This window comes from Lysinibacillus cavernae, assembly GCF_009724685.1.
GTDB lineage: Bacteria > Bacillota > Bacilli > Bacillales_A > Planococcaceae > Lysinibacillus > Lysinibacillus cavernae.
This window is the reverse complement of the sequence record NZ_WMEF01000019.1, coordinates 1-55,955: the sequence shown is the minus strand read 5'-3', so window position 1 is coordinate 55,955 and position 55,955 is coordinate 1. Positions and strand designations below refer to the sequence as shown.

56 protein-coding genes and 3 tRNA genes are annotated in these 55,955 nt (G+C 37.3%); 54 read left to right on the top strand and 5 right to left on the bottom strand.

Annotated elements, in window-relative coordinates; all coding sequences use genetic code 11:
- The first annotated feature begins 169 nt into the window (after nucleotides 1-169).
- The 11 genes from GJU32_RS22315 (at nucleotide 170) to rsmI (ending at nucleotide 8,705) form a co-directional block, all read left to right on the top strand.
- The gene (locus GJU32_RS22315) at nucleotides 170-607 is read left to right on the top strand and encodes an SRPBCC domain-containing protein (protein ID WP_155594097.1); all 438 of its coding nucleotides are present in this window, start codon (nucleotides 170-172) and stop codon (nucleotides 605-607) included.
- Nucleotides 608-1,148: 541 nt separating this feature from the next.
- Entirely contained in the window at nucleotides 1,149-2,573 is a 1,425-nt protein-coding gene (locus tag GJU32_RS22310) for an aminotransferase class I/II-fold pyridoxal phosphate-dependent enzyme (protein ID WP_476638812.1), read from the top strand.
- Nucleotides 2,574-2,590: 17 nt separating this feature from the next.
- Nucleotides 2,591-3,220 (top strand): dTMP kinase, encoded by a 630-nt coding sequence (gene tmk / locus GJU32_RS22305; RefSeq protein ID WP_155594095.1) that lies wholly within the window; start codon nucleotides 2,591-2,593, stop codon nucleotides 3,218-3,220.
- Nucleotides 3,221-3,503: 283 nt separating this feature from the next.
- A complete protein-coding gene (locus tag GJU32_RS22300; protein WP_155594094.1) occupies nucleotides 3,504-3,833 on the top strand; it encodes a cyclic-di-AMP receptor in 330 nt (109 codons plus the stop codon).
- 141 nt (nucleotides 3,834-3,974) lie between these two features.
- Nucleotides 3,975-4,415, top strand: coding sequence for a YaaR family protein (locus GJU32_RS22295; protein ID WP_155594093.1), 441 nt, complete (start codon nucleotides 3,975-3,977; stop codon nucleotides 4,413-4,415).
- Nucleotides 4,416-4,573: 158 nt separating this feature from the next.
- Nucleotides 4,574-5,578, top strand: coding sequence for a DNA polymerase III subunit delta' (gene holB / locus GJU32_RS22290; protein WP_155594092.1), 1,005 nt, complete (start codon nucleotides 4,574-4,576; stop codon nucleotides 5,576-5,578).
- Nucleotides 5,571-6,386, top strand: a complete 816-nt coding sequence (locus tag GJU32_RS22285) for a PSP1 domain-containing protein (RefSeq protein ID WP_155594091.1) — start codon at nucleotides 5,571-5,573, stop codon at nucleotides 6,384-6,386. Before holB ends, GJU32_RS22285 begins: the two co-directional genes overlap by 8 nt.
- A 27-nt stretch (nucleotides 6,387-6,413) precedes the next feature.
- Nucleotides 6,414-6,770 carry a DNA replication initiation control protein YabA gene (gene yabA / locus GJU32_RS22280; protein WP_004229222.1) on the top strand — a complete coding sequence of 119 codons (357 nt, stop codon included), beginning with the start codon at nucleotides 6,414-6,416 and terminating at the stop codon, nucleotides 6,768-6,770.
- 66 nt (nucleotides 6,771-6,836) lie between these two features.
- Nucleotides 6,837-7,586 (top strand): tRNA1(Val) (adenine(37)-N6)-methyltransferase, encoded by a 750-nt coding sequence (locus tag GJU32_RS22275; protein WP_155594090.1) that lies wholly within the window; start codon nucleotides 6,837-6,839, stop codon nucleotides 7,584-7,586.
- Nucleotides 7,570-7,833 (top strand): GIY-YIG nuclease family protein, encoded by a 264-nt coding sequence (locus GJU32_RS22270; protein WP_155594089.1) that lies wholly within the window; start codon nucleotides 7,570-7,572, stop codon nucleotides 7,831-7,833. Before GJU32_RS22275 ends, GJU32_RS22270 begins: the two co-directional genes overlap by 17 nt.
- Nucleotides 7,830-8,705, top strand: coding sequence for a 16S rRNA (cytidine(1402)-2'-O)-methyltransferase (gene rsmI / locus GJU32_RS22265; protein ID WP_155594088.1), 876 nt, complete (start codon nucleotides 7,830-7,832; stop codon nucleotides 8,703-8,705). The genes GJU32_RS22270 and rsmI overlap by 4 nt, the downstream gene beginning before the upstream one ends.
- Before the next feature lie 236 nt (nucleotides 8,706-8,941).
- Here the strand turns inward: rsmI and GJU32_RS22260 are convergent, their stop codons facing one another.
- Entirely contained in the window at nucleotides 8,942-9,220 is a 279-nt protein-coding gene (locus tag GJU32_RS22260; RefSeq protein ID WP_068986577.1) for an AbrB/MazE/SpoVT family DNA-binding domain-containing protein, read from the bottom strand.
- A 335-nt stretch (nucleotides 9,221-9,555) separates the two neighbouring features.
- On the opposite strand from GJU32_RS22260, the gene metG reads away from it, so the two are divergent.
- The 25 genes from metG (at nucleotide 9,556) to GJU32_RS22135 (ending at nucleotide 34,115) form a co-directional block, all read left to right on the top strand.
- Complete coding sequence (gene metG, locus GJU32_RS22255; protein WP_420798397.1) at nucleotides 9,556-11,547, top strand: methionine--tRNA ligase; 1,992 nt, start codon at nucleotides 9,556-9,558, stop codon at nucleotides 11,545-11,547.
- Between the two features lie 253 nt (nucleotides 11,548-11,800).
- Nucleotides 11,801-12,571 (top strand): TatD family hydrolase, encoded by a 771-nt coding sequence (locus GJU32_RS22250; protein WP_155594086.1) that lies wholly within the window; start codon nucleotides 11,801-11,803, stop codon nucleotides 12,569-12,571.
- A 135-nt stretch (nucleotides 12,572-12,706) separates the two neighbouring features.
- Nucleotides 12,707-13,918, top strand: coding sequence for a G5 and 3D domain-containing protein (locus GJU32_RS22245; protein ID WP_155594085.1), 1,212 nt, complete (start codon nucleotides 12,707-12,709; stop codon nucleotides 13,916-13,918).
- A gap of 232 nt (nucleotides 13,919-14,150) precedes the next feature.
- Nucleotides 14,151-14,717: a ribonuclease M5 gene (gene rnmV, locus GJU32_RS22240; RefSeq protein ID WP_155594084.1), complete on the top strand. Its 567-nt coding sequence runs from the start codon at nucleotides 14,151-14,153 to the stop codon at nucleotides 14,715-14,717.
- On the top strand, nucleotides 14,710-15,591 hold the full coding sequence (gene rsmA / locus GJU32_RS22235; protein WP_155594083.1) for a 16S rRNA (adenine(1518)-N(6)/adenine(1519)-N(6))-dimethyltransferase RsmA: 882 nt from the start codon (nucleotides 14,710-14,712) through the stop codon (nucleotides 15,589-15,591). Before rnmV ends, rsmA begins: the two co-directional genes overlap by 8 nt.
- Nucleotides 15,592-15,747: 156 nt before the next feature.
- Entirely contained in the window at nucleotides 15,748-16,008 is a 261-nt protein-coding gene (gene veg / locus GJU32_RS22230; protein WP_004229199.1) for a biofilm formation stimulator Veg, read from the top strand.
- Nucleotides 16,009-16,122: 114 nt separating this feature from the next.
- A complete protein-coding gene (locus GJU32_RS22225; RefSeq protein ID WP_004229193.1) occupies nucleotides 16,123-16,302 on the top strand; it encodes a small, acid-soluble spore protein, alpha/beta type in 180 nt (59 codons plus the stop codon).
- 221 nt (nucleotides 16,303-16,523) lie between these two features.
- Entirely contained in the window at nucleotides 16,524-17,390 is an 867-nt protein-coding gene (gene ispE, locus GJU32_RS22220; RefSeq protein WP_155594082.1) for a 4-(cytidine 5'-diphospho)-2-C-methyl-D-erythritol kinase, read from the top strand.
- Between the two features lie 56 nt (nucleotides 17,391-17,446).
- Entirely contained in the window at nucleotides 17,447-18,280 is an 834-nt protein-coding gene (gene purR, locus GJU32_RS22215; protein WP_155594081.1) for a pur operon repressor, read from the top strand.
- Nucleotides 18,277-18,651 carry a RidA family protein gene (locus GJU32_RS22210; RefSeq protein WP_155594080.1) on the top strand — a complete coding sequence of 125 codons (375 nt, stop codon included), beginning with the start codon at nucleotides 18,277-18,279 and terminating at the stop codon, nucleotides 18,649-18,651. The genes purR and GJU32_RS22210 overlap by 4 nt, the downstream gene beginning before the upstream one ends.
- A gap of 223 nt (nucleotides 18,652-18,874) precedes the next feature.
- Nucleotides 18,875-19,177: a septation regulator SpoVG gene (spoVG, locus tag GJU32_RS22205; protein ID WP_155594079.1), complete on the top strand. Its 303-nt coding sequence runs from the start codon at nucleotides 18,875-18,877 to the stop codon at nucleotides 19,175-19,177.
- A gap of 262 nt (nucleotides 19,178-19,439) precedes the next feature.
- Nucleotides 19,440-20,810, top strand: a complete 1,371-nt coding sequence (glmU, locus tag GJU32_RS22200) for a bifunctional UDP-N-acetylglucosamine diphosphorylase/glucosamine-1-phosphate N-acetyltransferase GlmU (protein ID WP_155594078.1) — start codon at nucleotides 19,440-19,442, stop codon at nucleotides 20,808-20,810.
- Between the two features lie 24 nt (nucleotides 20,811-20,834).
- A complete protein-coding gene (locus GJU32_RS22195; protein ID WP_155594077.1) occupies nucleotides 20,835-21,794 on the top strand; it encodes a ribose-phosphate diphosphokinase in 960 nt (319 codons plus the stop codon).
- A 308-nt stretch (nucleotides 21,795-22,102) separates the two neighbouring features.
- Nucleotides 22,103-22,690, top strand: a complete 588-nt coding sequence (locus GJU32_RS22190; protein WP_155594076.1) for a 50S ribosomal protein L25/general stress protein Ctc — start codon at nucleotides 22,103-22,105, stop codon at nucleotides 22,688-22,690.
- A 241-nt stretch (nucleotides 22,691-22,931) separates the two neighbouring features.
- Nucleotides 22,932-23,498 (top strand): aminoacyl-tRNA hydrolase, encoded by a 567-nt coding sequence (pth, locus tag GJU32_RS22185; protein WP_155594075.1) that lies wholly within the window; start codon nucleotides 22,932-22,934, stop codon nucleotides 23,496-23,498.
- A 245-nt stretch (nucleotides 23,499-23,743) separates the two neighbouring features.
- Complete coding sequence (locus tag GJU32_RS22180) at nucleotides 23,744-23,971, top strand: anti-sigma-F factor Fin (RefSeq protein WP_155594074.1); 228 nt, start codon at nucleotides 23,744-23,746, stop codon at nucleotides 23,969-23,971.
- Nucleotides 23,972-24,359: 388 nt separating this feature from the next.
- Nucleotides 24,360-27,872: a transcription-repair coupling factor gene (gene mfd / locus GJU32_RS22175; RefSeq protein ID WP_155594073.1), complete on the top strand. Its 3,513-nt coding sequence runs from the start codon at nucleotides 24,360-24,362 to the stop codon at nucleotides 27,870-27,872.
- Nucleotides 27,873-28,114: 242 nt separating this feature from the next.
- Nucleotides 28,115-28,651 carry a stage V sporulation protein T gene (spoVT, locus tag GJU32_RS22170; RefSeq protein WP_155594072.1) on the top strand — a complete coding sequence of 179 codons (537 nt, stop codon included), beginning with the start codon at nucleotides 28,115-28,117 and terminating at the stop codon, nucleotides 28,649-28,651.
- Between the two features lie 159 nt (nucleotides 28,652-28,810).
- A complete protein-coding gene (locus GJU32_RS22165) occupies nucleotides 28,811-30,433 on the top strand; it encodes a putative polysaccharide biosynthesis protein (RefSeq protein WP_155594071.1) in 1,623 nt (540 codons plus the stop codon).
- Between the two features lie 9 nt (nucleotides 30,434-30,442).
- Nucleotides 30,443-31,903, top strand: a complete 1,461-nt coding sequence (gene yabN, locus GJU32_RS22160) for a bifunctional methyltransferase/pyrophosphohydrolase YabN (RefSeq protein WP_155594070.1) — start codon at nucleotides 30,443-30,445, stop codon at nucleotides 31,901-31,903.
- Between the two features lie 4 nt (nucleotides 31,904-31,907).
- Nucleotides 31,908-32,198 carry an RNA-binding S4 domain-containing protein gene (locus GJU32_RS22155; protein WP_155594069.1) on the top strand — a complete coding sequence of 97 codons (291 nt, stop codon included), beginning with the start codon at nucleotides 31,908-31,910 and terminating at the stop codon, nucleotides 32,196-32,198.
- A gap of 146 nt (nucleotides 32,199-32,344) precedes the next feature.
- Nucleotides 32,345-32,644 (top strand): sporulation protein YabP, encoded by a 300-nt coding sequence (yabP, locus tag GJU32_RS22150; RefSeq protein WP_004229167.1) that lies wholly within the window; start codon nucleotides 32,345-32,347, stop codon nucleotides 32,642-32,644.
- On the top strand, nucleotides 32,641-33,132 hold the full coding sequence (gene yabQ / locus GJU32_RS22145; RefSeq protein ID WP_155594068.1) for a spore cortex biosynthesis protein YabQ: 492 nt from the start codon (nucleotides 32,641-32,643) through the stop codon (nucleotides 33,130-33,132). The genes yabP and yabQ overlap by 4 nt, the downstream gene beginning before the upstream one ends.
- Nucleotides 33,133-33,147: 15 nt before the next feature.
- Complete coding sequence (locus GJU32_RS22140) at nucleotides 33,148-33,552, top strand: FtsB family cell division protein (RefSeq protein WP_155594067.1); 405 nt, start codon at nucleotides 33,148-33,150, stop codon at nucleotides 33,550-33,552.
- Between the two features lie 134 nt (nucleotides 33,553-33,686).
- Complete coding sequence (locus tag GJU32_RS22135; RefSeq protein WP_004229154.1) at nucleotides 33,687-34,115, top strand: S1 domain-containing RNA-binding protein; 429 nt, start codon at nucleotides 33,687-33,689, stop codon at nucleotides 34,113-34,115.
- 86 nt (nucleotides 34,116-34,201) lie between these two features.
- Here GJU32_RS22135 and GJU32_RS22130 read toward each other — a convergent pair whose 3' ends face one another.
- The 4 genes from GJU32_RS22130 to GJU32_RS22115 form a co-directional block, all read right to left on the bottom strand.
- Nucleotides 34,202-34,453: a hypothetical protein gene (locus tag GJU32_RS22130; RefSeq protein WP_155594066.1), complete on the bottom strand. Its 252-nt coding sequence runs from the start codon at nucleotides 34,451-34,453 to the stop codon at nucleotides 34,202-34,204.
- Between the two features lie 225 nt (nucleotides 34,454-34,678).
- Nucleotides 34,679-34,750 (bottom strand) — tRNA-Glu (locus tag GJU32_RS22125).
- 5 nt (nucleotides 34,751-34,755) lie between these two features.
- Nucleotides 34,756-34,832: transfer RNA gene (locus GJU32_RS22120), tRNA-Met, on the bottom strand.
- 10 nt (nucleotides 34,833-34,842) lie between these two features.
- Nucleotides 34,843-34,917, bottom strand: a tRNA-Gly gene (locus GJU32_RS22115).
- Between the two features lie 420 nt (nucleotides 34,918-35,337).
- Here GJU32_RS22115 and GJU32_RS22110 point away from each other — a divergent pair.
- The 18 genes from GJU32_RS22110 (at nucleotide 35,338) to GJU32_RS22025 (ending at nucleotide 55,318) form a co-directional block, all read left to right on the top strand.
- Entirely contained in the window at nucleotides 35,338-37,731 is a 2,394-nt protein-coding gene (locus GJU32_RS22110) for a SpoIIE family protein phosphatase (RefSeq protein ID WP_155594065.1), read from the top strand.
- A 28-nt stretch (nucleotides 37,732-37,759) separates the two neighbouring features.
- Nucleotides 37,760-39,166 (top strand): tRNA lysidine(34) synthetase TilS, encoded by a 1,407-nt coding sequence (tilS, locus tag GJU32_RS22105; protein WP_155594064.1) that lies wholly within the window; start codon nucleotides 37,760-37,762, stop codon nucleotides 39,164-39,166.
- 67 nt (nucleotides 39,167-39,233) lie between these two features.
- Entirely contained in the window at nucleotides 39,234-39,776 is a 543-nt protein-coding gene (gene hpt, locus GJU32_RS22100) for a hypoxanthine phosphoribosyltransferase (protein ID WP_155594063.1), read from the top strand.
- 279 nt (nucleotides 39,777-40,055) lie between these two features.
- Complete coding sequence (gene ftsH / locus GJU32_RS22095; RefSeq protein WP_155594062.1) at nucleotides 40,056-42,083, top strand: ATP-dependent zinc metalloprotease FtsH; 2,028 nt, start codon at nucleotides 40,056-40,058, stop codon at nucleotides 42,081-42,083.
- A 164-nt stretch (nucleotides 42,084-42,247) separates the two neighbouring features.
- Complete coding sequence (locus GJU32_RS22090; protein ID WP_155594061.1) at nucleotides 42,248-43,081, top strand: aldo/keto reductase; 834 nt, start codon at nucleotides 42,248-42,250, stop codon at nucleotides 43,079-43,081.
- Nucleotides 43,082-43,257: 176 nt separating this feature from the next.
- Nucleotides 43,258-44,025, top strand: coding sequence for a type III pantothenate kinase (locus GJU32_RS22085; protein WP_155594060.1), 768 nt, complete (start codon nucleotides 43,258-43,260; stop codon nucleotides 44,023-44,025).
- Between the two features lie 21 nt (nucleotides 44,026-44,046).
- Complete coding sequence (gene hslO / locus GJU32_RS22080; RefSeq protein ID WP_155594059.1) at nucleotides 44,047-44,928, top strand: Hsp33 family molecular chaperone HslO; 882 nt, start codon at nucleotides 44,047-44,049, stop codon at nucleotides 44,926-44,928.
- The gene (locus tag GJU32_RS22075) at nucleotides 44,912-45,883 is read left to right on the top strand and encodes a peptidyl-prolyl cis-trans isomerase (protein WP_155594058.1); all 972 of its coding nucleotides are present in this window, start codon (nucleotides 44,912-44,914) and stop codon (nucleotides 45,881-45,883) included. Before hslO ends, GJU32_RS22075 begins: the two co-directional genes overlap by 17 nt.
- A gap of 491 nt (nucleotides 45,884-46,374) precedes the next feature.
- Nucleotides 46,375-47,304 (top strand): cysteine synthase A, encoded by a 930-nt coding sequence (gene cysK / locus GJU32_RS22070; protein WP_155594057.1) that lies wholly within the window; start codon nucleotides 46,375-46,377, stop codon nucleotides 47,302-47,304.
- A 119-nt stretch (nucleotides 47,305-47,423) separates the two neighbouring features.
- Nucleotides 47,424-48,854 carry an aminodeoxychorismate synthase, component I gene (gene pabB, locus GJU32_RS22065; RefSeq protein ID WP_155594056.1) on the top strand — a complete coding sequence of 477 codons (1,431 nt, stop codon included), beginning with the start codon at nucleotides 47,424-47,426 and terminating at the stop codon, nucleotides 48,852-48,854.
- Nucleotides 48,851-49,432 carry an aminodeoxychorismate/anthranilate synthase component II gene (gene pabA, locus GJU32_RS22060; RefSeq protein WP_155594055.1) on the top strand — a complete coding sequence of 194 codons (582 nt, stop codon included), beginning with the start codon at nucleotides 48,851-48,853 and terminating at the stop codon, nucleotides 49,430-49,432. Before pabB ends, pabA begins: the two co-directional genes overlap by 4 nt.
- Nucleotides 49,433-50,272 (top strand): aminodeoxychorismate lyase, encoded by an 840-nt coding sequence (gene pabC / locus GJU32_RS22055; RefSeq protein ID WP_155594054.1) that lies wholly within the window; start codon nucleotides 49,433-49,435, stop codon nucleotides 50,270-50,272. It abuts the gene before it with no gap.
- A 13-nt stretch (nucleotides 50,273-50,285) separates the two neighbouring features.
- A complete protein-coding gene (gene folP, locus GJU32_RS22050) occupies nucleotides 50,286-51,140 on the top strand; it encodes a dihydropteroate synthase (protein WP_155594053.1) in 855 nt (284 codons plus the stop codon).
- The gene (gene folB, locus GJU32_RS22045) at nucleotides 51,140-51,505 is read left to right on the top strand and encodes a dihydroneopterin aldolase (RefSeq protein ID WP_155594052.1); all 366 of its coding nucleotides are present in this window, start codon (nucleotides 51,140-51,142) and stop codon (nucleotides 51,503-51,505) included. The genes folP and folB overlap by 1 nt, the downstream gene beginning before the upstream one ends.
- Nucleotides 51,505-52,017 carry a 2-amino-4-hydroxy-6-hydroxymethyldihydropteridine diphosphokinase gene (gene folK, locus GJU32_RS22040; protein ID WP_155594051.1) on the top strand — a complete coding sequence of 171 codons (513 nt, stop codon included), beginning with the start codon at nucleotides 51,505-51,507 and terminating at the stop codon, nucleotides 52,015-52,017. The genes folB and folK overlap by 1 nt, the downstream gene beginning before the upstream one ends.
- 90 nt (nucleotides 52,018-52,107) lie before the next feature.
- Nucleotides 52,108-53,148 (top strand): tRNA dihydrouridine synthase DusB, encoded by a 1,041-nt coding sequence (gene dusB, locus GJU32_RS22035; protein WP_155594050.1) that lies wholly within the window; start codon nucleotides 52,108-52,110, stop codon nucleotides 53,146-53,148.
- A gap of 176 nt (nucleotides 53,149-53,324) precedes the next feature.
- On the top strand, nucleotides 53,325-54,827 hold the full coding sequence (gene lysS, locus GJU32_RS22030; protein WP_196426785.1) for a lysine--tRNA ligase: 1,503 nt from the start codon (nucleotides 53,325-53,327) through the stop codon (nucleotides 54,825-54,827).
- A 209-nt stretch (nucleotides 54,828-55,036) separates the two neighbouring features.
- Nucleotides 55,037-55,318 carry a hypothetical protein gene (locus GJU32_RS22025; protein WP_155594048.1) on the top strand — a complete coding sequence of 94 codons (282 nt, stop codon included), beginning with the start codon at nucleotides 55,037-55,039 and terminating at the stop codon, nucleotides 55,316-55,318.
- Nucleotides 55,319-55,955: the final 637 nt, after the last annotated feature.

Sequence of the window (55,955 nt, the reverse complement as noted above, 5' to 3'; positions counted from 1 at the left end):
AGCGCCGATGGTAGTTGGGGGCTTCCCCCTGTGAGAGTAGGACGTCGCTAAGCAAAAAAAGTAACCACTGAGAAATCAGTGGTTTTTTTATATTTCCTTTCACTTATAAACACCCATAAAATGTTAAAATTAAATGTAGTGATAAAAACATATAAAGGGGTGCAATGTATTGGCAACAGGATATTACGGTAAGGATATTTCTATACAGAAAGAAAAATTAGAGGAATTTATTCAAAATAGAGAACAATGGGCTGTATTAATACCAGGTTACTTACATCACGAGTTACTAAATGAAAAGGATATGATTTGGGTTTTCCAAGGTGATTTTGGCATTATTCAAAAGGCCGTTAAAGTGGAACTTAAAGTAAAAAAATCTACTTCTCATCAAGTGATTTTTGATTTAGAAGGTTTATCAGATCCGATAGATGGCGATGGTTCATTTGAAATAAAACAAAATCAAGATGGGTCAATCCAACTTATCGGTAATTTAACAATGAAGGCTAGTGGGTTTTTATCAGCAATGATGAATCCGGTATTAAATAATTTTGTACCGCCGCTAGTGGAACAATTAGTGGAAGAAATGGCCGTTAAAGTAGTGAAAGAATAGTCTTATGAGTTGTATAAAGGATGGGATAGCCCGATATTACAGTTGAAGGAATTGGTCGGTTCTATCTGGATTTAGCAAATGTTTTTGTGTCGAAAGTGAAGCGTCAGGTACAAAAGATTCTCTATTCGGTAGTGGGAGATGAATGCCTGTATTGATTTTTTCGGTGGGTGTTCAAACGCCCGTTGAAATAAGCGGAACAGCGTAAAAAAACGCCACGTCCTGTGGCAATGACGGGGCGTTGTGACCAGTATCGTGTATCCCCAAGCCTTCAACGGATGCTATATATTTCAAAAGAGGTCTCATGACACAGGTCAGTTGAAAGTTATCACAGGTCGTGACGATTTTAGGTTAATGATTACTCGTCAACTTTACATTATTCTGGACGTCATGACACGGAGGTGTAATTTATGATAATAAGACATTTTGTTGAAAATTTTTTGTTTAACAAGTAAATATGGAGTACCTTGTCATGGGATAGCTTTTTTATCACGTTATAATCTCGTATAATTAAATAAGAATCTAACGAAATTGGGTGTTTGTTTTGCAAAAGAAAAAGCCAATTATAGAGGGATTAGAACGTTTTCGACAACAACAAAATATTTCTTTTCATGTCCCCGGTCATAAGCATGGTGAACTGTCCCATCTTCCGCAAGCATTTAAAGATGTTATGCGCTATGATGTAACTGAATTAACAGGTTTGGATGATTTGCACTATCCTGAGGAAATGATATTAGAAGCAGAAAATTTATTAGCAGATACATATGGAGCGATGAAAAGTTTTTTTCTAGTGGGTGGCTCTACTGTTGGAAATTTAGCAATGATTTATGCTACTTGTAATAAAGGCGATACCATTATTGTTCAGCGTAATGCACATAAATCTATTTTTCACGCCATTGAACTTGTTGGGGCCAAGCCAATATTTGTGTCACCAATATGGGATGAACGAACGTTAACGGCAACACATGTGACATATAACGACCTTAAAGAAGCTGTTGAAAATTATTCAGAGGCGAAAGCAGTCGTTTTAACATATCCTACTTATTATGGGATGACTTCTAATGAAATACAGCAACAAATTGACTTTTGTCATGAAATAGGAATCCCTGTATTGGTTGATGAAGCACATGGCGCTCACTTTAATGCATGTACTTTATTTCAACCATCCACTTTGTCGTTTGGTGCAGATGTTGTTGTACAATCAGCGCATAAGACACTACCAGCTATGACGATGGCATCCTTTATGCATGTTAAGTCGAAGTTGATAGATGCTGACAAAATACATCACTATTTACGTATGCTACAATCTAGTAGCCCATCTTATGTGTTATTAGCTTCATTAGATGATGCACGTTATTATGTACAGACATATATGGAGAGTGATGGGGCATATATAATAGAAAAAAAGAATCAATGGGTTGAGGCGTTACGATCAATTGGTTCATTGGAAGTAATTGAAGTAGATGATCCACTCAAACTATTGTTACGTGTGAATGGTTATAGTGGTTTTCAATTACAGAAAGCTTTAGAAGCAAAACATGTCTATGGGGAGCTAGCTGATGCGAATCAGGTCTTACTTGTGTTACCTTTACTGAAGCAGGGACATACCTACCCATTTGCTGAAATAAGAGTCCGAATAAAGGAAGCTATAACAATGTTATTAAACACAGATAAAACTGATAGCAAAACAGCTTCTCAAACAGCCTATCGCTTTGTATCGATTACAGAACCTATTTATACCTTTAGTGAGATTGCATTATTAAATAAAGAATGGTTACCATATATGCGTACAATAGGACGGATTTCAGCAAGTATGATTATTCCTTATCCACCGGGCATTCCATTGCTTGTGCCAGGAGAAAGAATAACAGTGGCAAAGTTAAGTCAATTGGAAGAACTACTAGCAGCAGGTGCGACATTCCAAGGAAATCATCGTTTAGCAGAAAAAATGATTCAGGTCATTAATTAGTTGGAGGCAATAACAGCATGAATAGCAATTTATTTATTACATTCGAAGGTCCAGAAGGAGCAGGAAAAACAACAGTCATTCAAATGATAGCACAGCGATTAGCCGAAAAAAATATTGATGTTCTAGCAACGAGAGAACCAGGTGGAATAGAAATTGCGGAAAAAATAAGAACCATCATTTTAAATCCTGCACATACAGCAATGGACGAACGTACTGAAGCATTATTATATGCTGCCGCAAGAAGTCAGCATTATTTTGAAAAAGTACGACCTGCTTTAGATGCTGGGAAATTGGTAATATGTGATCGTTTTATCGATTCATCTTTAGCTTATCAAGGTTATGCAAGGGGAATTGGTGTCGATGAGGTACTTTCCATTAATGAGTTCGCTATTGGAAAGAAATTACCTGACGTGACCATTTTATTTGATCTTGCACCAGAGGTTGGTTTAGCACGTATTTATGCAACTGGCAATCGGGAAGTAAATCGTTTAGATGTTGAAAGTTTGACATTTCATCAGACGGTACGTGAAGGGTATTTACAACTAGTAGAGCGATACCCAGAACGTATACGTGTGGTGAATGCAGACCAAGATATTGAGCGTGTTGTTGAAGAAGTATGGCTATTATTATTGGAAGCGATGCAGTAAAAGCATGAAGTTGTCCACAACATTGTGATATAATGATACTATCCATTAATTTATCTTAATCAGTAGAAACTTGCGAATTAAGATAAATCCTCCAGCGCATGTTACAGATTTTGAAGAGGAGCTGTTTGAGCAAATTCGAAAAAATCTAGATTCATTTACGCTGATGGGTAATTGATCCTCAACGGACAATATAAATAATGGAAGTATAAATGTTTATAAATGCAACGCTTAGGAATAGTATTTAAACCTATTTAGGTTAATTTTATAAAAGGGGTGAGTGCGAATGAAGTTAGTCGTAGCTGTAGTGCAAGATCAGGATAGCAACCGCTTATCAAATGCTTTAACGAAAAATCAGTTTCGCGCAACTAAATTAGCGAGCACAGGTGGGTTTTTACGTTCAGGAAATACGACGTTTCTTATAGGAACTGAAGACTCTCTCATACCCAAACTTTTAGATATTATTCGGGATAATTGTCGAGCACGTGAGCAGATGGTTGCACCAGTTTCTCCATTAGGGGGAAATGCTGATTCCTATATACCTTATCCTGTGGAGGTAGAGGTAGGAGGAGCTACTGTGTTTGTATTACCAATTGAACAATTTCACCATTTTTAAAAAGTAGCCTCCTTTGTTGTACCAGTAGAAATCACTGATTTTATATAAGATAAATATTAGGCTGATGTGAGCAGCCTAATATTTATCCTAATGCAATGATGCCAAGGAGAAAGAGATAAAGATAGTGGGGGCGAAACCAGCTTGAAAATTAATCAAGATATACGTGTCGGGTTAAATACAAATCGCAAAGAGCCACTACAAAATAATAATCAAAATAACCGATTTGGAGATATGGTGGTCAAGCAAGGAAACAAGCTGCAAACAGAACAACTAACACGTTTGTTAGGAGATATATCTAGTGCAGGTGATCGCGTTGCAAGATCACGTAATTTACGAGAACTTGCTAAGTTTAAAATGCTTGTTAAACGTTTTCTACAAGAGACAGTAGAACATGGTATGGACTTAAAACAATCACATACATGGAATCGTTTTGGTGAAGGAAGACGCTTAAAAATCATTGAAACCATTGATACACGTCTTGTCGAACTTGCCCAAGATATCTTAGACGAAGAAAAAGAAGCGATTGACCTCCTTGATAAAATCGGTGAGATTAAAGGCTTACTAATTAATTTATATATGTAAAACCCGTGTCTCGTTCTCATATAGGCGCGGGCTTTTTTCAAATTTTGATTTGGCAATTTGCCAATATAATATGAACCACTGTAATGTTTCTTTACAAAAAGTAGAATTGGGAGTAGTCCCACTCTTTTTGGTTTAGATACAGGAAGGAATTTAAATTTATGGCCAAGAATGTTGAAGAGCTATTCACGCTACAACCAGTTGTAATGAAGCAACTTCAAACGATTTTTGACAAAAATAGATTAGCGCATGCATATATTTTTGACGGTGAAAAAGGGACAGGCAAGACAGATATTATGCTCTTTTTTGTCAAATTAATGCTATGTGAGCAACCTGGTGAAAATGTTCCATGTGAAACATGTCGAAATTGCATACGTGTTGATTCGGGAAATCATCCAAATATTCATCAAATTTATCCAGAAGGTCAGTTTATAAAAATTGACCAAATGAGAGAACTAATTGGCGAAATGAAAATGATGGGCGTAGAAGAGGGCCGTAAGATATATGTGCTGCATCACGCAGACCGTCTTAATACAGCTTCTGCTAATATGATACTGAAATTTTTAGAGGAGCCAGATGGAGAGGTAACTGCAATATTATTAACTGAGCAAATGCAGTCGATACTTCCAACAATCCGTTCTCGTTGTCAACATATCAAGTTTCAAAAAATGCCACGTTATGTTTTATTGAAGCACTTACAGGAAAATAATATTTCACATTCAATGGCTTCAACAGTAAGCATGATGACAAACGAGCTCGAAATGGCTATATTTTTAGCGAATGATGAGCAGTTTGCACTCGCTCGAAAAACAGTGTTAAAATTGGTAGAGGCTATTCGGCACAATGTACACGAAGCAATGCTTATTGTACATGAAGAATGGTTACCAAACTTTAAAGAAAAAGGCGAGATGGAGCAAGCATTGGATTTACTACTATTTGCTTACCGTGATATAGTGTCAATAAAAGCTAATCCCGAAGCAGCTTGTACTTATCCAGACATGTTACCACTATTAAAAGAAGTTGCGTTATATTCCACTTACGAGCGATTATCAAGTCAGATGGAATCTATTTTACAAGCGCGTGCCTCTTTACAGCGTAACATGAATAGGACGTTATTGATGGAGCAGTTAATGCTAAATCTGCAGGAGGGATATACATTTGTATAATGTAGTAGGAGTTCGCTTTAAAAAAGCGGGTAAAATATATTATTTTGATCCGGCATCATTTCTACTAGAAAATAGCCAATATGTTATTGTAGAGACAGCTCGGGGTGTAGAGTATGGTAAAGTAGTTGTCCCTCAAAAAGTAGTAGGTGATAATGATGTTGTATTACCACTTAAACAGGTACTTAGACCAGCGGATGATCGTGATCGTATACAAGTAGAGGAAAATGCAGCAGAATCGAAACGTGCATTTGAACTTGCTAGTACTAAAATTATAGAACATAATTTAGAAATGAAGCTTGTAGATGTTGAATATACATTTGATCGTAATAAAATTATCTTTTATTTTACAGCTGAAGGACGAGTTGATTTTAGAGATCTTGTAAAAGATTTAGCTTCGGTTTTTAGAACACGTATCGAACTTCGCCAAATTGGTGTGCGTGATGAAGCAAAGTTATTAGGTGGCATCGGTCCATGTGGACGAATGCTTTGTTGCTCCACATTTTTAGGTGATTTTGAGCCAGTTTCTATTAAAATGGCTAAAGATCAAAACTTATCTTTAAATCCTTCAAAAATATCAGGTCTTTGCGGTCGTTTAATGTGTTGCTTAAAGTATGAAAATGATGAATATGAAGAAGCAAAAGAGGGAATGCCAGACATAGGTGAGGTAACGATGACACCAGATGGCCGCGGTAAAGTTGTAGGGTTAAATGTGCTGGAAAGACTTATTCAAGTATATTTACAAGAGCAGGAACGCACAGTTGAGTATACACTAGAAGAACTGCTGGCATGCGAAAAAAATCTTATTTAAGATAGAGAATTTAACGAGGTGGCTTGGGTGAAGGACCGTAATTTCTTAGATACCGTTATGGAGTTCGAACAACAGCTCGAAGCAATGCAGGAGCAATTTGGTGCATTGAAACAATTTGTAGCGTTAATGATGGAAGAGCATAAGGCGCTTGAGACAGAAAATCATCATCTTCGCACACGTCTAGAAGAACTACTTTCTAATACAAATTCCGTACAAGCTGCTGAAGTAAAGAAAGAGAGTCCACTAGATATTGGTGAGGGTTATGATAACCTAGCTCGTCTATACCAGGAAGGCTTCCACGTTTGTCATGTTCATTTCGGAAGTTCTCGTAAAGGTGAAGATTGTCTGTTTTGTCTATCATTTTTAAATAAACAAAATGTGTAATAGAAGGCTGATTCCCACTTCTTCGGTGGTATCAGTCTTTTGTTTTGTAGCTTAGGAGGAATAAGCATGGAAAAATGGCTAAAGGATGATGAGCGATTAGACTATTTATTGGCTGAGAATTTGCGTATTATTCAAAGTCCCTCTGTCTTTTCATTCTCATTAGATGCAGTGTTACTTTCAAAGTTTGTCAATATTCCCTATTATAAAGGAAAAATTGTTGACCTATGCTCAGGAAATGGCGTAGTCCCGCTCTTTTTAAGTGCTCGAACAAAGGGACAAATAACGGGAGTAGAGATTCAGCCACGTTTATTTGATATGGCAGAAAGAAGCATCCAATACAATCAGTTAGAAAATCAAATTCAAATGATCCTTGGAGATGTAAAGGAAATACCGAAACAACTAGGCATTGAAAAGTATGATGTGGTTACATGTAATCCACCATATTTTTTAGCACATGAAGCCAGTGATAAAAATCTTAGTGAGCATCATGCCATTGCACGACATGAACTTTATTTAACATTAGAAGAAGCAATCCAATCAGCAAGTAAATTATTAAAACAGGGTGGTAAAGCGGCATTTGTGCATCGTCCAGGTCGATTATTAGATATTGTTACAGCTATGCGATTAAATCGACTAGAGCCAAAACGGATGCAACTCATTTACCCGAAGGAAGGGAAAGAGGCCAATACATTATTAATAGAAGGAATAAAAGATGGAAAGCCAGATTTAAAAATATTACCACCTTTGTATGTCTACGATGCAAATAATGAATATACAACAGAAGTGAGAGACATTCTTTATGGAAAAGAACAATAATCACTACTTTTACGTGCTAGAATGCGCTGATCAATCTCTTTATGCAGGTTATTCAAACAATGTAAAAAAACGAGTTGCTGTACATAACGCTGGGAAAGGTGCAAAATATACAAGAGCTAGAGGTCCAGTGAAATGTATTTATAAAGAAGTATTTGAAACAAAGCAAGAAGCAATGCGAGCAGAATATGCTTTTAAGCAATTAACAAGAACACAGAAAATTAATTATATCAGGAGGGGTGAATCGTGAAATCGCAAAAAAGTACAATACACGATCAGACAGGTTGTTTATATCTTGTAGGAACACCTATTGGTAATTTAGAGGATATGAGTGTGCGTGCACTTCGTATTTTAAAAGAGGCCGATATTATAGCAGCAGAAGATACTAGAAATACAAAGAAGCTGTGCAACTACTTTGATATTGAAACACCATTAATAAGTTATCATGAACATAATTTAGCGGTAGGTGGAGAAAAACTACTAACGCTGTTACATGAAGGGAAAACAATAGCATTAGTAAGTGATGCAGGTTTACCTTGTATTTCTGATCCAGGCGCGGATATAGTCGAAAAAGCAATCGCTCAAAACTTTCCGGTCGTGCCAGTACCAGGTCCAAATGCAGCATTATCAGCATTAATTGCTTCTGGTTTGACGCCACAGCCATTTTTCTTTTATGGATTTTTGAATCGTGGAAAAAAAGAACGTCGCCAGCAATTAGAGCAATTAAGAAAACGTCAAGAAACCATTTTGTTATATGAGGCACCACATCGTTTAAAGGATACATTAAAAGATATGGAAGCAATACTTGGAAACCGTCGAATTGTCTTAGCTCGAGAACTAACAAAGAAATTTGAAGAATTTTTGCGTGGCACGCTAGTTGAAGCTGTAGAATGGTCACAAACAGAGGAGATACGAGGAGAGTTTTGTATTGTATTAGAAGGAAACCACTCTGTTGAAGAGGAAGACCAAGAAGAAGCCTATTGGCATACTATGTCCATTATTGAACATGTTGATGACATCATCAACCAATCAAATCTCACATCAAAAGAAGCAATAAAGGAAGTAGCCAAGCTAAGACAAGTAGCGAAGCGGGATGTTTATAATGAATATCATAATCAATAATAGTAAAGAGTTACCTTATGGAGGTAGCTCTTTTTTTTCTTAATCCAAATGAAGGGTCAGAGGCAATTACACCAAGGCATAAGTAATATTTTAATTTGATAATAATTGTAAATAATAGTAACCTTAAGTAGAAAGGTCTGACATGGACATTATAAGGGGTTTAAAAAGTGGGTATATTAAGTTATATACAAACAGAAACACCTAAACCACTGTTTTTGATTTAGGTGTGTGATAAATTATTTTTTTAAGTTAGTTTGGATTTCTTTTACTAACATTTCAGCGCCTTCTGGACTTAAAATTAATTTGCCTCCAACTAGACGGAAGTTATCATCTGAAACTTCTCCTGTAACAGCACATGTCATATTAGGCATATATTTTTTTAAGATGATTTTATCATCATCCACATAGATTTCTAAAGCGTCCTTTTCAGCAATACCTAGTGTACGGCGTAACTCGATTGGAATTACTACACGACCTAACTCATCGACTTTACGAACAATCCCTGTTGATTTCATAATAGATTTCCTCCTAAATTTATAAAAGTTATATTTGTATTTCGTCAAATTTCGACATTATTTCCTTGTCTGATAGTTATCATACCAAGTAATGCCATAAACGTCAATTAATTAATACACTAATATTATGGTTTCTAAAAAAATTTTTTGAGAAGATTGCAGGTATTTTTATATTTTTAAAAGGTTTTTAATAAAGATTTTTTTAAATAGTAAAAAAGGTTCTTATTTAAGTCATTTAATGGATTCAATATATTATTCGACAATTTTCGCATATGATAAACTTTCATTGAAACGAATTTCGTACTTCGTTAGAATAGAAAGTATATTGTGAAACAATGGAGGCAGTTCTTGTGAGTGAACAACAAAAAACATTCTATATAACAACACCCATTTACTATCCAAGTGGGAAATTTCATATCGGTACGGCATATACAACAGTTGCATCTGATACTATTGCACGCTATAAACGTTTACGTGGTTATGATGTCCGTTTTTTAACAGGAATGGACGAGCATGGACAAAAAATACAAGAAAAAGCAGCTGAAGCGGGTAAACACCCCCAAAATTATGTCAATGAAATTGCAGATGCTGCAAAAAAGCTTTGGGCTTTAATGGATATTTCTTACGATGACTTTATACAAACAACGCAAGAGCGACATACGAAAACTGTTGAAAAGATTTTCAAAAAGTTTTTAGATAATGGTGATATTTATAAAGGCGAATATGAAGGATGGTACTGTACACCGTGTGAATCTTTCTTCACAGAGACTCAATTAGTTGATGGCAACTGTCCAGACTGTGGTCGTCCAGTGCACAAAGTAAAAGAAGAGTCGTACTTCTTTAATATGAAGAAATACGCAGATCGTTTATTAGCTTATTATGAAGAAAACCTTGAATTCATTGAGCCAGAGTCACGTAAAAATGAAATGATTAACAACTTTATTAAACCAGGATTAGAAGACCTTTCGGTGTCAAGAACGTCTTTCGATTGGGGAATTAAAGTACCTGGTGATCCAAAGCATGTAATTTATGTATGGGTTGATGCATTAACGAATTATATTACAGCTCTAGGTTATCTTTCAGACGATGAAACATTATTCAACAAGTACTGGCCAGCAAATGTACATGTAGTAGGAAAAGATATTGTGCGCTTCCATACTATTTATTGGCCAATTTTCTTAATGGCATTAGATTTGCCATTACCGAAAAAAGTATTTGCACATGGCTTTATTATGATGAAAGACGGTAAAATGTCTAAATCAAAAGGTAATGTAATTTATCCAGAAATGTTAATCGAACGTTATGGTTTAGATGCGACACGTTATTTCCTTTTACGAGAATTACCATTTGGCTCTGATGGCGTGTTTTCTCCAGAATCATTTATCGAACGTACAAATTTTGATCTAGCGAATGATTTAGGTAATTTATTAAATCGAACTATTTCAATGATTAATAAGTATTTTGATGGCATTATTCCTACTGAAAATCTTCAATCGACAGAATTTGATGCAGCTTTAAAAGAGCAAGCTGAGTCTGTACGTATTAAATATGAAGAAAGTATGGAAAAAATGCAATTTAGTGTCGTTCTTGCTGACTTATGGACACTCGTGTCACGCACTAATAAATATATAGATGAGACACAACCATGGGTGTTAGCAAAAGAAGAGTCTGATAAACCAAAATTAGGTGCCGTTATGCGAAATTTAGCAGAAAGCTTGCACCAAATTGCTGTCATGTTACAACCATTTATGACAACAACACCGAAACGTATAATCGATCAATTAGGTTTAGATGACAAATTCTTAGCATGGGAAACAATTGAAACATTCGGAAATACTATTCCAGCAAACATTAAAGTGGTAGAAAAAGGGATACCTATTTTCCCTCGTTTGGAAAATGAAGTTGAAATTGCTTATATTCGCGAAGAAATGCGTGGTTCTGTGAAAACACTTCAAGAAGATGATGCTAAAAAGATAAGTAAGGATGTAGAAAATCCAGAAATTCCTGAAATTACTATCGATGATTTTATGAAAATAGATTTACGTGTAGCGACTGTAACTGCATGTGAAACTGTTCCTAAAGCAGATAAGTTATTAAAGTTACAAGTTGATCTAGGATACGAGCAACGCCAAGTAGTTTCAGGTATTGCGAAATTCTATTCTCCAGCTGATTTAATTGGGCAAAAAGTGGTCGTTGTAGCAAATTTAAAACCAGTTAAATTACGAGGTGAATTATCGCAAGGAATGATCTTAGCTGGTGAAAAAGATGGAATTTTAAAACTAGCTTCTGTAGATCCAAAACTTGAAAATGGCGCAAAAGTAAAGTAAACAATCGAAGAAAAGCCTGCTGAATACAAAATATTCGGCAGGCTTTTCAAATCTGTCAGTGTATTAGAGTTAATGTTATTGTGAAATAATTTATAGTATGTAAAATTTATGGTTTTATAAGCATATAGTACCATATATGATATTGTCGAATAAGTGTATTGTCACAATGGCGAATAGTTTGTAACAAATTTGTAATGCTTACGAAAAATATGAAATAATAATTTTTAATAAAATCGATGTTAGGAGAATGAAGATGTATATTGATACACACGTACATTTGAATGCAGAACAGTATGAGGAAGACCTTCAAGAGGTAATTGAAAGAGCCCTTGAAGCTAAAGTAGAGAAAATGGTTGTCATTGGTTTTGACCAAAAAACCATTGAAAGAACAATGCAGCTAATAGAGCAGTATGATTTTGTTTATGGTGTCATTGGCTGGCATCCGGTAGACGCCATTGATTGTACTCAGCAAGATTTAGAGTGGATTGAGAAACTAGCATCACATCCAAAAATAGTTGGCATTGGTGAAACTGGTTTGGACTACTATTGGGATAAGTCTCCAAAAGACGTCCAACAAGCACTTTTTCGCAAGCAAATTCAATTAGCGCAAAAGATAGGTTTGCCAATCATTATTCATAACAGGGATGCAACAGGGGATGTTGTACAAATTTTGCGTGAAGAAAACGCAGCATCCATAGGGGGTGTTATGCACTGCTTTAGTGGGAGTGTAGAAACAGCACGTGAATGTATAGCTATGAATTTTATGATTAGTCTTGGAGGGCCGGTGACATTCAAAAATGCACGTTTGCCAAAGGAAGTGGCTACGGAAATACCTTTAGAGCACTTGATGATTGAAACAGATGCCCCTTATTTAGCGCCACACCCACATCGTGGAAAGCGTAATGAACCTGCTTTTGTGCCTTTAGTTGCGGAGGAAATTGCGCGTTTAAAAGGGTTGACAATTGAAGAAATTGCAAAAGTAACTACCGCCAATGCGAAAATTTTTTTTGGAATTGACAATTAACTAGCATAGATGCCTCCAATACAGGGTTTGTGGTTGGCAAAAACTAAGAAGTCAATTTACTGAGAAATACTTTCGGGTTGACAGTGCCAAAACTAGTCCGTATAATCCAACTTTGTATTAAGGAGGCGTTTTTTCATGTCAAATAATTCCATGAAAAACTTGTTCTTAGGATCATTGAGGAGTAAGCAAACAGTGATAAGAATTATTTCACTTGTCCTGTTTGTATCTGTAATTTCTTTCGTGCTTTATCAAGGTACGAAAAAGGCCGTAAAGCTTGAAGCGAACGGAGAAACAATCGAAGTATCAACACATGCCAAAACTGTAGAACAATTATTACAAGATGAAAACATAGATATAGCAGAGCATGACAAAATATCACCCTCTCTGAACACCAAAATTGTTAATGGATTAGCAATTTCTTGGGAACAGGCAAAAGAAGTAACCATTTCAGTTGATGGAAATCAGTCAAAAGTTTGGACAACTGAAACACTAGTGAAGGACATTTTGAAAGAAGCAAATATTAAAGTATCTGAACATGACTCTTTAGCACAAGGTCTTGATACTGAACTAGGCGCAGAAAACAAAATCGATATTCAAAAAGCGTTTCAAGTAGCGCTTGTCGATGGCGTAAACAAAAGACAAGTATGGTCCACTTCGACTACGGTCGCTAACTTTTTAAAACAACAAGGAATTCAGTTAGATGAATTCGATCGTGTCGAAAATAACCTGGAGAACGTTATTACTCCGGAGAGTAAAATCACAGTAGTTCGCGTAGAAAAGGTTATCGATGTAGTGGAAGACTCTTTAGATTTCGCAGTTGAAAAGAAGCAGGATGCTTCATTGCAAAAGGGGAAACAAAAAGTTGTGGCAACTGGCGAGAAGGGCTCAATTTCTCGTACGTTTGAAGTTGTCAAAGAAAACGGTAAGGTTGTAGCAAAAAATCTACAGTCTGAGGAAGTTATAAAAAAACCGAAAAAACAAGTCGTTGCTGTTGGCACAAAAACAGTCGTTGCAAGTGCAACAACTGTATCCCGTGGTTCAGCAGAGCCAGCTAGTGGAAAAGAATTTTATGTAACGGCAACAGCGTATACACCATATTGCAACGGTTGTTCTGGTACATCAGCAACTGGTATAAACTTACGTTCAAATTCTGGCCTGAAGGTGATAGCAGTTGACCCTTCTGTTATTAAGTTAGGCTCAAAAGTTTGGGTTGAAGGCTATGGTACAGCAATCGCAGGAGATACTGGCGGTTCAATTAAGGGTAATAAGATCGACATACTTGTACAAACAGATGCCCAAGCACGTAACTGGGGACGTAAGAAAGTGCGTATTAAAGTATTAAATTAAAAAAATTGTAAAATTAATCAAAATGTTTTTCACTAATGGAGCTTTCCTGTTTTGACTGGCAGGAAAGCTTTTTATTATTTTTAACAACTGGTTTTTGTAGGCATTGTTTTTCTATGTGTTCGCTAAGACATAATGGGTAGTAGGTTCATTCATACCTTGTATTTCTGTACAAACTATATCTTGCAGTTGTAAAATGGTCAGAAGATAAGGTAGATAGAAAAGAGGAGCCTTTTTGCAAATAAAAGAAATCATTGTTGTTGAAGGAAAAGATGATACGACAGCTATTAAGCGCGCCGTACAAGCAGATACTATAGAAACAAATGGATCTGCTATCTCTGAAGAAACACTAAAGCGTATCCAACATGCGCAAGAAAAGCGTGGTGTTATTGTATTTACAGATCCTGACTATCCAGGACGTCGAATACGTGCCATTATTGAGGAGCGTGTTCAAGGAGTAAAACATGCCTTTTTACCAAAAGCAAAAACGATTGCGAAGAACGGTAAAGGATTAGGGATCGAGCATGCTGCTGACGATGATATACGTGAAGCACTACGACATGTCTATACCCCGATTCAAAATGTGCCAAACGAAGATGATATTACACTGGAAGATTTAATGACAGCGCGATTAATTGGTCATCCTCAGGCGAAACAGCGTCGTGATCGACTGGGAGAAATTTTAAATATTGGTGCTACAAACGGTAAGCAACTTCATAAAAGGTTGAAAATGTTTCAGATTACAGAAAAGCAATTTGGTGCGGCGGTCGCACAGTTAGATCAGGAGGAAAATGATGCATAAGGATATAGCAACACCAATTCGAACACAAGAAATTTTAAAAAAGTATGGATTTTCATTTAAAAAAAGCTTAGGTCAAAACTTTTTAATTGACCCTAACATTTTACGAAATATAGTGAGTCACGCAAATTTAACAGAAGACAGTGGTGCAATTGAAGTTGGTCCTGGTATTGGGGCATTAACAGAACACTTAGCGAGAAGCGCTAAAAAGGTTGTTTCCTTTGAAATTGACCAACGTTTATTACCTGTACTAGAAGATACACTTAGTCCATATAATAATGTGTCTATCATCCATTCTGACATTCTTAAGGCAGATGTTGCTAAGGTGATTGCAGACGAGATGCCAGGTATTGAAGATATTATGGTTGTTGCGAATCTACCGTATTATGTCACTACTCCAATCTTAATGAAATTACTCAATGACCGACTACCAATCCGTGGTTTTGTTGTTATGATGCAAAAAGAAGTTGCAGATCGAATAACGGCTAAGCCAGGTACAAAGGAATATGGTTCACTATCTATTGCCATTCAGTATTATGTGAAAGCTGATATTGCGATGACTGTGCCAAAAACAGTGTTCATGCCACAACCTAACGTCGACTCAGCGGTGATTCGTCTAATTAAGCATGATGAGCCACCAGTAAAAGTAATAGATGAGGATTTTTTGTTTGTCGTGACGCGAGCATCTTTTGTACAGCGAAGAAAAACCATCTATAATAACCTACAATCTGGTTTACCGAATGGTAAGGCACAAAAAGAACAGATATTACATGCATTAGAGGCAGCTAATATCGAACCTACACGTCGTGGAGAAACACTTACAATTCAAGAGTTTGGGAAATTAGCGGATGAGCTGTATCCCATGTTTGCAAAGTGAAAATTTTTGTTAACATTTTTTCATAGATGTAAAAAAAAATATATTTTTTTTAAAAAATAAGTTGACAAGATTTATAAGAGGCTGATAAAATATTATATTTTGTTGACATTTTTGGGCGATTCGCTTATACTAGTTATTAGTGAGGTGTAAGCGAAAATGCCAAAAACTTTAGCGGACATTAAAAAGTCGTTGGATTGTCATTTGGGTAAACGTTTGCAATTAAAAGCAAACGGAGGTCGCAAGAAAACGGTTGAGTGTGCAGGGATATTACGTGAGACTTATCGCGCTATCTTTGTAGTAGAGCTCGATCAAGAAGACAATACGTGCAAGCGCGTATCGTATAGCTACACAGATATTTTAACTGAAGCAGTAGAGATTACATTTTTAGACGAAGCAAAGGCTGCTGTCGCAAAATAGTTTCTAGTACTTATTTCTATATTTTAGAAACACTCATGTATGTTAAAAACTGCATGAGTGTTTTGCGTTTTCACGGGCATACTAATTTCGTCAGTTGTTAAAGGAGGAGTTTATATGCCTAGAAAAGGTATCATGTCACCTCGATTAAAAGAAGAGATCGCAAAAGAGCTTGGATTTTATGATGTTGTGCAAAAGGAAGGCTGGGGCGGCATTAAAGCTCGAGATGCTGGTAATATGGTTAAGCGTGCCATAGAAATGGCTGAACGAGCAAGTAGTGAGCAAGAGCGTAAGTAAGCTATTTTTATTAAAATAGACAACTTATTAAGTTTCATTCAGCAGGGATGAAAATCCTTACTGACACAACTAATACAACTGACGAAAGAGAACCGTTACACCGAACAGGGTATACGGTTCTTTTTTTCCATTTTCGCATTCCCAATATGGTAAAATAAAATGAATAATCTTGCGCGAAAATAAGAACTGTTTATACGTGTAGCTATAAGGGAGGAAGAAAGATGCTTTATGTAAAGGCGCCTGCAAAAATCAATTTAACATTAGATGTACTTTATAAAAGACCAGATAATTTTCACGAAGTAGAGATGGTTATGACAACAGTCGATTTAGCTGATCGTATCAGTCTTGAATCTCGAGAAGACGGTGTTATTGAAATTATCTCAACAGATAATTTTGTACCAAATGATCATCGTAATTTTGCTTATCAGGCAGCGCGTCTCATTAAAGATACATACGGCATTAGACAAGGTGTATCCATTACCATCGAAAAAGAAATACCCATAGCAGCGGGGCTCGCAGGTGGCAGTAGTGATGCAGCTGCTACTTTAAAGGGTTTAAATGAGCTTTGGGAATTAGGTTTATCGATAGATGAATTAGCGGAGCTTGGTGCTAAAATTGGTTCGGATGTTTCGTTTTGTGTCTATGGTGGAACAGCCCTAGCCACTGGGCGTGGAGAAAAAATAAAAGAAATACCGGCTCCACCTAACTGTTGGGTTGTCTTAGCAAAGCCTAAAATTGGCGTATCAACAGCGGAAGTATATGGAGGTCTTAAGGTTGAAGGGCTCGAACATCCAAATACAAAGCAAATGATACAAGCTATTGAAACAAAAGATTATGAGCTATTATGTGCTTCATTAGGAAATGTTTTGGAAACTGTAACATTTAAGTTACATCCAGAAGTTGTGATGTTAAAAGAACAAATGAAGCGTTTTGGTGCAGATGCCACGTTAATGAGTGGAAGCGGTCCGACTGTATTTGGACTAGTAGATAGTGAGGCTCGTGTTAGCCGCATTTATAATGGTTTACGTGGTTTTTGTGAGGAAGTTTATGCAGTGCGAATTTTAGGTGAGCGAAATACACTTGCTTAGAAACGCAAATTTGTGTTAATTTTACCTATAAATATTCGTGTTTAGGAGAGGGTCGCATGAAATGGAAGCGTAGTGAACGACTTGTTGATATGACGCACTATTTACTAGAACATCCACATCAGCTGATCCCGCTAACTTATTTTTCAGAACTATATCAATCTGCAAAGTCATCCATTAGTGAGGATTTAACGATTGTAAAAGAAACATTCGAAGAAAAAGGAATCGGGTTATTGATGACAGTGCCGGGCGCTGCTGGAGGAGTAAAATATATTCCGAAAATGTCCGAGGTAGAAGTACGTTTAGTTATTCAAGATTTAAAGGCAGAGCTTGAGCATTCAGATCGTTTGTTACCAGGCGGTTACTTATTTATGACAGATTTGCTAGGGAACCCTGATCTAATTAATCGTGTAGGGAAGGTTTTTGCTTCTGCTTTTGCAGATCAACAAATCGATGTCATAATGACTGTAGCAACAAAGGGGATATCCATTGCCCATGCCATTGCAAGACATTTAAATGTACCAGTGGTTGTTGTGAGAAGAGATAGTAAAGTAACAGAAGGCTCTACAGTTAGCATCAACTATGTATCTGGTTCTTCCCGAAGAATTCAGACAATGGTATTATCAAAAAGAAGTATGAAGAGTGGACAACGTGTGTTAATCACTGACGACTTTATGAAGGTCGGTGGTACTATGAATGGTATGAAAAATCTACTAGAGGAGTTTGACTGTCAGTTAGCAGGCATTGCGGTGCTTGTGGAGGCTGAACATGCGGATGAAACGTTAGTAGATGATTATTATTCACTTGTAAAGCTTCATGAGGTTAATGAAAAAGATCGAACAATTGCATTAAGTGAAGGTAACTATTTTTCTAAAAGGGGACATGACAAATGAACGTAGTAGCAACATCAAATGCGCCAGCTGCAATCGGACCATACTCACAAGGAATTATTGTTAACGGAATGTTTTATAGCTCTGGTCAAATTCCATTATCAGCTACAGGTGAACTAGTGGAAGGCGATATTACTGTACAAACAAATCAAGTATTCGCTAATTTAAAAGCAGTTTTAGATGCAGCCGGAACATCTTTAGAAAATGTTGTGAAAACAACTGTCTTTATGAAGGATATGAACGATTTTGTAGCAATGAATGAGGTATACGCGAATCATTTTGGTGATCATAAACCAGCTCGTTCAGCTGTAGAGGTAGCTCGTCTTCCGAAAGATGTAAAAGTAGAAATCGAAGTAATCGCTATCGTTAAGTAAATATAAAATGAAAAGCTTACTAATAGAGAATCGCTATTCTATTTAGTGGGCTTTTTTTTGTGCTGACAAACAATTGTCAAAAATTCCGTATATAAGAAAAAATATTATTCTAATAAGTATTCAAATTTTTTAGAAAATTTGATAGACTATAAAAAGGAAAATATTCGGTAATCGAGAATATGATATTTTCATTTAGGCATCCAAGAAGAGAGGTGGTGAGAAAATGGAAGTTACTGATGTGAGATTGCGTCGGGTACAGACGGATGGTCGCATGCGTGCGATTGCTTCCATTACACTTGACAATGAGTTTGTTGTTCACGATATACGTGTAATTGATGGAAATACTGGTTTATTCGTAGCAATGCCAAGTAAACGAACACCAGATGGGGAATTTAGAGATATTGCACATCCAATTAATTCTGATACTCGAAATAAAATTCAGGAGATCATTTTAAACGAGTATCATAACTCTAGTGAATTAGAAGAAACGGATAAAGAGGAAGAATTAGAAGGAATTGGCGTATAGTTAAAAGACAATAACTACCTATTCAAGTATTTGTTACAAATTAATAATAAGAAAAGATATAAAGAACTCTTCTAGTTTAAAGGGTTCTTTTTATTTTAATAAAAAGAGAATATAAGTAATTTTAGGATATACTTCATGACATTCGAGCATAAGGTGCAATGGATTTTGTAATTCATCTTTTTGTCAACTCTACATGCCTTGAAAATAGATGAATTTTGCTATATAGTCATAAGAGAAAATGAGCGTATTGGAGGACTTACAGATGAGCAATGTTTTTGCTGTCATTTTGGCTGCAGGTCAAGGTACACGTATGAAGTCCAAATTATATAAAGTGCTCCATCCAGTATGTGGGAAACCAATGGTACAACATGTGGTGGATCATATTCAAACGTTAGATGTGAAGCGCATTGTAACGGTTGTCGGACATGGTGCAGAAAAAGTACAACAACAGCTTGAAGATAAAAGTGAGTATGTTCTGCAAGCTGAACAGTTAGGTACAGCACATGCTGTTCAACAGGCTGAGGCTATTTTAGGTAACGAAGAAGGAACTACATTAGTAGTATGTGGAGATACACCACTAATTCGTCCTGAAACAATGCAGGCCTTATTCGAACATCATCAAGCAAAGAATGCTAAAGCAACTATTTTAACAGCGATTGCGGAAAACCCAACTGGTTATGGTCGTATATTACGTGGCGATAACGGGCAAGTTGAGCAAATTGTTGAGCAAAAAGACGCTTCAGCAGAACAGCAATTAGTAAAAGAAATAAATACGGGCACATACTGCTTTGACAACAAATTATTATTTGAAACATTGAAGCTTGTGAAAAATGACAATGCTCAAGGTGAATATTATTTACCGGATGTTATTGAAATTTTACAAAAACAAGGTGATATTGTAGAAGCATATGTCACAGATGATTTTGAAGAAACGTTAGGTGTCAATGATCGTGTTGCTTTATCACAAGCAGAGACATTAATGCGTACAAGAATCAATGAAAAACATATGCGCAATGGTGTGACAATTATCCATCCTGAATCAACGCATATTAGCGCAGAAGCGGTTATTGGACGTGACACTATTATTCAACCAGGCTCTATGATTGAAGGAGCCACTGTTATCGGCGAAGATTGCATTATTGGACCAAACACTCAAATTGTAGATAGTCGCATTGGTGATCGCACAACTATCCATTCTTCTGTTGTACGTGAAAGCGCTATTGCTGAAGATACAGCTATTGGACCATTTGCTCATATTCGACCACTTTCTGACATCGGTAGCCATGTGAAAATTGGTAACTTTGTAGAAGTGAAGAAAAGCAAGCTAGATAATGACACGAAAGTTTCGCATTTAAGCTATATTGGCGATGCCGAAATAGGCAGTAACGTTAATATTGGTTGTGGATCCATTACAGTAAACTATGATGGAAAAAACAAGTTCAAAACGATTATTGAAGATGATGTATTTGTAGGATGTAATACTAACTTAGTAGCACCAGTGAAAGTTGGAAAAGGTTCATTTATTGCAGCAGGTTCTACAATTACAAAAGAAGTTCCTGAAGATGCGCTAGCAATCGCGCGTGCAAGACAAGAAAACAAACCGAATTATGTAAGCAAATTAAATTCAAAATAATTATCAACTAAACAGGAGGCCATCATGCCGTATCATTATGCAAACTCACAATTAAAAATATTTTCACTTAATTCGAATAATCCACTAGCTCAAGAAATTGCGCAGGAAATGGGCGTTGAATTAGGAAAATCTTCTGTTAAGCACTTCAGTGATGGAGAGGTTCAAATTAGCATTGAAGAAAGTATTCGTGGTTGTGATGTGTTTATCGTGCAATCTACTTCTGCACCAGTAAACGAACATTTAATGGAGCTTTTAATTATGGTAGATGCAGTTAAACGTGCATCTGCTCGCACAGTAAACGTTGTAATGCCTTATTATGGTTATGCACGCCAAGACCGTAAAGCAAAAGCGCGTGAGCCAATTACAGCTAAATTAGTGGCAAACCTACTTGAGACTGCTGGTGCAACACGTGTCATCGTATTAGATTTACACGCACCTCAAATCCAAGGTTTCTTCGATATCCTAATCGACCACTTAATGGCAGTACCATTACTATCTGATTACTTCAAATCTAAAGGTATTCCAGGAGATGAAATCGTTATTGTTTCACCAGACCATGGTGGGGTAACACGTGCTCGTAAAATGGCTGAACGATTAAAAGCACCGATTGCAATTATTGACAAGCGTCGTCCAAAACCAAATGTTGCGGAAGTTATGAACATTGTTGGTAATGTTGATGGTAAAGTGGCAATCTTGATTGATGATATTATTGATACTGCAGGTACGATTACGATTGGTGCAGATGCATTACGTGCTGCTGGTGCAAAAGAAGTTTACGCTTGCTGTTCTCACCCAGTACTATCTGGTCCAGCAATCGAACGCATTGAAAACTCTGCTATTAAAGAATTAGTTGTAACTAATACAATCCAGCTTTCAGACGAGAAAAAATCTCCAAAAATTACTGAGCTTTCAGTAGCTAAATTAATGGCTGATGCAATTTCTCGTGTTTATGAAAACAAATCTGTAAGTACTCTATTCGATTAATAAATATGAAATATCACGGACAAATCTATCCTTTTGGGTGGATTTGTCTTTTTTATTTTCATTTATTAGGTACAAAAAAGATTAATCTGGACACAATTATAGCAAGGTGAAGAAATTCTTATGTGTTTTTTGTGAGAATCTTCTTACAAAAGGGTATAATAGATAATGTGTCTTAATGGTATTTACTCTACTTTAAAAAATAGAGATAAATATTATCATAGCCTTCAACAAGTTTTCCTCATCAGTAGATGGGGGACATGATTGTTGATAAGGCGTAAATAATTTTCTTGGAAGGGGAATAAAGAAGTATGAGTACAGTATTAAGTGTTAAAAAGCGCGAAGCTGGGCATCGTTCGACATTAACCCAACTTAGAAAAGGGGGAGCCATTCCTGCAGTTATTTACGGCTATAAGTTAGATTCAACCCCAATTTCTATTTCTGCAAAAGATTTTATAAAATCCATTCAAAAAAATGGGCAAAATAGTGTGTTTTCGCTAGAGTTAGAGGGAAAAAAAGTAAATGTAGTTGTATCAGAAATACAGCAATGTTCATTGAAAGATGAAGTAAATCATGTAGACTTTTTAGCCATTAATATGGCTGAGGAGTTAGAAACGGATGTGCCGATTAAATTAATTGGTCAGTCAGTGGGATTAAGTGAGGGCGGTATTTTAATGCAACCTAACTTAGAGTTGAAGGTGAAGGTTAAACCAACAGCGTTACCTGAATCAATAGATGTTGATGTCTCATTGTTGAAAATTGGGGAATCCCTAACGGTAGCAGATATACGAGACCGTGTACCTGTTGAAATTATTAGCGAAGATGATTATATATTAGTAACAATTGTTGCGCCTGTTTCTGTAGAAGAAACTACAGATAGTGTGGAAGAGCAAGAGTAAAAATAAATACTGTTAGGCTAATAAGAAAGCTAAAACTTTCTTATTAGCCTTATTTTTTTTCTTAATAGTAGGTTAACTTTTAGTCGTCAGCTCGAAAAAATCTAGACGCATTGTTTATCTGCGCGCAAGCGAGGCCTCATTTTGAAGAATAATGATATCATTTAAGAATTGTACAAAATGCTTTCTATGTGCGTGGTATGGTAAAATAATGACTATTAGATTTGAAAGAAGAGAGGTACTTATGAAAATTATTGTTGGTTTAGGAAACCCAGGTAAACCTTATGAACATACAAGACATAATATTGGCTTTGATGTAATTGATGCGTTAGCAGAAAAATGGGGGGCACCTTTAACAAATTCGAAATTTAATGGAATGTATACAACCGTTCATCGATCTGAAGGAAAGGTTCTACTTGTTAAACCTTTAACATATATGAATTTATCAGGGGAATGTGTCGGACCTCTTATGGATTATTTCGATATTAATGTAGAAGATTTAATTGTTATTTATGATGACCTAGATTTAGAAACAGGGAAGTTACGTCTGCGACAAAAGGGAAGTGCCGGTGGTCATAACGGTATTAAATCCTTAATTCAGCATTTAGGTACACAGGAATTTAATCGTATCCGAGTAGGAATTAGCCGACCACCAGCTGGCATGAAGGTAGCTGATTACGTATTAGCTAAATTTTCAAAGGAAGATCAAGTTCTTATTGAAGACGCCATTGAACAGTCTGTAAATGCTGTTGAAGCATCTCTTTCAAAGCCATTTCTTGATGTGATGAATTACTTTAACGTAAACAAATAGATGGAACGTAACAAATAAATTTTCGTTAAAGTCTTTGGATAATTGAAAAAGGTCTAAGGGAAGCTATAAAGTACCTTACACTATAACTACAGCTAATGCTTGTATTGTATAGTCTTGTCTACAAGCAAAAATTAATTCTCTAATTTTCAAGTTATTGCAATACTGACGACATCGGAAAGTGCATAATCCTTTTTATAAATGTCTATACTTTAAGTAGGAAGTTGCTTAAAGGAGGATGATTTGGAATGTCAGTTCGCTACCGTTGTCGGCATTGTGAAGTAGAAATAGGGACACTACCATTTGATGCAGATGATACAATTCGAAAGCTACATATTTTCGAATTGGGAGAAGCAGATGATTATGTTGAGAAGAATCAACATGGAGAAACTACTGTGCACTGCATTTGTGAGCAATGTGAGGATTCGCTGAGACAATATCCAGATTATCACGCACTCAATAAATGGATTCAATAATTGGAAGGATGCTTTGACACACTCCATGTGTGTTCAAGGCTTTTTCCATTTCATAAAACAGCCAATAATAGAGATATATAAATAGCACTAGAATAATAGAAATTAACCACACCTCGGACGCTTCGCTTTTGCGCAGGTAAGCAAATACGGCCAGATATTTTCGAGTTGACGAGTAGAAGTTAAGCTAAGCCGTCTCGTCCTGTGACAACGGTTAACTGAACTCCGTCTTAGCCGTCGGAGACTTTGGGGCAATAGGACGGTATCAGCAGGATTTTGAACACCCGCTGAAAAACCAAAACAAGCATTCATCTCCCACATATAGAGGAGGGAAATCAATGCTGAATTAAGATAAACAAATTGAATTTTATGCTGAAAGGGGCTTTTGACTGTGGAGGTTGTACGACAGCTTGTGTCGCAGGATAAACATATTACATCATTTTTACAGGAGATTCAGAGCGGTCAAACTGCATCGCAGCTTATTACAGGTTTAACAGGAAGCGCACGCCCCGTAATGGTCGATGCGTTATTTGAATATGTAAAGAAGCCAATCTACATTGTTTCTCCTAATCTACTGCAGGCACAAAAAATGGTCGATGAGCTTGCTGGATTATTAGGTGAAGAACATGTTCATTATTATCCAGCTGATGAATTTATTGCAGCAGATCTTTCTGTTGCCTCGCCAGAATTAAGGGCTGAGCGTATTGCAACACTGGATTATTTAGCTAGGGGTGAGAAAGCGGTCTACGTAATACCTGTGGCGGGTTTACGGAAAATAATGCAACCTAAGGAACATTGGCTACAATATTTTTTACAAACAGCTGTGGGCGAGGAAATTGAAATTGATACGTGGTTACAAACATTAGTTGAGATGGGTTATGTGCGAAATTCAATGGTGACAACGCCTGGAGAATTTGCATTACGTGGAGGTATATTAGATATTTATCCACCTTATTTGGAATCACCTATCCGTGTTGAATTATTTGATACGGAAGTTGATTCCATAAGAACATTTTCAGCAGATGACCAACGTTCTATTGATAAATTACAAAAAATTCGTATTCTTCCTGCTTCAGAGGTCATTCTTACTAAATTAGAAAGACAAGCTTTGGCAGGTCGTTTAGAAGTAGCATTAGCTTCAAGCCTAAAGAAGGTTAAAAAGCAGGAGACAAAGGAACTTCTATATCAGCATATTCAATATGATATTGAAATGTTACAGCAAGGAAATTTACCTGATTACGTGAACAAATATGGCTCATTATTGTACGATAAAACAGCCTATTTGGGAGATTATTTTGTACAAGATGGCGTTGTACTTTTCGATGAACTTGGACGTATTCAAGAAGTTATGGACGCGTGGGAACGTGAAGAGGATGAATGGTTTTTATCTTTAATTGAAGAAGGGAAAATGGTTCATGATGTCAAACCTGCCTTCACATTAAAAGAGATATTGGCAATGTTGTCCCAACAAAAGCTTTCATTTTCATTATTTGCTCGAACATTTGCAGGGATCACATTTAATAAGACGACCAATTTTTCTTGTAAGCCTATGCAACAATTTCATGGACAAATGTCGTTGCTTCAAAGTGAGGTTGAACGCTGGTTACTTGGTAAATTTACAGTATTAATCGTTGCAAGGGATAAAGAGCGTGTTAAGCGAGTTCAGCAAATGCTTGAAGAATATGATATTCATACTGCTATTGGAGAACCTACAGATCCTGGTATTTATATTGTAGATGGTGGCTTGTCGAGTGGCTTTGAATTACCGTTGCAACGTTTAGCGGTCGTAACAGAAGATGAGCTCTTTAAACAACAGGCAAAGAAAAAAGCGCGCACACAAAAAATGACGAATGCTGAACGTATTAAAAGTTATACGGAAATTAAGCCTGGTGATTATGTAGTACATGTTCATCATGGTATCGGTAAATATATTGGTGTAGAAACACTAGAGGTAAACGGTACACATAAGGATTACTTGCATATTCGATACCGTGCAGACGATAAATTATATGTACCTGTAGAACAAATAGACTTAATTCAGAAATATGTGGCGTCAGAGGATCGTGAACCGAAGCTACATAAATTAGGTGGAGCAGAATGGAAAAAAGCTAAAGCCAAAGTATCCTCTGCTGTACAGGATATCGCAGATGATTTAATTAAGCTTTATGCTAAGCGTGAAGCAGAGCGTGGGCATGCTTTTACACAAGATAATGACGACCAGCGTAATTTTGAGGCAATGTTCCCATATGAGGAAACAGAGGATCAGCTACGCTCTATTATTGAAGTAAAACGAGATATGGAGCGCGAGCGCCCAATGGATCGTCTGGTTTGTGGTGACGTAGGTTATGGTAAAACAGAAGTTGCCATTCGTGCGGCATTTAAGGCTATTCAGGATGGTAAACAGGTTGCCTTCCTTGTACCTACTACCATTTTAGCGCAGCAACATTATGAAACGATTCGTGAGCGCTTCCAGGACTTTGCCATTAACGTTGGATTGTTATCTCGTTTCCGTTCGAAAAAGGAGCAAACTGCAACATTAAAAGGATTGAAAGAAGCACAAATTGATATTGTTGTAGGAACACACCGAATTTTATCCAAAGATTTAATATTCCAAGATCTTGGGTTGTTAATTGTTGATGAAGAACAGCGTTTTGGCGTTACACATAAGGAAAAGATAAAGCAACTAAAAACAAATGTCGACGTTTTAACTTTAACTGCAACACCAATACCAAGGACACTTCATATGTCAATGGTAGGTGTCCGTGATTTGTCTGTAATTGAAACGCCTCCAGCCAATCGTTTCCCAGTACAAACATATGTGATGGAGCACAGTGGAGCATTAGTGCGAGAAGCTATCGAGAGAGAAATGGCTCGGGGCGGACAAGTATTTTATTTATATAACCGCGTAGAAGATATGGCTCGTAAAGTTGATGAAATTCAAATGCTTGTCCCTGAAGCACGTATAGGTCATGCACATGGGAAAATGACAGAATCTGAATTGGAATCAGTTATTTTAGCCTTTTTAGAAGGTGACTATGATGTGCTTGTCACGACAACGATTATTGAAACGGGTGTTGATATACCGAATGTTAATACATTAATTGTACATGATGCTGATCGCATGGGCTTAGCGCAGCTCTATCAATTACGTGGACGTGTTGGACGTTCTAACAGGGTGGCATATGCTTATTTTATGTATCAACGAGACAAGGTATTGACAGATGTAGCAGAGCAACGATTGCAGGCAATTAAAGAATTTACTGAGCTTGGATCGGGCTTTAAAATTGCCATGCGAGATTTATCTATTCGAGGAGCCGGTAACCTACTTGGAGCGCAACAGCACGGCTTTATCGATTCAGTTGGCTTTGATTTATATTCACAAATGCTACAGGATGCGATTGCTGAACGTCAAACAGGCATGAAAAAAGAAGAAAAGCCAGATATTGAAATTTTGTTAAGCGTAGATGCTTATATTCCCGACGTCTATATTCCTGATGGGTATCAAAAAATCCAAATGTATAAACGTATTAAGGCAATGGATCAGGTGGAGGAGTATGACGAAATCATGGAGGAATTAGAAGATCGATTTGGCGATCTTCCAATTGAAACAGAGCGTTTACTTCGAATAGCACGAATGAAAGTTTGGGGCTTAGGAGCGGGAGTAGTATCTGTAAAGGATAAGCAAAAACTTATTACAATACTGTTGTCTGAACAAGGAACAGCAAATGTCGATGGCAGTAAAATTATTGAAGAGTCCATGAAGTTTGAGCGTGCTGTTGGTTTCGGTATGGATGGCATGCAGTTAAAATTAACGATAGATGAGCGAAAGTGCGGGAAATATCAACCCTTTGATATTTTGGAAGAACTAATGCAAATTATTGATAAAGCAAAAAAACAGCAATAGCAAAAAGGCTAGTCTTATCTTTTTCATGAAAAGATAAGACAGCCTTTTTTATTTTTCCAATACTTATTATAGAAACTTATTCCTTGGGCAATCTAATAAGGAGCTGATTGATGTAAAAAAGTTTTTGAAAAAATTTGATGGATGTGAAATCCTTTTTCTTCAGTTTTTGCATAGATTGCTTAAATAAAAACCATACTATACTTGAAATAAAAATTTCATTGTAGCGAAAGCGAGGCATTAGAATGAAGGCAACAGGAATTGTTCGTCGTATTGATGATTTAGGGCGTGTAGTTATTCCAAAAGAAATTCGTAGGACGCTACGTATTCGTGAAGGCGACCCGCTTGAAATTTATACGGACCGTGAAGGTGAAGTCATATTAAAAAAATATTCTCCCATCAATGATTTGGGTGAATTTGCAAGAGAATATGTTGAAACTCTTTATGAAACACTAGGAACGCCAGCATTTGTCACTGACCGTGATGAAGTAATCGCAGTTGCGGGGATTGGTAAGAAGGAATATATTAATCGTCGCATTACGTCCTTTGCTGAAGGCTTTATGGACGAGCGTTCTACAAAAATCGAAAAGATGGAGACAACAATTGAGATTGTTCCTGGTCAATATGAGCAAGTAAAATCATATTGTGCGTCACCAATTACAGTAAACGGTGATCCGATAGGCTGCATTATTGTCTTATCTAAAGTACATTTTGTCGGTGAGGTAGAAGTAAAAGTAGTGGAAACAGCTGCGAACTTCTTAGCTAAACAAATGAATAGCTGATGCATGGAAAAGTTATTGCGCTGACCTTTTAGGCTGAACAATAACTTTTTTTGCGTACATAAATATTGGTCATTATCGGAACAGTAGTGCTACCTGGAACGTCAAACTTTTTAGATATGCTATACTATTGGCATTGTTAAGAAGGAAAGAGGGCAATTTATGTCGCAACGCTTTGGCATGAAAAGCTACATGAAGGGTGCGGCCTTATTGACAATAGCGGCCCTTATTGTAAAGGTTCTTAGTGTAATTTATCGTGTACCTTTTCAGAATCTGGTTGGTGATGAAGGGTTTTATATCTATCAGCAGATATATCCAGTTATATCCATTTTCGTTGTTTGGACATCTAGTGGCTTTGCTGTAGCCATTTCTAAAATGCTTGCAGATAATGATTGCATTGTTGATACAATAGAACGTAATGAAAGACGAAGCACTATTATGCGTGTAGTTTTCCGTTATTTGACGGTACTATCGCTACTGTTTTTTGCTGTTTTATTTGGAGGTGCTGAAAAAATTGCCCAGTTAATGGGTGATGCACAATTAGCCCCGTTGATTCGCACAGGCTCCCTTGTAGTATTGGTTATGCCAGCGCTAGCTATTTTGAAAGGTGGCTTTCAATCAAGAGGAATTATGGAACCTATTGCTTATGGTCAAGTTCTCGAACAAGCGATAAGAGTAACGGTTATTTTAGCCGGAACCTATATAATTATGACAACTACAAAATCACTTTATGATGCGGGAAAAATGGCTGTTATCGGTACAGTTATTGGGGAAGTTACCGCCTTGTTGTTGCTTGTCTATATCTTTTATAAACGTTTTGGGCTATTTGGTGCTAAAAAGCATCTACATCATGTAAAAAGTTTGCCTATTGTGAAAGAGGTTACATGGCTGAGTTTAAGTGTAAGCATGAGTGGTCTATTACTACTTGGCTATCAGTTAGTTGATTCGTTCACTATATACTCCTTATTAATTGATAATGGCATGGCTCCTACATTGGCAAAGGAAACAAAAGGCATTTATGATCGTGGACAGCCGTTAGTACAACTTGGTGTTGTGATTGCTTCCTCATTGTCGCTCGCAATTGTACCGCTTGTAGCCCATTTGTCGAAAAAACAAGAGGGGCGAAGTGCAGTTCCATTTATACAATTAACATACAAAGCCTCAATACTATTTGGCTGGTCTGCTTCACTGGGTTTAATGCTAGTCATGCCTTATTTAAATGAAATGCTTTTTAAAACCAATGCCTTATCCGAGGTATTAATCGTCTATGTATTCCAAATCGTTCCATTATCGATTATTCTTACATTTACAGCGATTTTACAAGGGTATGGCAAATTGAAAAAACCAGCTTTAATTTTAATAATAGGTTTTGTGTTAAAAATCATACTGAATGTAAGGTTAATTGGATGGTTGGGTGTTTTAGGGGCAGCCATTGCGAATGATATTGGATTAGTTTTAACTGCTTTATTGCTTATTGTTTATTTAAAAACATTGACTGGCATTCAATTAGCATCAGTAGATTTTTATAAAAAAGTAGGAACGGCATCTTTGAGTATGGCAGTCGTAGTGCTTGTATGGTTACAGTTAGCGTCAACTTTTTTAGACCATTTGCTGTCTTCACGTTTGATAGCTATGGTGGCAGGTTTAACAGCTGTATCTATAGGGGCATTTGTTATGCTTACAATTATTGCAAAGACACGAGTTCTAATAGAAAAAGAGTGGTATTTATTGCCGTTTGGACGCAGGATGGCTGTTTACCAACTATGGCTAAATTCAAAGAAGTAGGTGGGAGTTTTGAATACTTTAACAGTTATTGGCTTAGGTGCAGGGGATTTTAATCAGCTGCAAATGGGTGTTTATAGAAAATTAAAGGCTGCAAAAAAACTATATGTACGTACAGTGGATCATCCAGTATTAGAGGAATTAGCAGCGGAAGGTGTAAATTTCAAAAGCTTTGATAAAGTATATGAAAAACACAACGCATTTCATCCTGTCTACATGGAAATTGCAGAGTCGCTTATTGAAGCAACTTCAGTTGAGGATATTATGTACGCTGTGCCAGGCCATCCATTAGTAGCAGAACAGACAGTGCAATTGCTTATTGCGGCAGCGGATGACGGAAGAATTAATCTAGTTATTGAAGGTGGACAGAGTTTCTTAGATCCAATTTTTGGCGCGTTGAAAATTGATCCAATTGAAGGCTTTCAGTTACTTGATGGTACCAGTTTTTCAATGCATGACATCAATATGCGTCAACATATCTTAATTGCCCAAGTATACGATACATTTAGTGCTTCAGAGGTGAAGCTGACTTTGATGGAGAAATATGATGATGAGTACCCTGTGACGGTTGTTACGGCTGCAGGTTCATCACAAGAAAAGATTGTTATGGTACCACTCTATGAACTCGATCAAAGTGTAGAAGTGAATAATTTAACAACGGTCTATGTACCACCTGTAAAATTGCAGGAAGAAGCATTAAGAGATTGGACTACGTTCCGCAAGATAATTGCTACGCTGAGAGGTCCAAACGGCTGTCCTTGGGATCAAAAACAAACACATGAGTCATTAAAAAAATACTTACTCGAAGAGGCACATGAGTACTTGGCTGCTGTAGATGCTGAGGATGATTTCGCGATGATCGAGGAGCTTGGAGATGTGCTGTTACAAATATTTTTACATGCACAAATTGGAGAAGATCAAGGCTACTTTACACTTGAGGATGTGTTAGCCTCAATTAGTGAAAAAATGATTCGTCGCCATCCACATGTTTTTGGTGATGTTTCAGTAGAAGATGCTGATGGCGTTGTTGCTAATTGGGAGGCTATCAAGGCAGAAGAAAAGGGTACTAGCGATATACCACTATTAGACGAGGAGTACAGAGCATCATCTGCGTTACAGACAGCCTATAACTACCAAAAAAGAGCTGCAAAAGTAGGCTTTGACTGGCCAGATGTAGAGGGGGCGTGGGATAAATTTGCTGAAGAGTGGCAGGAATTCCGTCATGAGGTGACGAAAGGATCTAATGCATCCCGTTTGGATGAATTTGGAGATGTGTTGTTTACACTAGTGAACTTAGCACGTTTCTACAAGCTTTCACCAGAAGAGGCCATGCTACATGCAAATGAGAAATTCGCAAGACGTTTCGGTTATGTAGAGAAACAAGTAAAGGTCAGCGGAAAATCATTTTCTGATTTTACATTAGAACAATTAGATGCATTTTGGGATGAAGCAAAGCAACTAGAAAAGGAGTAAAAAGATGAGACTAGATAAATTTTTAAAAGTTTCTCGTTTGATAAAACGCCGCACCTTAGCTAAAGAGGTAGCGGATCAAGGGCGTATCACAATCAATGAGAAGGTAGCGAAAGCTAGTAGTACAGTAAAAGCGGGAGATGAACTTGCTATCCGTTTCGGTCAAAAAATAGTAACAGCACGTGTAGAAGAATTGCGTGATACTGTGAAAAAAGAAGATGCAGCAAAAATGTTTACAATTTTAAAAGAAGAAAGACTAGAAAAAGTTGAACCTGAATTTATTGATGATGAAGAATAAAATTAAATATCTTTTCTAACTCTCCTAATGTTGTCCCACCCTTCTTTTATGGGCAATTGTTTTACACAACTTAAATAAAGTTGTCATGCTTTGAAGGTTGTCCGCATAAAGTGAACAGAAGCTAGGACGACTAAAGGAGGAAGAAAATGACGCTACATCAAGAAAGTAATCGTTACACAATTCCATCTGGAGAGCATATTTTAACGATTCGTAATCGTAAAAGAATGGACATGACTTCTGTAAAATCAATTGAACGCTTTGATCAGGAAGAGTTTTTCATTAAGACGTCCCAAGGGCACTTGTTAATTCGTGGAGAGGAACTGCATATCGTTCATTTAGATGTTGATAAAGGATTATTGACGCTTGAAGGAACTGTAAAAACCTTACAGTATGACGAGGAAGAAAGTGGCTTCTCGAAAGGTTTCCTTCATAAGTTATTTGGATGATTGTTAGTGAACAATTATATCAATTAATTGTCATGGTTTTGAGCGGTATAGCAGTTGGTTTCATCATTGATAGTGTAAGGCTTATCGTTTTTTCAACTCCAAAAAGGTCAAGCCTTCGAAAGTGGATGATGATTTTTGAATTAATGACATGGATTCTACTTGGGGGATTGACATATTATTTATTATTTTGGCTAAAAGATGGCGCTTGGCGGGCTTATGACCCGCTAGCGCAAATAGCCGGAATTTTTTTGTATCAATCGTTTTTTCAAACTTTTTTACGTTTCATTGCTAGAATTTTGGTGAATATTACATGGAGACCCTTCTGGTTCATAGTAAGTTTAATATTCGCTGTAATTCGACAAATTTTGCAGCTGTTAATAAATATAGTATTGTTTGTTATAAGACCTTTTGTCAAAATTTATTCGTATTTGTCCTACACTTTTTTAAAAAAGTTACGATATTTGAAGTATAATAAAAAGCAACAATGATTCGGAGGTGCGGACATGACGAGACGTCATTCATCAAATGATGAACAACAAAACTTCACTAAGCTTGATAATGACTATGTCCGTAACACGGATAGAGCTATAAACCGCAAACAACAAGCTCGCAAACGTAAAATGCGTCGTATTGTCTTTTTTGCGATTGTACCAGTCATTATTATCGCCCTTCTCTTAAATGTGCTGTCACATCAAAATGAAACACTAGCAGCAAAAGAGAAATCAAAGGAAGAAGCGAATCAGCATCTCACTGAATTGAAAGAAAAACAAGATACATTAAATCTTAAAATCAAACAATTACAGGATGATGAATATATCGCAAAGCTATTAAGAAAAGAGTATTACTTATCTGAGAAAGGTGAAATTATTTTCATAATACCAGATAAAGAAGACAAAAAAGACGACTGAAAAGCTATGTATTGTTGACACTCTTTTATTGTTATATATAATGAAAAGAGAAGCTTATTGCAGTAAAAAGTTTGATTAAATTGATTACATGGCTCAAATGAGTCGCTTAATTTTTAAGGAGGAGCATTTTTTTTATGTCAATTGAAGTAGGCAGCAAGGTACAAGGTAAAGTAACAGGAATCACAAATTTTGGAGCATTCGTTGAGCTGCCAGATGGCAAAACAGGCTTAGTTCACATTAGTGAAGTTGCTGACAATTATGTAAAAGATATCAATGAGCATCTAAAAGTTGGAGATGAAGTTGAAGTAAAAGTGATGAATGTTGAAGCGGACGGAAAGATCGGTCTTTCAATCCGTAAAGCAAAGCCTCAAGCTGAGAGACCAGAGCGTCCAGCACGCCCACGTCGTGATAATCGTTCTAATGATCGCAACGAACGCCATCAGCCAAAAGAAAATTTTGAGCAAAAAATGGCACGCTTCTTAAAAGATAGTGATGAACGTCTAGCAACACTTAAACGTGCTACAGAATCAAAACGCGGAGGTCGCGGAGCTAGAAGAGGGTAGTTTGCTGACTGTTTTAATCGTAGAAAAAGTGTGTGAAATAGAGTTGGGATTAGCTTTTAATAAAGCTAATCCCTTTTTTAATTTACCTACAAAGTAGAGGAAGGTCTTCTTTTCTTTTTTATGGTTGTCGTCGTTTTTTCATCGGGAGAAGTAATGGGGGCTTTCTCAACTGGATGGATAATCATTTTGACAAGTAAAAAGACGCCATATATACTTACGGCTAACCCACTAAGTAATAGTAGTATTTGAATGAAAAATGGTAAATTAATAAGAATTGAAATAAGAATAATCATTGAGCCACTTCCACAAAATAAAGCGGCTTTTGTTAATGTGCCCAAGGGAAATTAACCTCCTAAATAAACACTCTTTTCTTTAGTATGCCATAATTTATACCCAGTCACCTAGCTATTATTGAACTGACGGATAGAAATTGCAAAGCGATGGGTAAAGTCTATCAATTGATGGATAGCACTAGACAAATTGCTAGTAGGCGATAGCATCTGAATTTCCATAAAAATAAAAATAGACGCCTCAGATAAAAAATCTGAGACGCCTATTTGAGATGACCCCTACGGGATTCGAACCCGTGTTACCGCCGTGAAAGGGCGGTGTCTTAACCACTTGACCAAGGGGCCTACTATGGTGGCGGCCGAGGGGATCGAACCCCCGACCTTACGGGTATGAACCGTACGCTCTAGCCAGCTGAGCTAGGCCGCCAATTAGTATATGGAGCGGAAGACGAGGTTCGAACTCGCGACCCCCACCTTGGCAAGGTGGTGTTCTACCACTGAACTACTTCCGCATGTCGTTTAAGCAACAAGTTAAATAATACAAGCCAATGGTGCTAGTGTCAAGTAGGTTTGCAAAAAAAATAATAAAAAATATATTTCATCAGAGTCAGCATATAAGGGTATTTTAGCGGATTTTTTGTTCTTAAGTAGAAATGTATCGTGACATTAGTTGAATAAAGTGGTTGATAGCAGAGAGACTGCCCTCTAATCGGGATTTAAAGTAAAAAGGAAGTCATGATTATTTTGTTTCGGTAGGTAGATTTTCAACGTTTTTCATAAATGACAATCATTTAATAAAGAAATTGTTGCCAATTCTCGTATTTATGTATATCTATTAGTCGAAATATTTATATTTTTTTCTGTCAACGTCAGACAATCTTTCCGCGCATAATTTTTTATAATAGCCAAAAGTGCGGAAAGGGGATAGTTAAATGACAAGTATTGAATGGTATAATACAGCGAATGTAGATGACCAAAAAATAGGCATGAAAAAGAAGCAGATACTAATAGGCTCACTCTTTTTTTTAACCTCCTTTTTTTTGGCTCAATCGGTTGTATTTGAAGCAGCTGTACCGTTCTCAGTTCCTTTTTGGGCCATTATACGAACGAAGTATAGAGAGTATGCCAAATTTGTTTTATTTGGTAGTTTAGCGGGCTGCTTTTTCCTTGGTTTTGGACAAGTCTTTATTTTAGCCTTACAGATCATCATGTATGAATGCATAATGCGTTTTCGTTACTGGCAAATACCTCAAAGTATTGCCGTTTCTTTAGCTGTATTGCTCGTACAAATATTATGGCAAGGAGTGATGTATCAAGGCTTACCACCAGTACTTGTACAATTTTATGTGGGCTGTGAGGCAGCTTTAGCTCTTATTATGACGCTGTTTATGCAAGTGCTATTTGTTAACTCGTATGAATGGTTTACGAGTCATTGGACATATGAGAAGCTAGGTTCTGGATTAGTAGTGTTTGCCGCCATGCTTACAGGGATGCAAACCGTTGTGATTAGCTATTTTTCACTCCCAATCTTTTTATTACAGCTTTTTATCTGTTTTGGTGCATTGGTTGGGAGTGTTCCGTTAGCAACGGTAATCGGAGCGGTGCTAGGGACTCTTATAGGTGTTGCTAAACTCTCATTTACTGGCATGCTATCTGTTGCCACATTAACTGGACTGTGTGCAGGTATGGGAGCTAAAGGTGGTAGATTTGGTGTTGCAATCGGTAGTATTTTGCCAAGTGTGTTTTTTTTATTCTATGATGCTACATTGCCCTTAGATAGCGTTTATTTCACCTCAATAGCTATTGGGAGCATTCTTTTTCTAACAATCCCAAAGAAATATTCAGATAAGGTGAGAGATAAACTCTTTCCACAACGTGAGGAGATTTTACTGGCACGACAAAATTGGTTAACTGACCATGTAACGTATAAATTAGAGCATTTTCAGCATTTTGTGCAATTCATGAAGGAGCTTGTGTTTGACCGCTTTATGACGGCACCAGTTGAAGCTGCGAAGGAAGTATCTCCAATGAATACTTGTTTAAGCTGTTTCCGCTACGAGCATTGCTGGGGAGCAAAAAATAATGGTATGGACAAGCTGATGACAGATTGGTTTCATATGAAAGGGGTGGGTAAAGAATCGGCTATTCATCGTGTTGAAGAACAAATACGCTATAAATGTGTGAAATCTACGAAGATTTTCGAGGAGCTAGATACGGAACTCTATAGAGAACGCATTAACGGGCAATATTTCCATGGCAAAAAAATGATTGCACTGCAACTTCGTGATATGAGCAATCATTTAAACCAGTTAATTGCTGAAATGAAGGAGGATACGATTTCTTTTGTAAGTGTAGAAAAGGACATCATTGAACGCTTAAAGGATGCCCATATTGAATGTTTCCAGCTTGATGTACTTAGTAATAAGCCTGGGGCAAGAAAGATCGTTTGTGCCTTAGCACCGGCACGTGTCAACTGGGAAGAAGATACAACTTTAGCTGAACGTATGATCCTGCCGATTCTTTATGAGATTTTTGATGAACCTTTTGAAATTGAAAAAGTAGTAGCCTGTGAAATACCTTTTCGTCATGTACAAATATGCTTTAGATCAGCTATTAGCTTTGAAGTAGAGTATGATATATATAGCATGTCTAAAGATGCAACACTATACTCAGGAGATTCACATGCACTCTTCCAATTGCATCCAGGGCTATTTGCCATTTTGTTATCTGATGGTATGGGGCAAAGTAAAGAAGCGCAACACGAAAGTAGAAAATTGATACATTTGATGAGAGAATGTCTCAATTACAATATGAATCCTGAAACTGCGATGCATACATTGCACTATGTCATGTCCTTAAAACAACAAGATGATATGTATGCAACACTTGATTTTGCACTTGTTGATTTACAGCATGGTGATTTGTGGTCGTGGAAGGCTGGGGGAATGTCGACCTATATTTTACGTGGAAAAGAGATACTGAAAGTTGAAAGTAATGCAGCACCTGTAGGGTTCTTATCTATTTCAACTGTCGAAGCTGAAAAAAGAAAGCTAAAAGCAGGGGACGTCATTCTAATGCATTCAGATGGTCTGTTTTCTAGTGTCGCTGATTGGGATGAGCAAGAGGAGACATTTTTAGCATTTGCACAGCAGGTAGCAAGTACAAATAAAACGATTCAAGAAAAACTAACAACAATTATGCAATCATTCCAAGGTTATTTTGAAATTGAAGATGACTGTACCGTATTAATGTTAGAGGTGACTCATGTTGTACCGACATGGGCAGTCTTTAGACCAGCTCAATATTCTATGAGTAAATCATCTTAATTCATATCGAAAAGGGGAGGAGAAGCGTTTGTCATTTGAAATAAAGGTCAAATCATTTATTGAAGAACAGCAATTATTAAAGCAAGACGACCATCTTCTCATCGCCGTTTCGGGTGGGGTAGATTCTATGGCTTTACTCCAATACTTTGTTCAAACACAGGAGCAGTGGAACATTCAGGTGGAAGCAGTACATGTGGATCATATGTTGAGAGGGAAATCTTCTGCTGAGGATAGAGCATTTGTCCAAAAGTATTGTGATGAAAATGGTGTTTACTTACATGCCACAGAGATTGCAATACCAGCAATTATGGCATTGGAAAATGGTAACACACAGCTAATTTGTCGTAGGGAAAGGTATCGGTATTTCAACGAAATCCTGCAAAAGACGAACGCCAATAAGCTTGTAACTGCACATCATGCGGATGACCAACTGGAGTCAGTATTAATGGCCCTAACAAAAAATGCAACAATGAATAGTATGCAAGGCATACGTCCACAACGACTTTTTGAAGGAAAATCATTAATTCGTCCGTTTTTAACGGTTACAAAGTCTGAAATAAGGGAATATTTACTTAGAGAAGGTTTGGATTATCGAGAAGATGCAAGTAATTCCAAAGACACCTATGTAAGAAATCGTTTTAGGCATCATGTGGTGCCTTTACTGGAGGCAGAAAATCCGCGAGTGACTGAACAAGTGACCCATTTCACAAAGCAATTGCAAGAAGACGATACCTTTTTAATGACATTAGCCCAAGATGTATTTTCTCAAACCATAAAAAGAAGTAACGAAAATACATATAGCATGGAAATTAAGGCTTTTCAATTGGTACCACTTGCTTTACAAAGGAGGCTCATTTTAATACTATTAAACTATCTTTACAAAGATTCAAATACGATACAAAGTTATGCTTTATTGACTTCAATTTTAAAGCTTTGTGATACAACAGCAGGGTATGCTGAGATTCACTTGCCTGAAGATTTTCTAGCAATTCGCCGTTACGGAAAATTAATGATTCAGAAGAATAAGCCATCTGAGGGTCTAACTTCTCTTGAGAAAAAGATTATTTCTACTGCTGATGGTTGGACAACACTGATAAATGGTGAACGCTTATGCATAGTCAATTTGCATGATTTATCGTCTGAATTGCTGACGGATACTGCACAACTTTTTTATTTTAACGCTAGCAAACTCCACTTACCGCTCTACATTCGAGCACGCAAGGATGGAGACAGAATGCTGTTAAAAGGAATGGATCAGCCAAAACGCTTATCTCGCCTTTTTATAGATGAAAAGATTCCTTTAAATGAGCGAAATAGCTGGCCGTTACTGATTTCTCAATCTGATGAGGTGGTAGCGGTAATTGGTGTGCGTATGGGAATATTTTTTTCAACCACTCCGCAACCAAACGATGATACAGTGCTCATCGTAGACTAAGGTCTTTGTAAAATATTTCACCGTAATAGGTTGAAAATTTATTGATACATCACGAGGAGGAATCGATATGTTACAAAATGACATCGAAAAAGTTATGATTACAGAAGAACAATTGCAAGAAAGAATTTCAGAATTAGGTGCACGATTAACAGAGGAATACAAAGATGCATACCCATTAGCTGTTGGTGTTCTTAAAGGGGCAATGCCTTTTATGACAGACCTAATGAAACGTTTCGATTCATTCATTGAGTTAGATTTTATGGATGTTTCTAGTTATGGTAATGCTACAGTGTCATCTGGTGAAGTGAAAATTTTAAAGGATTTAAATACGAGCGTTGAGGGACGTGACGTATTAATTATCGAGGACATTATTGATAGTGGTTTAACTTTAAGCTATCTAGTAGATTTATTTAAATATCGTAAAGCAAAGTCCATTAAAATTGTTACATTACTAGATAAACCTTCAGGTCGTAAAGTAGACTTATCTGCTGACTATGTTGGTTTTGAAGTTCCAGACGGATTTGTTGTAGGGTATGGCTTAGATTACGCAGAAAAATATCGTAATTTACCTTATATCGGTATCTTAAAGCCAGAAGTTTATTCTTTCTAAGATACAGATAGACCAGCTATAAAAGTAAAAACCTCCAGCGCAAGTCACGTATTTTTCGTTATGTTTAACATAATTCAAAATCTTGACACAATGTTCAGCTATATCAAGTCCAAGGAACAGGTACAATAACGCTGGGACGTAAAAAGATGTCCTAAAAACTGTTTTGATAACGGCAAAAAGACGAAACATTTTTTAAGTAGGGCTTTTCGTTGTATGATGAAATCATGATATGTTAAGATTTTACTTATAATTTTTCTGTTTGTAATGAGGAGGCTGGAGATGAATCGAATATTTCGATATACCATATTCTATCTACTGATTTTCCTAGTGATAATCGGTATTTTTGGTACTTTCAATGGTGGAAAATCGCCAACGAAAGAGTTATCTTATCATGAGTTTCAACAAGCTCTAGATAAGAAAGAAATAACAAGTGCTACAATTCAACCTGATAAATCAGTTTACGTCGTTGAAGGTACACTGAAAGGTTATGAAAAGGGTCAAAGCTTTACAGTGAATATCCCTCGTGAAAACCAATCTTTAATGGACCGTATCGATGAGGCTGCTATGGATAAGAATAGTAATATTAGTTATTTAGCAGCACCAGAAACAAGTGGATGGATTCAATTCTTTACAGGAATTATTCCTTTCATTATCATCATTTTCTTATTCTTCTTCCTAATGAGTCAGTCTCAAGGTGGCGGTAATAAAGTGATGAGCTTTGGTAAAAGTAAAGCTAAACTTTATGATGATCAAAAGAAAAAAGTACGTTTTACAGATGTAGCGGGTGCTGATGAAGAGAAAGCAGAGCTTGTCGAGGTTGTAGATTTCTTAAAAGACCATCGCAAATTCACTGAAATTGGTGCACGTATTCCTAAAGGTATCTTACTTGTCGGTCCTCCAGGTACAGGTAAAACATTACTTGCACGAGCAGTTGCAGGCGAAGCGGGTGTTCCTTTCTTCTCTATCTCAGGTTCTGACTTCGTAGAAATGTTTGTCGGTGTCGGTGCATCACGTGTCCGAGATCTATTTGAAAATGCTAAGAAAAACGCTCCATGTATCATCTTTATCGATGAGATTGATGCAGTTGGTCGTCAACGTGGCGCTGGTCTTGGTGGTGGTCATGATGAACGTGAACAAACATTAAACCAATTACTAGTTGAAATGGATGGTTTCGGTGCAAACGAAGGGATTATTATTATCGCTGCAACAAACCGCCCAGATATTTTAGATAAAGCGTTATTACGTCCAGGTCGTTTTGACCGTCAAATTACAGTAGGGCATCCTGATGTAAAAGGACGTGAGGCCATTCTTAAAGTACATGCACGCAATAAACCTTTAGCAGATTCAGTTGATTTAGCAGCAGTTGCTCAACGTACGCCAGGTTTCTCCGGTGCAGATTTAGAAAACTTACTAAACGAAGCAGCACTTGTAGCGGCTCGTAAAAGTAAACGTACTATCAATATGGTAGATATCGATGAAGCGTCTGACCGAGTTATAGCTGGTCCAGCTAAGGCTAGTCGAGTGTATTCAGCCAAAGAGAAAAAACTTGTATCTTTCCATGAAGCTGGTCACGTAGTAGTTGGTCTTGAGCTTGATGAAGCTGATACAGTACACAAAGTAACGATTGTTCCACGTGGTCAAGCGGGTGGCTATGCGATTATGTTACCGAAGGAAGAACGCTTCTTTACAACAAAGCAAGAGCTTCTAGATCGTATTGCAGGGCTTCTTGGTGGTCGTGTAGCTGAAGAAATTGTTCTTGGTGAGGTTTCTACTGGGGCACATAACGATTTCCAAAAGGTTACAAGCATTGCCCGTGCTATGGTTACTGAATACGGTATGAGTGAAAACCTTGGTGCTATGCAATTTGGTTCAAGTCAGGGTGGTAATGTATTCCTTGGTCGCGACTTTAATTCTGACCAAAACTATTCTGATTCAGTAGCTTATGAAATTGATAAAGAAATGCAAAAAATTATTGATACACAATATGAGCGTACGAAACGTATCCTAACAGAGAAACGTGAACTGCTTAATTTGATTGCCGGTACTTTAATGGAGAAAGAAACATTAAATGCACAGGAAATCGAGCATTTACGTGATCATGGTGTATTACCAGAACCAGAGGCTGTCGAGAAAATTGAGGATAATACTCCAAAGATTGAAGCGAAGCCAACGTTAGATACAATTGGTGAACCAGTTGTTGAAAAAGAGCTACTTAGTAAAGAGCCAAACCCAACAACTTTGGATCTAGCAAAAGAACAAAAAGAACCAACTGATGCACCTAAGGGTATCGATGAAAAGCGTGATTAAAAAGAGGAAAGACTGTTTACTAGCTCAGTAAACAGTCTTTTTCTTTGCCTTTTCTTACTAGTAAGCATTAGGATATAGTAGTGAAAGATAGGCTACATACGACTCTACACTTAGGATGGAGAGACGATGTATTAGATAGTAAAAACAGATAGGAGTGTTTAAGCATGGGAAATGTAACGTTGAATAATGGACTTAAAATGCCTTTAGTTGGTTATGGTGTTTTTCGAGTACCTGAAGGAGATGACCTAGCTGAAGCGGTAAAAACAGCTATTGCTAAAGGTTATCGTAGTATCGATACAGCACAAGTATATCGCAATGAAGAAAGTGTTGGACGAGGAATACGTGCAGCCATTGAAGAGGGTTTAGTAACGCGTGAAGAACTATTTATTACATCAAAAGTTTGGAACGACGGACTTTCCTATGAAGAAACACTTGCCGCATATGATAGCAGTTTAGAGAAAATTGGATTAGACTATTTGGATTTGTATTTAGTGCACTGGCCAGGAATTGATCAAAATTATATAGAGGTTTATAAAGCACTAGAAAAAATTTATCAAGATGGTCGAGTACGCTCAATTGGGGTTAGTAATTTCCATGTACACCATTTAGAAAGCCTTTTAAAGGAAACGACTGTTATCCCTGTTATTAATCAGATCGAATTCCATCCACATTTAACACAAGAGGAAGTACGTGCCTATTGCGGGGACAAGGGCATACAGATGGAGGCATGGTCTCCGTTGATGAACGGTTCCCTACTAGAAGAAACATTGATTCAAGAGTTAGCTTCTAAATACGACAAAACACCTGCACAGATTGTGTTACGTTATGATGTACAACATCATGTTGTAACGATTCCAAAAACGATGACACCTTCACGTATGGCTGAAAATCTAGATGTTTTTGACTTTGCTTTAAGTGAAGAAGAAATGACGCAATTGGATGCACTAAATGATGGATTACGTTGTGGTCCAAATCCAGAAAAATTTAATTTCAAATAATTTTCAAGGGAGCTGCCTAGTTTAGGGAGCTCCTTTTTAAAGAATGCCTGAATACTATTTCCTAGTATAAAAAGTATGGTATCATTTTCTAAAGTGTTTTACTTCATTTCAGTGAGATTGAAAGTTGTAACAAGAGGATTGCAAAAGTTACAATTACGATATGGGAGGTGTCAGCCTTGATTTTAGTTTTAGATGCAGGGAATTCTAATATTGTATTAGGTGTCTACGATGACAACGATCAATTAGCCTTCCATTGGCGTATGGTGACGGACCTTCATAAAACAGAAGATGAATATGCTATGCAAGTTCTATCGTTTTTTAATCACGCAGGCATTTCATTTGAACAAATTACAGGCATTATTATATCCTCAGTTGTACCGCCAATTATGTTTTCCTTAGAAGCAATGTGTCAGAAATATTTTCAGAAAAAACCTTTGGTAGTTGGTCCTGGTGTGAAAACGGGTTTAAATATTAAATACGAAAATCCTCGTGAGGTTGGGTCTGACCGTATTGTGAATGCAATAGCAGCTCTAGATTTATATAAAGCTCCTTGTATCATAGTTGATTTTGGTACAGCGACAACCTATTGTTATTTAAACGAAAAGGGCGATTACATGGGCGGTGCTATTGCGCCAGGCATAACGATTTCGACAGAAGCTCTTTATACACAGGCTGCAAGATTACCGCGTATTGAAATATTGCGACCTACACATATTGTTGGGAAAACAACCGTTTCTGCCATGCAGGCTGGAATTTTTTATGGCTTTGTAGGACAAGTGGAGGGCATTGTTAACCGTATAAAAGCACAAAGTAAAGAGGAGCCATTAGTTATTGCTACAGGTGGACTAGCAAACCTAATCGCAGGGGAGACACAAATTATTGATGTTGTGGACCCGTTTTTAACTTTAAAAGGTTTATATAAGTTATATAAACGTAACCAATAGGAAATGAGGGACATTCCATTTATGAATGATTATTTAGTAAGAGGTTTAGGATTTAATGGTCAAGTTCGTGTGTTTGCAGCTCGTACAACAGCCACAGTAGGAGAAGTGCAACGCCGTCACGATACATGGCCAGTTGTCTCAGCAGCTATAGGTCGTTCAATGACTGCGGCTGTAATGATGGGAGCCATGTTAAAAGGTGAAGAGAAAATAACAATTAAAATTGAGGGTGACGGTCCAATTGGTCCAATGGTGATTGATAGTAACGCACATGGTGAAGTACGTGGGTTTGTCACAAATCCTCATGTTCACTTTGATTTAAACGAGCATGGTAAGTTAGATGTTCGTGCAGGAGTTGGAACAGAAGGAGCTCTAACGATTGTTAAGGACCTTGGTTTGAGAGATATGTTCTCTGGACAAACACCTATTGTTTCAGGTGAAATTGCTGAAGATTTTACTTATTATTTCGCAACATCCGAGCAAGTACCTTCATCAGTTGGTTTAGGTGTATTAGTTAACCCAGACAACACAATTCTTGCAGCAGGTGGATTTATTCTTCAATTAATGCCAGGCTGTGAAGAGGAAACAATCAATGAAATTGAACAACATCTTGCTACGATAGAGCCTGTTTCAAAAATGATTGAAAAAGGCTTTACCCCTGAGCAAATTTTAGAAGCTGTTTTAGGAAATGGTCATCTACAAATTTTGAATTCCATGCCAGTTGAATTTAAATGTCAATGTTCGAAAGAGCGGTTTGGTGCAGCAATTTTAGGATTAGGAACAGCAGAAATTAGAGAAATGATTGACGAAGACGGCGGAGCAGAAGCGCAATGTCACTTCTGCTTAGAGACATACAGTTTTTCTAAGAATGAGCTAGAAGGGTTTATTGATGAGCTCAACTCGTAATAGACGACCTTCAACCAATGTAACACCAAACCAACCCCCTTTGCTACAACGTCGTTTAAAGACAAAACCTGCATTAGCACTTATAGCGATTTTGTTATTAGGAAATATTTTATGGTTCATTAGCTGGTTAATCCCGAATAAAGGTCAGGAAATTGGTAGCGACGAGCAAGTCGCTGCCATTGACGGGGATGTTATAACAAGACAAGACTGGATGATTGCCATGGAAGAACGATATGGTAAAGAAACATTGCAAAATTTAGTTAATGAATCTGTAATGGAAAAGGCAGCAAAGACATATAAAATTAAAGTTACTGATAAAGAAATTGATCTTGAACTAGCGTTAATGCGTTCTGCTCAAGATAAGTTTGATACGGCCATGCAAAATCTTTCAGCAGAGCAATTACGCCAAAAGCTCCGATCACAGCTTATATTAGATAAGGTACTCACGAAGGACGTAGTGATAGGTGAAGAGAACGTTGAGAAGTATTATGAAGAGAATCAGGGATTATATAATACAAAAACAAGCTATCGTACGAATTTTATTGAAGTCGATTCAAAAAAAGCAGCTGATGAGGCATTGGGTGAATTAAAAAATGGCTCTGACTTTACAGTACTGGCACGTGAAATTTCAGTAGATAGTGCTTCAGCAAGCCTAGGCGGAGATATTGGTTTCCTTACAGAGAACCAGGAAAATGTGGACCCTTCAATCATCAAGTCCGCGCAATCTCTAAAGGCAAATGAGGTCAGTAAAGCCTTTAAGTTAGATAATGGTCATTATGGAATTGTTCAAGTGCAAGAGGTATTAGAAGGACAATCCTTTACATATGACGATGTGAAAGAACATATTGAGCGTGAGTTAGCTTTAGAGCAATTACCACAATCTGTAACACCAGAAGCATTTTGGTCTGAATTTAATGCTACTTGGTATTATGGGGAATCTAAAAAAGAAAAATGATATATGAAAAAATCTGCAAGTTTTTTGCGGGTAAAATAAGTCTGATAGAACTTGCAGGCATTTGTAGTGACTTACCCCGATAAATTATGCAGATTCTTTTTATTTTGATTCGACCAATTTTTGAACCGAAAGCGAAGGATTAGATACAGCAATCTCCCTCCACTATAGTGGGAGATGAATGCTTGCTTTCGTTTTAACAGCGGATGTTCAAACATCTGCACAATAGGAGAACATGGTCAAAAGCGCCACATCCTGTGCAATGAGGATGTGACTAGCATCTAGTTGTATCTAAGCTTTTGTTGAATGTCGCAGATTTTGAGAGAGGATTGCATGACACAGGTCAGTTAACCGTTGTCACAAAACGTCTTCGAACTAGTGATAAATATTCTGAAAATATAAGTTTTATTTATTGACAATCGAATGGAAAAATTGATAAAATACAAAATAAGTAAAACCTATAAAAATAGTAGGGATTGGGAGTGGATTATTAAATGAGTAGATTAGCGAACTCTGTGGCTGAATTAGTTGGTAAAACACCAATTGTAAAATTAAATCATGCAACAAGTGAAAATGAAGGTACTGTGTATGTAAAATTAGAATATTTTAATCCAGGAAGCTCAGTGAAAGACCGTTTAGCTTTAGCAATGATCGAAGCTGCTGAAAAGGATGGCACATTAAAGCCTGGTGGTACAATTATTGAGCCGACATCTGGTAATACAGGTATTGGTCTTGCGATGATTGCCGCTGCTAAAGGATACAAAGCCATTTTAGTTATGCCAGAAACAATGAGCTTAGAGCGTCGTAACCTATTACGAGCTTATGGTGCAGAGCTTGTGTTAACTCCTGGTCCAGCCGGTATGAAGGGTGCAATTGCTAAAGCAGAAGAACTTTCTGCAGAGCATGGCTATTTCTTACCACAACAATTTACGAATCCAGCTAACGCTGTGATTCACCGTCTAACAACAGGGCCAGAAATTGTTGAAGCATTTGAAGGCTTAACACTTGATGCATTTGTAGCTGGAGTTGGTACAGGTGGTACAATTACAGGTGCAGGTGAAGTATTAAAAGAAAAGTATCCAAATATCGAAATCATTGCTGTTGAGCCAAAAGATTCACCAGTTCTTTCTGGTGGTCAACCAGGGCCGCATAAAATTCAAGGTATTGGAGCTGGTTTTGTACCAGCAGTTTTAGATACAGAAGTATATTCTTCAGTATTCCCTGTTGAAAATGAGATTGCGTTTGAAGTAGCACGCAGAGTAGCACGTGAAGAAGGAATTCTGTGTGGTATTTCATCTGGCGCTGCTATCTACGCTGCAATTGAAGCAGCCAAACGTTTAGGTAAAGGTTCAAATGTTCTTGCGATTGTGCCTTCTAATGGAGAGCGTTACCTATCAACACCTCTATATCAATTTGAAGACTAATTTAATATTTTTTTGAAAGGGCTCCTTTATAAAAGGGGTCCTTTTTAGTGCGTTAGTTAAGCGTGTCATAAAAATATTCGCATCTATGTAATATTCAAGTTAAGATGGAATCACATCATATGTTTAAAGGGGAAAATAACTTGAAGACAATACTTACGAAAACATTAACGATGGATGCAGATTCATTTTTCTATAGCTATAAAAAGCAAACAGAAACACAACAAGCACACGTATTTTTAGAGAGTGGACGTGGTGGACATTTTACAATAGCTGCTTGGAATCCGTTAGCTACGACACAATCAGTAGAGAATGGGCTATTAGTAAATTGGCGAAATGGCAGAAGTGAAGTTTTACTAGGGGAGTCGCTTACATTATTGGAAGAACTCGTGGGGGAATATCAAATTTCTTATAATGAAGAGCTCCCTGTTTTTCAAGGAGGAGCTATTGGATTTGTAGCATATGATTATGCACGTAAAATTGAAGAACTTCCCAATACAGCAAAGGATGATTTACAGATACCAGATATCTATTTTTATATTTTTGATTGTTGGGCAGTGCACGACGTGAAGACTAATACAGTAACACTTATGAAGCTGGAAGATAGCGAAGTTAACTTGGAGGAATGGGCTAACAACTGGCAGGTTGCAGCACAGGCTGGAGTAGCTACGCGCAAATTTGAAAAAACTAATGCTGTAGAAGTTGTCAATGACGAGAATGAATTGCTTGTGTCATTTGCAGGAACTGATTTTGAGGCAGCTGTTAGAAAAATTCAAACCTATATAGCGCAAGGTGATGTGTTCCAAGTGAACTTGTCTGTTCGTCAATCAAAGAAATTAAATGCGAATGCAATGGATGTTTATGAAGCATTACGAGCATTTAATCCGTCACCTTATATGGCTTATATTGAAGCGCCTGATTTTGCTGTTGTTTCGGGATCTCCTGAGTTATTAGTAAAGCGGCATGGTAATGAGTTATCAACAAGACCAATAGCTGGTACTCGACCAAGAGGCAAATCCGAAGCGGAAGATTTAGCATTAGCTCAAGAATTAATTGATAATGACAAAGAACGTGCTGAGCATGTGATGCTAGTAGATTTAGAGCGCAATGATTTAGGTCGAGTATCTACCTATGGAACAGTGGAAGTGGACGAGTTTATGGTCATTGAGCGCTATTCACATGTAATGCACATTGTTTCTAATGTGCGAGGAGAAATAGCGGAGGATAAAACAAATGCAGACGTTATTCGTGCGATGTTCCCGGGTGGAACAATTACGGGAGCGCCAAAGATACGCACTATGGAAATTATTGAAGAACTAGAGCCTGTACGACGTGGTTTATATACTGGTTCAATCGGTTGGCTCGGTTATACAGGTGACATGGAGTTTAATATTGTTATTCGGACAGCGTTTATAAAAGATGGAGTTGCGCATATTCAGGCAGGAGCAGGCATTGTCATTGACTCTGTCCCAGAAAGAGAGTATCAGGAATCTTTAAATAAAGCGAAGGCAATGTGGCAGGCAAAGGCAATGGCAGAGGAGCGAGCAAAATGATTTTAATGATCGATAACTATGATTCATTTATCTACAATATCGTACAATATTTGGGTGAATTTGGGCATGAAATAGTAGTTAAGCGAAATGATGTAATAACAGTAGAGGAAATAGAGCAACTTGCACCTGATATGATCGTTATTTCACCAGGGCCATGTAGTCCAAATGAGGCAGGTGAAAGCCTGAACATTATTAAATATTTCGCGGGAAATATTCCGATTCTAGGGGTTTGTCTTGGTCATCAGGCACTTGCACAGGTGTTTGGTGGCAATGTAATACGAGCAGAACGTCTTATGCATGGTAAGACATCACCCGTTCTACATGCTGAGCTAGGTTTGCATAAAGGCATGCCAAATCCATTCCAAGCAACTCGCTATCATTCTCTTATTGTAGAAAAAGAGTCACTTCCACCGTGCCTTGAAGTAACTGCTTGGACAGAAGAAGGAGAAATTATGGGGCTTCGTCACAAGGATTACCCTATAGAGGGAGTACAATATCATCCAGAATCCATTATGACTGAGCAAGGGAAAAAACTCCTACGCCAATTTATTGAAATGTACGTAGAAGGAGTGAGATAGATGCAGTGCTGGATGAACGGAAACTATATGGCTGCGCAGGATTTACGGATTTCTCCATTTGACCATGGCTTTTTATATGGATTGGGATTTTTTGAAACGTTCCGAACATATAAAGGACAGGTATTTGGCTGGGAAGCACATATGGAAAGATTACAGCTTGCCTTATCACAATATCACATTCATTTAACCTATCCTGAAAATGTTTTACTTGAGGTTGTGCAACAATTAAATCAACAGGCAGGAGGTCTGGATGGCTACTTCCGTTTAAATGTATCAGCAGGAGAGCATACTATTGGTTTACAACCGACAGAATATAAACAACCCAATGTCATTATTTTCCGAAAAGAGCTTCTGGATACACCTCGTGGTAGTGAAAAGATTGCACAATGGCTTACTACACCACGCAATACACCTGAAAAAGGACTGCGAGTTAAATCACATCATTATGGCAATAACGTACTTGGCCGCTTTGAAATGCAGTCACTTGCACAACAAGAAGGCTTCTTTTTAACAGAGCAAGGCTATGTTGCTGAAGGTGTGACATCAAATGTTTTTTGGGTAAGAAATGATATACTATATACGCCTTCCTTGGAGACGGGTATTTTACCAGGTATTATTCGAGCATGGGTTATAAAGAAGGCTAATGCTCTTGCTATTGAAGTAAGGGAAGGTTTTTATGCGAAAGAAGACTTACTACAAAGTACGGAATGCTTCATTACCAATTCTGTACAAGAACTTGTGCCAATTAGTAGCTTAGAGGACCAGCAATTTTTAGGCAATAAAGGGCCTATTTATTCGCGTTTACATCAGGCATTTGTTCAAGAAGTGGAGCAAGGATAGAAGGAGCGTTTATATGTTAGAAAAATATACGAAACCATTAACGATTAATGGAATTACATTAGACTATACACAAGAAACATTTGTTATGGGCATTCTAAATGTTACACCAGACTCCTTCTCAGATGGAGGAAAGTACAATAACGTGAAAACTGCTGTTGCTCAAGCAAAAAAAATGGTGGCTGAAGGGGCTAAAGTAATTGATGTAGGTGGAGAATCTACACGCCCAGGGTACGAACGTATTTCAGATGAAGATGAAATAGCTCGCATTGTGCCTGTTATTCAAGCGTTAGCGAAAGAAGTAAAGGCTATTATTTCCGTTGATACGTATAAAGCGAATGTAGCACGTGCTGCCATTGAAGCAGGTGCACATATCATTAATGATATTTGGGGAGCGAAAGCGGAACCGGAAATTGCCCGAGTTGCGGCAGATTTGCATGTTCCCATTATTTTAATGCATAATCGCGAAAATATGGATTATGGTGTTGATTTTTGGGGGACAGCAAAGACGGATTTAGAAAAAAGTATTGCGATTGCACATCAGGCGGGAGTTCCCGATCAACATATAATCTTAGATCCAGGTATCGGCTTTGCCAAAAATACCACGCAGAATATTGCCATGATGCAACACTTAAATGATTTAGTGGCTATGGGCTATCCTGTGTTATTAGCAACATCGCGTAAATCAATGATTGGCAATGTTTTGGAGTTACCAGTTGAAGAACGTCTTGAAGGTACTGGTGCAACAGTGGTTTATGGAATAGAAAAGGGCTGTCATATGATACGTGTTCATGATGTAAAGGAAATGGCACGTGCCACGCATATGGCTGATATATTAGTAGGAAAACGTTTGTTTAAGGAGGAAGCGTGATGGATTATATTCATTTAAAGGACATGCAGTTTTATGGCTACCATGGTGTATTAGCTGCAGAAACAACTCTTGGTCAACGTTTCCGAGCAAATGTTTCTCTTGCGGTAGATATGACAAAGGCTGGAGAGACGGATGAACTTTCTTATACAGTTAATTATGCAGAGGTATATGCGCTATGTCGTAATATTGTGGAAGGCGAACCTTTTAAGCTTATTGAAGCCCTTGTCGTGAAATTAGCGAACGCGATATTAACAACCTACCCTGATAAAGTAAAGGGTGTTCGTATAGAGTTAATCAAACCAGACCCACCCATTCATGGTTATTACAAAGAAGTGTCTGTTGAGGTAACGAGAGGTGATTTCTAATGAAGGATGTCTATTTATCTATCGGAACGAATATGGGAGAAAGATATGAGAATCTTCAACTAGCTGTTGCCCTTTTAAAGGAAGATGAGAACATTGAGGTTGTTCGCATTTCGTCTGTCTATGAAACAGCTGCTGTAGGTTACACAGACCAAGCAGATTTTTTAAATATTGCTGTTCATCTAAAAACGGCTGTATCGTCTGCTGAAATGTTGAAGATATGCCAATCAGTTGAACAGGAATTAGGGCGTGTACGTGAATTTCGTTGGGGCCCACGAATCATAGACCTTGACATATTACTATACAATCACGAAAATATTGAAACGGAGAGCCTCATTGTTCCCCATCCAAGAATGTACGAGCGAGCATTCGTTTTAGTACCACTAGTAGAGATTACACCATCCCCACTCTGTGAACAGCTACAGCAAGCTCATGAGCTATTGCAGCAAATGGATTGTGAAAATGAAGGTGTAACTTTATGGGGACCGTTTAATAAATCTTCGACAGTGAGCTAAGCAATCGTGTATAGATGAATGATTAATTCATAGCATTAAGGATAGATAGCGAAAAATAGGTAAATGCCTTTATAAAGGAGGAAGACAACGTTGAGTCAAACAACAGAGAAGCCGTTTCAAATTGGCAATATTGTCATGGACAACCGTGTAGTATTAGCGCCAATGGCTGGCATTTGTAACTCTGCTTTCCGATTAACGGTAAAAGAGTTCGGAGCAGGCCTCGTATACGCTGAAATGATTAGTGATAAGGGCATTGTCCAAAAAAATGAAAAAACATTAGGTATGCTTTATATAGATGAACGTGAGAATCCTCTGTCACTGCAAATTTTTGGTGGAGATAAGACAACTTTAGTGGAAGCAGCGAAGTATGTGGATGAAAATACAAATGCTGATATAATTGATATTAATATGGGCTGTCCTGTTAATAAAATCATTAAATGTGAAGCGGGAGCACGCTTGCTCCTTGATCCAAATAAAGTATATGAAATGGTAGCTGCTGTTGTGGATGCTGTCAAAAAAACTGTCAGCGTAAAAATGCGTATTGGCTGGGATGATGAGCATATTTTTGCAATTGAAAATGCACAAGCTGTTGAACGTGCAGGTGCAGCTGCAGTAGCGGTTCATGGTCGTACACGTGTACAAATGTATGAAGGTAAAGCAAATTGGGATTTCATTCGTCAAGTGAAGGAAAACGTGAATATTCCTGTACTAGGTAATGGTGACGTGGAAACACCACAAGATGCTAAGCGTATGCTCGACACTACAGGAGTAGATGCAGTGATGATCGGGCGTGCTGCATTAGGTAATCCATGGATGATTTATCGTACAGTTCAATATCTAGAAACAGGTGAGTTAAAGGAAGAGCCAAGTATACGTGAAAAAATAGATGTATGTCTACTACACTTTGAACGTCTTCTCCAATTAAAAGGAGAAGGAATTGCAGTACGTGAAATGCGTAAACATGCATCATGGTATTTAAAAGGAGTTCGCGGTAATGGTAAAGCACGTAATGCTATTAACCAAACAGAAACTGCGGTAGAGCTTCGTGCGCTATTAAATGGACTTGTACAGGAATATGAAGAGTGTGAGTCTAATTTAATTGTTCCAGAAGCGCAAGAATTAATTATATAGTTATCTTAGGTGTCTCTTTATTTTGGAAGAGATGCCTTTTTGTTGCGGACTTTAATTTTTAGAATTATTAATTATCTCTCGTTAGATTGAAAATAAACTGAAACAGATGATTACAGCACTAAAATTGTGTACAATAGAAATATTATGGACGTAAACGCGGACAATTTACTTAAGGAGTGAAACAAGTGTCAAATATAGAAGAATTAAATGATCAACTTTTGGTGAGACGCCAAAAAATGACGACGATACTAGAAAATGGACAAGATCCATTTGGAAGCCGTTTTGAGCGTACACATTTATCAACAGAAGTACGTGAGCAATTTGCAGATCAAACAAAAGAACAGCTAGAAGAAAACCTTCAAGAGGTTATTATTGCGGGCCGTATTATGACGAAACGTGGTAAAGGAAAAGCTGGCTTTGCACATATTCAAGATTTAGCTGGTCAAATTCAAATATACGTTCGTCAAGATCATGTAGGCGAAGAAGCGTATGAATTATTTAAACAAGCAGACTTGGGTGATATTGTGGGTGTGCGTGGAAATGTATTCCGTACACAAGTAGGAGAGCTTTCAGTAAAGGCTGAGGACTTCATATTCCTTACAAAAGCACTACGTCCTATGCCGGAGAAATTCCACGGCTTACAGGATGTTGAGCAACGTTATCGCCAACGTTACTTAGATCTAATGACAAATGAAGATAGCAAAAAAACATTTATAACACGTTCTAAAATCATCCGCGCTATCCGCAACTACTTAGATAATGCTGGATACTTAGAAGTAGAAACACCAATGCTTCATACAATTGCTGGTGGTGCAGCTGCTCGTCCATTTATTACGCATCACAATGCGCTTGATATGGAATTATATATGCGTATCGCAATTGAATTGCATTTAAAACGTTTAATAGTTGGTGGCTTAGAGAAAGTGTATGAAATCGGTCGTGTATTCCGTAACGAAGGGATCTCTACACGTCATAACCCTGAATTCACAATGATCGAACTATATGAAGCGTATGCAGATTATCAAGATATCATGTCTCTAACTGAAAACCTTATTGCACATGTTGCCCAAGAGGTTCTTGGTACAACTACAGTTCAATATGGTGAAGATGAAATCAACCTTGCAGTAGGTTGGAAACGAGTTCACATGGTTGATGCTGTAAAGGAAGCTACAGGTGTAGACTTCTGGCAGCCTATGACAAAAGAACAAGCTCAAGCACTTGCTAAAGAACATGGAGTAGAAGTGAAAGAAGTTCACGAAGTCGGTCATATTATCAATGAATTCTTTGAACAAAAGATTGAAGAAACACTTGTACAACCTACATTTGTATATGGTCATCCAGTAGAAATCTCACCACTTGCTAAGAAAAATCCAGAGGACGGACGTTTCACAGATCGCTTTGAGTTATTTATCGTTCGTCGTGAGCATGCAAATGCCTTCACAGAATTAAATGATCCAATCGATCAACGCCAACGCTTTGAAGCTCAATTAGCAGAAAAAGAAGCGGGTAACGATGAGGCGCATGAAATGGACAATGATTTCATTGAAGCCTTGGAATACGGTATGCCTCCAACAGGTGGTTTAGGTATCGGTATTGACCGTTTAATCATGCTTCTTACAAATTCACCATCAATTCGTGACGTATTATTATTCCCAACAATGCGTCATATTACAAAATAGTAAATTGTAGTGGAGTCTTTTCATAGGGCAATAAAAGAATAGTTATGAATGAAGAGGAGGATTCACAGAATAAGTGAGTTCTCTTCTTTTTTATACGATGAAAAAATTAAGTTGTTTAAACGTTGATTAAGTTTAGGTTATACTTTTATAGTTCAATGTTTTACAAATGCAATAGATATAAAAAAGAAGTATTTTATTGGGGGCTTATAATGAATTACAAAATTATTAACAAACTAGTATTTGAACAGGCGCAATTACGTTCTGTTTCTGATGTTCTATTTACAGAAGAAGAACTTGAGCACGGTATGAAATTAGTGGTTGCTAAAAAAGACGAGAACCTTACTTTATATTTAGTGGAAATAGACGGCCAGAAGAAATTCGATGTTCGTTGGGATGATTCTTCTGAAATTTTCAGTGGCTGGTATTCCGCTTGGGACAATTTCTTATGGTGCTTAAATATAGTTGATCCTCAAAGTGATGACTTAAAATAACGGTGCCCAAAAATAGGCACTAGATTAAGAATAAGCAGGCGCTAAAGTGCAGTAGTAGCATTTTAGCGCCTGCTTATTTTATGGTCCTTCACTTTATTGAAATAGTGGTCACTTTTAGTGACGATCTTCTAAGATTGAAGCAACATTATCTACAATGAGGAAAGAGTATTTGCAGATGATGATATTGCTACTTTTAATTTTACATGTTGAGATTTAATAGAAAGAGATGTATAGTAAAACAAATAATTAAGTAAGCCCAGAAGATATAGCAACTTGGTATTCTCGTAAATACATAAAATTGCTTACTAATTCAATTTTTTAGTTTAGAATAAATTAATTTTTAAAAAATGCTTGCGAAGTCTATCATAACGTGATAAATTATTACTTGTCGCTAAGACGACACAAGAAAATGCATTAAATTCAAAAGTAAATTTGAATAAAAAGATGTTGACTTGATGAAGTGATTATGATATAGTTTAAGAGTTGTCTCTCGGAAATTTAAATTTTTTTAAAAAAGATGTTGACAACAAAAAATGAAAATGTTATAATTTAAAAGTTGCTGTCGAAAAGGCAGTTAACGAAATGAACCTTGAAAACTGAACAAGCAAAACGTAATCAATAAAGTTTTTAGTAACTA

Bases quoted from the DNA above. Each gene is read 5' to 3' on its own strand.
- tmk (WP_155594095.1), top strand. From the start codon at position 2,591: ATGAATAGCAATTTATTTATTACATTCGAAGGTCCAGAAGGAGCAGGA.
- GJU32_RS22300 (WP_155594094.1), top strand. From the start codon at position 3,504: ATGAAGTTAGTCGTAGCTGTAGTGCAAGATCAGGATAGCAACCGCTTA.
- holB (WP_155594092.1), top strand. From the start codon at position 4,574: ATGGCCAAGAATGTTGAAGAGCTATTCACGCTACAACCAGTTGTAATG.
- GJU32_RS22275 (WP_155594090.1), top strand. From the start codon at position 6,837: ATGGAAAAATGGCTAAAGGATGATGAGCGATTAGACTATTTATTGGCT.
- GJU32_RS22270 (WP_155594089.1), top strand. From the start codon at position 7,570: ATGGAAAAGAACAATAATCACTACTTTTACGTGCTAGAATGCGCTGAT.
- GJU32_RS22260 (WP_068986577.1), bottom strand. From the start codon at position 9,220: ATGAAATCAACAGGGATTGTTCGTAAAGTCGATGAGTTAGGTCGTGTA.
- metG (WP_420798397.1), top strand. From the start codon at position 9,556: ATGGAGGCAGTTCTTGTGAGTGAACAACAAAAAACATTCTATATAACA.
- GJU32_RS22250 (WP_155594086.1), top strand. From the start codon at position 11,801: ATGTATATTGATACACACGTACATTTGAATGCAGAACAGTATGAGGAA.
- GJU32_RS22245 (WP_155594085.1), top strand. From the start codon at position 12,707: ATGTCAAATAATTCCATGAAAAACTTGTTCTTAGGATCATTGAGGAGT.
- rsmA (WP_155594083.1), top strand. From the start codon at position 14,710: ATGCATAAGGATATAGCAACACCAATTCGAACACAAGAAATTTTAAAA.
- veg (WP_004229199.1), top strand. From the start codon at position 15,748: ATGCCAAAAACTTTAGCGGACATTAAAAAGTCGTTGGATTGTCATTTG.
- GJU32_RS22225 (WP_004229193.1), top strand. From the start codon at position 16,123: ATGCCTAGAAAAGGTATCATGTCACCTCGATTAAAAGAAGAGATCGCA.
- ispE (WP_155594082.1), top strand. From the start codon at position 16,524: ATGCTTTATGTAAAGGCGCCTGCAAAAATCAATTTAACATTAGATGTA.
- purR (WP_155594081.1), top strand. From the start codon at position 17,447: ATGAAATGGAAGCGTAGTGAACGACTTGTTGATATGACGCACTATTTA.
- GJU32_RS22210 (WP_155594080.1), top strand. From the start codon at position 18,277: ATGAACGTAGTAGCAACATCAAATGCGCCAGCTGCAATCGGACCATAC.
- spoVG (WP_155594079.1), top strand. From the start codon at position 18,875: ATGGAAGTTACTGATGTGAGATTGCGTCGGGTACAGACGGATGGTCGC.
- glmU (WP_155594078.1), top strand. From the start codon at position 19,440: ATGAGCAATGTTTTTGCTGTCATTTTGGCTGCAGGTCAAGGTACACGT.
- GJU32_RS22195 (WP_155594077.1), top strand. From the start codon at position 20,835: ATGCCGTATCATTATGCAAACTCACAATTAAAAATATTTTCACTTAAT.
- GJU32_RS22190 (WP_155594076.1), top strand. From the start codon at position 22,103: ATGAGTACAGTATTAAGTGTTAAAAAGCGCGAAGCTGGGCATCGTTCG.
- pth (WP_155594075.1), top strand. From the start codon at position 22,932: ATGAAAATTATTGTTGGTTTAGGAAACCCAGGTAAACCTTATGAACAT.
- GJU32_RS22180 (WP_155594074.1), top strand. From the start codon at position 23,744: ATGTCAGTTCGCTACCGTTGTCGGCATTGTGAAGTAGAAATAGGGACA.
- spoVT (WP_155594072.1), top strand. From the start codon at position 28,115: ATGAAGGCAACAGGAATTGTTCGTCGTATTGATGATTTAGGGCGTGTA.
- GJU32_RS22165 (WP_155594071.1), top strand. From the start codon at position 28,811: ATGTCGCAACGCTTTGGCATGAAAAGCTACATGAAGGGTGCGGCCTTA.
- GJU32_RS22155 (WP_155594069.1), top strand. From the start codon at position 31,908: ATGAGACTAGATAAATTTTTAAAAGTTTCTCGTTTGATAAAACGCCGC.
- yabP (WP_004229167.1), top strand. From the start codon at position 32,345: ATGACGCTACATCAAGAAAGTAATCGTTACACAATTCCATCTGGAGAG.
- yabQ (WP_155594068.1), top strand. From the start codon at position 32,641: ATGATTGTTAGTGAACAATTATATCAATTAATTGTCATGGTTTTGAGC.
- GJU32_RS22140 (WP_155594067.1), top strand. From the start codon at position 33,148: ATGACGAGACGTCATTCATCAAATGATGAACAACAAAACTTCACTAAG.
- GJU32_RS22135 (WP_004229154.1), top strand. From the start codon at position 33,687: ATGTCAATTGAAGTAGGCAGCAAGGTACAAGGTAAAGTAACAGGAATC.
- GJU32_RS22110 (WP_155594065.1), top strand. From the start codon at position 35,338: ATGACAAGTATTGAATGGTATAATACAGCGAATGTAGATGACCAAAAA.
- hpt (WP_155594063.1), top strand. From the start codon at position 39,234: ATGTTACAAAATGACATCGAAAAAGTTATGATTACAGAAGAACAATTG.
- ftsH (WP_155594062.1), top strand. From the start codon at position 40,056: ATGAATCGAATATTTCGATATACCATATTCTATCTACTGATTTTCCTA.
- GJU32_RS22090 (WP_155594061.1), top strand. From the start codon at position 42,248: ATGGGAAATGTAACGTTGAATAATGGACTTAAAATGCCTTTAGTTGGT.
- hslO (WP_155594059.1), top strand. From the start codon at position 44,047: ATGAATGATTATTTAGTAAGAGGTTTAGGATTTAATGGTCAAGTTCGT.
- GJU32_RS22075 (WP_155594058.1), top strand. From the start codon at position 44,912: ATGAGCTCAACTCGTAATAGACGACCTTCAACCAATGTAACACCAAAC.
- cysK (WP_155594057.1), top strand. From the start codon at position 46,375: ATGAGTAGATTAGCGAACTCTGTGGCTGAATTAGTTGGTAAAACACCA.
- pabB (WP_155594056.1), top strand. From the start codon at position 47,424: ATGTTTAAAGGGGAAAATAACTTGAAGACAATACTTACGAAAACATTA.
- pabA (WP_155594055.1), top strand. From the start codon at position 48,851: ATGATTTTAATGATCGATAACTATGATTCATTTATCTACAATATCGTA.
- pabC (WP_155594054.1), top strand. From the start codon at position 49,433: ATGCAGTGCTGGATGAACGGAAACTATATGGCTGCGCAGGATTTACGG.
- folP (WP_155594053.1), top strand. From the start codon at position 50,286: ATGTTAGAAAAATATACGAAACCATTAACGATTAATGGAATTACATTA.
- folB (WP_155594052.1), top strand. From the start codon at position 51,140: ATGGATTATATTCATTTAAAGGACATGCAGTTTTATGGCTACCATGGT.
- folK (WP_155594051.1), top strand. From the start codon at position 51,505: ATGAAGGATGTCTATTTATCTATCGGAACGAATATGGGAGAAAGATAT.
- GJU32_RS22025 (WP_155594048.1), top strand. From the start codon at position 55,037: ATGAATTACAAAATTATTAACAAACTAGTATTTGAACAGGCGCAATTA.